Raw genomic sequence first — 57,482 nt, forward strand, 5'->3', positions numbered from 1 at the left:
GGGCTTCGAGGAGCTCACCGTGAGCGACCTCACGCGAAGGGCCGGAATCAACCGTGGCACCTTCTACCTGCATTTCGTCGACAAGTACGACCTGCTCGACCAGCTCGAGGGCGAGGTCATCGCCCAGCTCGAGAAAAACCTGCTCTCCGGCGACGGGCGCGGTGCGGAGGGGGGCGACCTCTTCCCCTACGAGCGCGTCCGCGCGGCCCTCGCCTACGTGTACGGGGACTTCTCCTTCGTCGCGGCGATCTCCGGACCGGGGGGCGACCCTCAGTTCCGCTCAAAGCTCACGCGCGTCATAGGGACGCTGCTCGACGAGGGGCTCGAGGCCGCGGGGGAGCGGGTCCGAGGCGACGGGACCTACCCCGCCGTGTATGCGCGGGAGGTCGTGCTCGGCAGCGTCATGGCCGTCATCAACCTCTGGCTCACGCGAGGGGGCCGCGAGTCTCCCGAGCAGGTGGCCGCCATGATCTGCTCGCTGAAGGACCGCACGCCGGCGAGCTTCGTCGCGTGACGGCGGCGCCCGCCTTGCCGCCGGAGCGCCCCTCCAATGGCTCGGCAAAGGGGCCGCGCATGCGCTACACTCTGTGTGGCTGAGGAGGTTAACGTTAACATGGACATCAACCAGATCGCGCAGATGGCCGGGGTCTCCCGTGCCACGGTGTCGCGCTACCTGAACGACGGCTACGTCTCCCAGGAGAAGCGCGCCGCCATCCGCCGCGTCATCGAGCGCACCGGCTACGTCCCCTCCCGCCAGGCCAAGACCCTGCGAACCGGCAAGACCAACGTCGTCGGCGTCATCATCCCCAAGATCAACTCCGCCTCGGTCAGCCGGATGGTCGCCGGAATCACGCTCGTCCTGAACGACGCCGGCTACCAGGTCCTGCTCGCCAACACCGACAACGACGCCGCACGCGAGGTGGACTACCTGCACCTGTTTGCCGAGAAGAGCCAGGTGGACGGCGTCATCCTCATCGCCACCGTCGTCACCCCCGAGCACCGCGAGGCCATCGCCGCCCTGCCGGTGCCGATCGTGGTGCTCGACCAGGAGGTGGACCTCTGCTCCTGCGTCTACCAGAACGACCGCGAGGGCATGCGCGACGTGGCGGCGGTCGCCCTGCGCGACGCGCGCCACCCCGCCTACATCGGCGTCTTCGAGGAGGACGTCGCCGTGGGCCAGATGCGCCGCGCGGGCTTTCTGGACGCGTGCGCCGCGGCGGGCGTCGAGGTGCCCGAGCGGGCCCTGCGCATCGCCGACTTCACCCTGGACTCCGGCTACGAGCAGGCCGAGGCGCTGCTCGAGGACTACCCCGAGCTCGACGCCATCGTGTGCGCGACCGACTCGATCGCCTACGGCGCGCTCACCTGCCTGCGCGAGTACGGCCACCGCGTGCCCGAGGAGGTCAGCGTCACCGGCATGGACGACTCGGAGATATCGCAGATCGTCACCCCCACGCTGACCACGGTCCACCTCCACTACAAGACGTCCGGTGCCGAGACGGCCAAGATGCTCGTGGACCTCATGTCCGGCGAAGAGCGCGTCACGCGCCGCATCAAGATGAGCTACGAAGTCGTGACGAGAAACTCCACCCGCTGACGCCTCCTCGAGCAAACCACCGTTCACCGACAAGAACATGCCGCTCGCGGATCAGCTCCGCCCGTTTGTTCTTCTCGTCGTATTGTGGGAACGATTTCATATGGGAACGTTCTCATATGAGGAACGTCGAGGGAAAGGTGGACCGAATGGCACTCGACTACAGGCAGGCGGCACAGGAGATCCTGGACGCGATCGGCGGGCCCGGCAACGTGGTCTCGGCCGCGCACTGCGCCACTCGCCTGCGCCTCGTGCTCGCCGACGACGCGAAGGTCGACCAGGCGAAGGTCGACAACGCGACCGGCGCCAAGGGCAACTTCAAGGCGTCCGGGCAACTCCAGGTCATATACGGCACCGGCACGGTGAACAAGGTCTACGACGAGTTCATCGACCTCGGCCACATCACCGCCGCCACCAAGGCTGAGGTCAAGGAGGCCGCCGCGCAGCAGCAGACCAACCCGTTCATGCGCGCGATCAAGCTCCTCGGAGACGTCTTCGTGCCCATCATCCCGGCCATCGTGGCCTCGGGCCTGCTGCTCGGCATCATGAGCGCCCTCTCCTTCATGGACACCAACGGCTTCATCACGCTCGACACCAACAACGCGTGGTATCAGATCCTGAACCTCGTCTCCAACACGGCGTTCACGTTCCTGCAGATCCTGATCGGCTTCTCCGCGGCCAAGGCCTTCGGCGCCAACCCCTACCTCGGCGCCGTCGTGGGCATGCTGCTCATCAACCCGGGCCTGCAGAACGCCAACACCGTGGCCACCGAGGGCGTGCAGCAGACCTACGCCGTCATCCCCGGCCTCTACTCCATCGAGTGGACCGGCTACCAGGGCCACGTCATCCCCATCGTCATCGCCTGCGGCATCCTTGCCTTCATCGAGAAGCGCCTGCACAAGGTGGTGCCGGAGGCCTTTGACCTCTTCGTGACGCCGCTCGTCTCGGTGGCGGCCACGGCCTACGTCACCATGCTCGCCGTCGGCCCGATCTTCGTCTGGGCCGAGAACGCCATCCTCGGCGGCATCCAGTTCCTGCTCACGCTGCCGCTCGGCCTGGGCTCGCTCATCATGGGCGCCCTCTACGCCCCCACAGTCGTCACCGGCATCCACCAGATGTACACCACGATCGACCTCGGCCAGATCGCCACGTACGGCGTGACCTACTGGCTGCCGCTCGCCAGCGCCGCCAACATCGGCCAGGCCGGCGCCGCCCTCGCCGTGGCCCTCAAGACCAAGGACGTCAAGATCCGCTCGCTCGCCCTCCCCTCCTCGCTCTCCGCGTTCATGGGCATCACCGAGCCCGCCATCTTTGGCGTGAACCTCCGCTTCTTCAAGCCCTTCGTGGCCGGCTGCATCGGCGGCGGCCTGGGCGCCATGTTCGCCTCGATTGTGGGGCTCGCCGCTGCGGGCACCGGCGTCACCGGCATCTTTGGCATCCTGCTCTGCCTGAACCAGCCCGTCCAGTACGTGATCATGTTCGCCATCGCGGGCGTCGTGGCCTTCGCGATCTCCTACGCGCTCTACAGGGACCCCGAGGCGGCCGCCGAGCAGCCCGTCGTCCAGGCGTCCGTCAGCGCGCCGGCCGCAGACGAGGCCAACGCCGCCGCCCTCTCCGCCGCCGCGGCCGACGCCGCCGTCGCTGCGGTGACCGACGTCGCGCCCGCCGTGCGCGCCGAGGTCCTTCTCGCCCCGATGAGCGGCACCGCGATCAAGATGACCGAGGTCCCCGACCCCGTCTTCGCGAGCGAGGCCATGGGCACCGGCGCCGCCGTGCGCCCCACCGAGGGCAGGCTCTGCGCCCCCGCCGCGGGCACCGTCACCGTGCTCGCCGAGACCGGCCACGCGCTCGGCATGACCACCGACGCCGGCTGCGAGGTCCTCATGCACATCGGCATCGACACCGTGACGCTCGAGGGCAAGCCGTTCACCGCGCACGTCAAGGTGGGCGACCACGTGGAGGCCGGCCAGCTCCTCATGGACGTCGACCTCGACGCCATCCGCGCGGCCGGGCTCGACCCCGTGACCCCGGTCATCGTCACCAACACCGACGCCTACGCTGAGGTCACGCCGCACGCGGGCGCCGAGGTGCACGCCGGCGACGCCCTCGTGGACCTGGCGTAACGCCGGAAGTCATCTGTCCCTGTCCCTCCTTCCGGGGCGGCCCGTGCCGGACGGGCCGCCTCCTCACACAAAGGAGCCTCATGTCACACGACACCTGGCGCATGGGCTTTCACCTCATGCCCCCGACCGGCTGGCTCAACGACCCCAACGGCCTCTGCCAGCTGAACGGCACCTATCACGTGTTCTTCCAGTACAGCCCCGACTGGCCCGCCCCGCACGCCCCGCGCGGCTGGGGCCACTTTGCGAGCGACGACCTCGTGAGCTGGCGCGCCGTGAGCCGCGGCTTTGTCATCGCGCCGGACACGCCGGACGAGGCCTCGGGCGCCTACTCGGGCTGCGCCGTGCCCGTGAACGGCGGCGCGCGCTTCTACTACACCGGCAACGTCAAGGAGGTCGGCGACTTCGACTACGTGCACGACGGCCGCCGCTCCGTGCAGATCCTCATCGAGAGCCCGGACGGCTACCAGATGGGCGAGAAGAACGTCCTGCTGAGAAACGCCGACTACCCGGCGTTCTGCACCCGCCACGTGCGCGACCCCAAGGTCTGGCGCGCGGGCGGCACCTGGTGGATGACCCTGGGCGCGCGCGACGAGAACGACTGCGGGCTCGTGCTCAAGCTGCACTCGGACGATGGCCTCGCCTGGGAGAACGCGGGCACCGTGCGGACCGGCGAGCCCTTCGGCTTCATGTGGGAGTGCCCGGACCGCGTGGCGCTCGACGGGCGCGAGTGGCTCTCGCTCTGCCCGCAGGGCATGCAGGGGCTGCCCTGGGCGAACGGCGTGCGCGACCAGTCCGGCTACCTGCCGCTGCCCGAGGGCGAGACGCTCGGGCGGGCAGGCGAGACCATGCTCGACACCGCCCGCTTCCGCCGCTGGGACCGCGGCTTCGACTTCTACGCGCCGCAGACCTTCGTGGACGAGTCCGGCCGCACGCTGCTGGTTGGCTGGATGGGCGTGCCGGAGGTGAGCTGGGAGAGCGCACCCGAGGGACTCTCGTGGTGCCACTGCCTCACGGTCCCGCGCGAGGTCACGGCCGGCGCGGACGGCGTGCTGCTCCAGCGGCCGGCGCGCGAGCTGGAGGCGCTGCGCGGCGCGCGGCACGAGCTCGCGGCGGGCGGGACGCTCGAGCTCGCGGAGCACCGCGCGGACGTGGTGGCCGAGCGGGTCGCGGGGCCGCTCGAGCTCACGCTGGACGACGCGCTCACCGTCTCCTGGGACGGCGCGCGCCTTGCGCTGCGCTTCTCGGACGACGCCGTGGGCTGCGGCCGCACGGAGCGGAGCGCCCCCTGCGACGACCTGCGCGACCTGCGCGTCCTTATCGACAGCTCCGCCGTCGAGGTCTTTGCGAACGACGGCGAGCTCGCCTTTGCCACCCGCTGGTTCCCCCGCGCGGACACCCTCGCGATCGTGGAAAAGGGACCGTCCCTTTTCCACGTCTGGGAGATGGGCGACGGCATGGCGGGGACGTACTAGAAATCCCGGGCAGCGCCGGCCTCTCGCCGCGTGACGTGGAAAAGGGGCGGTCCCTTTTCCACGTCCGGAAGGACCTTTTGCCGAGAAGAGCGGCGCGGCCGCGCATGACGGGCGATAATGGGTGTGGAATCGATTCCGCCAACGAAAGGACCCCTCATGTTCTCCGTCTCCGCACTGGGCGAGCTCCTCATCGACTTCACCGACGCCGGCACCTCCGCAGGCGGCCAGCGCCTCTTCGAGCGCAACGCCGGCGGCGCGCCCGCCAACGTCCTCGTGGCGCTGGAGAAGCTCGGCCACAAGACGGCCTTCCTGGGCAAGGTGGGCTGCGACATGCACGGCGAGTTCCTGCGCGCCACCCTGGAGGAGCAGGGCATCGACACCACGGGTCTGATCTCCGACCCGGACGCCTTCACGACGCTCGCCTTCGTGGCCCTCTCGCCGGACGGCGAGCGCGAGTTCTCCTTCGCGCGCAAGCCCGGCGCGGACACCCGCATCACGGCCGACGAGCTGGCGCGCGACGTGATCGCCGACTCGCACGTCTTCCACGTGGGCTCGCTCTCCCTCACCGACGAGCCCGCCCGCTCGGCCACGCTCGCGGCGCTCGCCTGCGCGCGCGAGGCCGGCTGCACCCTCTCCTACGACCCCAACTACCGCGCGAACCTCTGGCCCTCGCGCGAGGCGGCCGTGGAGCAGATGCGCGCCGTGGTGCCGCAGATGGACCTCATGAAGCTCTCCGACGAGGAGTGCGAGCTGCTCACGGGCGAGGCCGACCCCGAGGCCGCAGCGACAGCGCTCCTGGCGGCCGGCCCCAAGGTCGTTGCCGTGACGCTCGGCGCGGGCGGCGCCTACGTGCGATGCGCCGACGGCGGCGCCGAGGTGACGGGCTTCCCGGCGGACGCCGTGGACGCCACCGGCGCCGGCGACTCCTTCTGGGGCGGCTTCCTCGCGGGCTTCTGCGAGAGCGGCAAGGCGGCGGGCGACGTCACGGTCGAGGACGCCGCGAGCTTCGCGCGGCTGGGCAACGCCGTGGCGTCCCTCTGCGTCCGCAAGCGCGGCGCCATCCCCGCGATGCCCGAGCGCTCCGAGGTGGAGGCCCTTCTCGGCGCGTAACGGTGACCCAGGGAAATAACGCACATAATTCGACATGTACGTTATTTTCAACTGGGGATATACATATCTGAAGCAAATTCTGTACGTTATTCGGGGGCAAGCGCGGCGAGAAGGGCCTCGCGCCAGCGTGCCTCAAGCCGCTCCGCGGACCAGGCGGCGTTCGCCGGGCTCGTGGACGGCAGCGTCCCGGCCGCGATGCCCGTCACGGGCTCCAGCCAGCGGTGATAGAGGCGTGCCGCCGTCCCGCCGTTGCAGAGCACGGAGCGAATCGGCGCCACGGACGTGACGCGTGCCACGTCCGCCGGGACCACGTTCCGGATGGAGGCGTCCGCCGACCCGCGCACGTCGCAGCTCTCGATCACGTCCCACAGTGCGACGCTGTGGCGCAGCAGCAGCGCGCGCTTGCCGGCGATGTCGTCCGTCGCGGGCTCCGGCTCGCCCAGCACGTCGGCCACCACGTGCCAGAAGCGGTTGCGCGGGTTGCCGTAGTAGAAGCGGTTCTCGCGCGAGAGCACCGACGGGAACGACCCCAGCACGAGCACCCGACTGCGCTCGTCGAAGACCGGCTCAAATCCGTGGGCTATGTGCTGGTAGGCGTTCATGCGGTCATGGTAGCGCGCTCGCCGCGCCCGCGCTACCGTCCGCCGGCGGCCGCCCACGCGCTCGGCGACTTTCCCGTACCGGATGGCGCGCGCGAACGTAAGGTTTATGGAGATGGGCCGCCACCTCGACCCCCGGAGAGGAAGCCATGCTCGAGATTCCCTGCACCATCACCGACCCGCTGGGGCTGCACGTGCAGCTCGCGGTCCTTCTCGCCAGCGAGGCGCAGCGCTGGCGCAGCCGCGTGACCCTCGAGCACGCCGGGCGCTCCGTCGGGGTCTCGCAGCCCATGGACCTCATGATGCTCGGGGTCCGCTCCGGCGAGCAGATCATCGTGCGCGTGGACGGCCCCGACGAGGCCACCGCCGCCGAGGCCCTTCGCAAGATCATGGCGACGTTCTAGCAGGCATGTCGCATCCGGCGGGAAGGGACCTATGCCCGCCGCGAGTTCTGCAGCCGCGTCCTTTGCGGCGAAGCTGTCTGAGCGCCGGGCATGGGTCCCGTCCCGCCCGACACCGCGCGCTACCGCCTGATCTCGCTCAGCGCCACGCGTACGGCCTCGTCCTCGTCGTCGGTCATCACGACGAGCTCCGGGTCGAGCGGCGAGATGTTGCCCGCGTCCAGCACGGTCCCCTCGAGCCAGTCCATGAGCCCGCCCCAGTACTCGGTCCCGAAGAGCACCACCGGCATGCGCGCCACCTTGTGCGTCTGCACGAGGGTGAGCAGCTCAAACGCCTCGTCGAGCGTGCCGAAGCCGCCGGGGAACACGATGGTCCCGCTCGCGTACTTCACGAACATCGTCTTGCGCACGAAGAAGTACCGGAAGGACATCCCCAGGTTGACCCACTTGTTGATGCCCTGCTCGTGCGGCAGCTCGATCCCCAGGCCCACGGACTTGCCGCCCGCCCGGGCAGCGCCGCAGTTGGCCGCCTCCATGATGCCGGGCCCGCCGCCCGTGATCACGGCGACGCCGGCCTGCGCGAGCTTGCGCCCCACGTGCCGCGCGGCGCGATACAGCGGGTCCGTGCGCGGCGTGCGCGCCGAGCCAAAGACGGTCACGGCCGGCCCCAGCTCCGCGAGCGCGCCGAAGCCGTCCACGAACTCCGCCTGGATGCGCAGCACGCGCCACGGGTCCATGTGCAGCCAGTCGGTGGAGTCCTCCGGCGCGAGCAGGTTGCCGGTCGTCGTGTCCGAGGGGATCATCGGCCCGCGCAGGATCACCGGGCCGCGATGGTAGGTGGTGCCGAGCTCCTCGTACTTCTCGTCCCTCTCGCCCTTCTCGTCCGCCATGCTCTTCTCCTTCCTGTGGGAGAACCACGCTACGCCGCTCGGGTCAGCGGCAGGTAAGCGGCCCATGTGGTCCGTGTACCCGTTTTGCGCGCGGGCGAGAAGGACGTGCGGCCGACGGCCTACCCCAGCCCGAGCGCCATGCCCACGAGACGCACCGCGAGCGCCACGACCCACGCCACGCCGCACTGCATGGCGATCACGGCCCACATCATGCGGGTGCCCAGCTCGCCGCGCACTGCGGAGACCGCGGCCACGCACGGCGTGTAGAGCAGCGTGAACGTGAGGAACGCGAACGCCGTGAGCGGCGTGAAGAGCTCCGGCAGGCCCGCCGTCGTGCCGCCCATGAGGACCGTCAGCGTGGCCACGACGTTCTCCTTGGCGCCAAAGCCGGCCGCCAGGGCCGCCGCCGCGCGCCAGTCGCCAAAGCCGAGCGGGGCGAAGAGCGGGGCCAGGAGCGCCCCCAGCGCGGCGAGCATGCTCTGAGCCTGGTCGTCCACCACGTTGAGGCGCACGTCAAAGGTCTGCAGGAACCAGATCACCACGCTCGCCACAAAGATGACCGTGAACGCCTTGGTGGCAAAGCCCTTGGCCTTGTCCCAGGCCAGGCGCGCCACGGTGCGCGGCGCCGGCAGGCGGTAGTTGGGCAGCTCCATCACGAAGGGCACCGGGTCGCCCTTGAAGGCTGTCCCCTTGAGCACGAGCGCCACCAAGATCCCCACCACGATGCCCATCACGTACATCGCAATGGTCACGAGCGCCGCCTGCTCCGGGAAGAACGCGGCCGAGAAGAGCGCGTAGACCGGCACCTTGGCCGAGCAGCTCATGAACGGCGTGAGCATGACCGTCATCTTGCGGTCATGCTCGGAGGGCAGGGTCCGCGTGGCCATGATCGCGGGCACGCTGCAGCCAAAGCCGATGAGCATCGGCACGAAGCTCCGCCCGGAGAGGCCCAGGCGCCGCAGCAGCTTGTCCATCACGAAGGCCACGCGCGCCATGTAGCCAGAGTCCTCGAGGATTGAGAGCAGGATGAAGAGCACCACGATGATCGGCAGGAAGGAGAGGACGCTCCCCACGCCGGCAAAGACGCCGTCGATGACCAGGCTATGCACCACGGGGTTGAGCCCAAAGGCGGTGAGCGCGGCGTCCACCTGCGCCGTCAGCCACTGGATGCCCAGGTCCAGAAGGTCGGAGAGCCGCTGGCCGATCACGTCGAACGTGAGCCAGAAGACGAGCGCCATGATGGCAATGAAGACCGGGATCGCGGTGTACTTGCCCGTGAGGATGCGGTCGGCGGCCACCGAGCGCGCGTGCTCGCGGCTCTCGCGCGGCTTGACCACGCACTCGGCGCAGACGCGCTCGATGAACGAGAAGCGCATGTCCGCGAGCGCCGCCATGCGGTCGCGCCCGGACTCCTCCTCCATCTGGGAGATGATGTGCTCCACCGCATCGAGCTCGTTGGGCTCCAGGCCGAGCGCGCGCTGGACGAGGTGGTCGCCCTCGATGAGCTTGGTCGCCGCAAAGCGCACCGGGAGGCTCGCGGCGGCCGCGTGGTCCTCGATGATGTGGCAGATGCCGTGGATGCAGCGGTGGAGCGCACCGCCGTCCGGGCCGTCCGGCGAGCAGAAGTCAACGCGGCCCGGGTGCTCGCGGAAGCGCGCCACGTGTAGCACGTGCTCCACGAGCTCGGAGATGCCCTCCTCGCGCGCGGCCGAGATGGGCACCACGGGGATGCCGAGCGCCGCCTCCAGCCGGTTCACGCTCACCGTGCCGCCGCCGCCCGTGAGCTCGTCCATCATGTTGAGCGCGAGCACCATCGGCCGGTCCAGCTCCATGAGCTGCAGCGTCAGGTAGAGGTTGCGCTCGATGTTGGTGGCGTCCACGATGTCGATGATCGCGTCGGGGTCGTCCTCCAGGATGAAGCGGCGGGAGACCACCTCCTCGCTCGTGTACGGGGAGAGCGAGTAGATGCCTGGCAGGTCCGTGACCGTGACCTCGGGATGGCCCTTGATCTGGCCGTCCTTGCGGTCCACGGTGACGCCGGGGAAGTTGCCCACGTGCTGATTGGAGCCCGTGAGCGCGTTGAAGAGCGTGGTCTTGCCGCAGTTCTGGTTGCCGGCGAGCGCCAGCTTGAGCGGGCGGCCCTCCGGGATGGCCTTTCCGGTGGCGCGCGGCGCGTACTTCTCGCCGATGGCAGGGTGGTCGGAGGCCTCCAGGCGCTCGCGGCCCTGCGGGAGGTCGTGCATGTCGTGCACCTGGGTGAGCGCGATGTGCCGCGCGTCGTCACGGCGCAGCGTGAGCTCGTAGCCGCGCAGGCGGATCTCCAGCGGGTCGCCCATCGGGGCGCGCTTCATGAGCGTGACCTCCACGCCCGGCGTGAGCCCCATGTCCAGGATGTGCTGGCGCAGCGACGGCTCGTCGCAGTCCACCGACGCCACCACGGCGTCCTTGCCGATCTCCAGCTCGTCCAGGTTCATCTGTTCCTCCTCGCGCTGTGTCCGCACGCAATTCTAGCGCGTGGCGACGCCGTGGGAGCCGAGCGCTACCGTAGGCCCGTGCTGGGCCGCGCCCGCCGCAACTGCGGCCAGCGGCATTTCCGCATATGTGACACAACTCCGGACCCCAAATATGAGATGCTGAAGAGCCATGGCGATCAGAGAGGAGGGAGGAGGGACATGCATCTCGAGCACATCGGCTCGCCCGAGGACGTGCGCGCCCTCCCCGCCTCCGAGCTCCCGGCCCTCGCCGACGAGATTCGCGCCGCGATCATCGAGAGCACCTCGGTGACCGGCGGCCACACCGGCTCCAACCTGGCCACCGTCGAGCTCACGATCGCCCTGCACCGCGTCTTCGAGACCCCACGCGACAAGATCGTCTTTGACGTCTCGCACCAGTCCTACGCGCACAAGATGCTCACCGGCCGCGCAGGCGCCTACCTCGACCCGGCGCGCTACGGCGAGGTCTCCGGCTTCTCCAACCCCTCCGAGTCCGAGCACGACCTCTTCTCGATGGGCCACACCTCCACCTCGGTGAGCCTCGCCTGCGGCCTGGCCGCCGCGCGCGACCTCGCGGGGGAGACGTACGACGTGGTGGCCGTCATCGGCGACGGGTCGCTCTCCGGCGGGCTCGCCTTCGAGGGCCTGGACAACGCCGCCGAGCTGGGCAGCGGCCTCATCGTCGTGGTCAACGACAACGAGTGGTCCATCGCGCCCAACCACGGCGGGATCTATCGCAACCTCGCCGAGCTGCGGCGCACGCACGGCACGAGCCCGGACAACGTGTTCCGCTCCCTCGGGCTCGACTACCGCTACCTCGAGGACGGCCACGACGTCGCCGCGCTTGAGGCCGCCCTCTCCGAGCTGCGCGGAACGGACCACCCGGTGGTTCTCCACGTTCACACCCAGAAGGGCCACGGCTATGCGCCGGCCGTCGCGAACCCGGAGGGCTGGCACCACGCCGTGCCGTTCGAGGTCGCCACGGGCACCGTCCTTCCCGGCGCGAAGGCCCACCCCGCAGACGAGAACTACGCCAACGTCACCGGCGCGCTCCTGCTCGACTGGATGCGCACCGACCCGCGCGTCGTCGCGGTGAACGCCGCCACGCCCTACATCATGGGCTTCACGCCAGAGCTGCGCGAGCGCGCGGGCAGGCGCTTCATTGACGTGGGCATCGCCGAGGAGCACGCCGTGAGCTTCGTGACGGGTCTCGCCCGCAGCGGCGCCCGCCCGGTGCTCGGCATCTACGCCACCTTCCTGCAGCGCGCCTACGACCAGCTCTGGCACGACCTCTGCCTGAACGACGTCCCCGTGACGATCCTGGTCTTCGGCGCCTCGGCCTTTGGCACCACCGACGTCACCCACCTGGGCTTCTTCGACATCCCCATGCTGGGGACCATGCCGCGCCTCACCTATCTCGCGCCCACCTGCATCGAGGAGTACCTCGACATGCTCTCCTGGTCGATCGAGCACGAGGGCGGCCCCGTGGCCATCCGCGTGCCGGTGGCGGGCGGCGTAACCTCCCGGCCGGACTTCGCGCAGGCAGAGGACTACGCGCACGGCTTCGAGGTCCTGCGCGAGGGCTCCGAGGTGGCGCTTCTCGCCCTCGGCGACTTCCTCCCGCTGGGCGAGAAGATCGCGGACGCCCTGGCCGCGTCCGGCGTGCGCGCGACCCTGGTGAACCCGCGCCTGGCCACTGCGCCGGACGAGGACCTGCTCGACCGCCTTGCGGCCGGCCACCGCGTGATCGTCACGCTCGAGGACGGCGTCCTGGACGGCGGCTTCGGCGAGCGCTGCGCCCGCGAGCTGGCCGCCGACGACGTGCGCGTCCTCTGCTACGGCCTGCCGCGCGCCTTCGTCGACCGCTACGACCCCGCCGATCTTCTCGCCCGCTGCGGCATCACGGTCGAGGGCGTCACGGCGGACGCCCTGGCTGCCCTGCGCGCGTAGCGCGGTCAAGGCCTTATCTCTGTTCCCGCCCCGTCGGGCGGGTTTACTCGGTTATGACGGGATCGTAGGAGCCAGCCGGAGCGCTATAGCTAAAGAGCACGTCGCCCCTGTTGTTGACGATGGTGTACTCGACGGAGCGGTCCGTGCAGGCGGTGAGGAAGTCGGCCGTCTGCTCGTATACCCCCTCCGTTCCGTTCGTGCTGAGCTTGGTGGGCCAGGCCGATCCATCAAAGTCGCCACGCTCGGTGATGCGCACGCTCGTGTCGTCCAGCTCGTAGCTGACCGTCACCTCGCCGGAACCGGAGGCGCCAAGACTCGAGAGCGATCCCTGAAGCAAATCCGTATCCGTCTGCGCTATGTAGGGACAGAGCTGCGAGAGCAGGTCATCGGCGGAGTCATGGGCACTCTGCTTGGCGTCGTCCAGAATCTGCTGGGCGCGATTGCGTGTGCGGTTGGCCTCCTCCTCATCCGCCTCGTCGCGAACGCTCGTGTAGAGGGCGACGAGCGTGCCGTCCGTCGAGTAGACGGAGCTTACCACCGACGTGCCGAGCTGATTGGCCAGGTCCTGGTAGTAAGCAACACTCGGGTCCTCCGTGCCATCGTCATAGCACCACTCCCATTGGCGCGCGTCCACCCCCATGGTGGACGTGAACTCCACGTAGCATCCCTGGTCGGAGCAGGTCTCGTTCGTCACGTTGTTGAGAGGCCCTCGGTCAATCTCCCCTTGGATCAGATGCTCGCGCTCGAGCTGGCGCTGCGTCTTGTCAAGCGTCACGACAACGCCCTGGCTTTCGTCGGCGGCGTTCAGGACCGACCCGGGTTCGGGGCTCACGGAGCCCACCTCGTAGAACTGGTACGAGAACTCGTCCGTCACCTCGACGGCCTGCCCACCCTCGTCCAGGAGCGTGACCTGCCAGGCGTCCGACGCGGACCTGAGGTCCTGCAGCGCATCATAGGGCTTCTCGCCCACGACGTCTGGCACGCTCACGCGCCCGAGCATCCCGTTGAGGGCCCCGCTGAAGTAGAGCCCCGCGCCTGCTGCGGCAACAATCGCCACCACGGCAACAATCACAACGGCGACGACGGCACCCCGTCGACCCTTGCGCCGGGCGGGCGCCGACGGCGACTGGGCGGCGGACTGCGAAGCCGGCGGCACGGACGCCGGTCCCGAGCTCCCGTCAGCGACTCTCTGTCCGCAGTTCCGGCAGAACGCGCTCCCGTCGGGAATCTGAGCGCCGCAGTTTCGACAAAACATCAGGGCCCCCTCTCTTCGCCAGCCCAATCCGTCTCTATCCCGTCAGAGTCGTCCGATTGTCCTAGGCAGCCTTCCTCCGACGGCGCACGAGCGAGCGGACCCGGAGCGCGGCGAGCCCTCCCGCAACGACGACGCACCCGACGGTCGTGGCCCAGGCCACGCCCGAGTTGTCCACCCGGCTCGCCGTCCCGCCGGCCGTCGCGCGCCAGACGGTGTCCGTCACGCCGTCCCCGTCCTCGTCGACGCGCAGCGTGGTCTCGTCGGCACGCACCGCCGTCGTCTCCATCCTGGTGGAGCCCGTGACGCCGATCTGCGAGAAGGTCCTGCTGTCGGTGTAGTCGCCGTACTCGTCCATGAAGCCGATCGTGTAGTCCATCGTGCCTACGCCGGTCCCCTCGATCTGGATGTCGTAAGGCTCGCCCTCGCGCAGGCGCAGGACCTTCGTCGTGGTCCCGTCCCCCCCGGGGTCCTCCTCCAGGGTGAGCGTCCCGAAGGACGTCCTCGTGCACAGGCTCTCGGGACGCGAAGAGAGCGTCTCCCCGTTCAGGGTCACCGTGACGTCGACGGGGCAGGCGACCTCGGCCCGGATGAACGCGGTCCCGCTGATCTCCTCCGCGATGTCGTTGAAGAATCCCTCGAGCTCGTCGGTGTTGTTCGCGTTGAAGTTGCACCCCTGGCTGGCGAGTTGGGCGAGAAGGGCGCGCCCTCCCTCGTCGTCGCCGAAGCTCAGGGTGTAGACCTTGACGCCGTCCTCCTTGAGGCCGTCGACGTAGCTCACGAGCTCCTCGTCCGTCCGCCCCGTGTTGGGCAGGCCGTCGGACATGAGCACCACGATGCGCCTCCGGTCCCCCGAGGCCGACCCCAGGAGCTGCATGCCGTCCTGGATGCCGGCGTCCATGTTGGTGTCTCCTCCGCTCGTAAGCTCGGATATCGACGTCCCGAGCGAGCCGAGGTTGGACGAGAGGGGCGAGAGGGTCGTCGAGGTGCTGGAGTACGCCACGAGACCCACACGGACGTTCGGGGAGGCTGCCCGGCTCACAAATTCGCTCGCCGCCGTGCGCATGCTCTCGATGGGCTCGCCGTCCATGCTGCCGGAGCAGTCGAGCACGAGCGCGACGTCGCGGCTGCCCTTGATCGTGGTCACGGCCTCCTGGACCTCGCCCTCGGAGTTCTCCTTCATGTAGTCGTTGTTGTCGGCACGACCGATGTTCACCTCGTCGAACGCGGCGGAGATGCGCGTGAGGTTCTCCGAGGAGAGGTAGCCCTCCTCGATCATGATGTTCGCCGTGAGCTCCATGCAGTTGCGGTACTGCGAGAACGTGCTGTCGGGAGTGAGCGAGAAGAACGTCGCGTAGACGAGCCGCGCCATCTGCTCGGTGTCGAGCGCCTCGCCGGCGAGCTCCTCGTCCGTGTCGTTGCACATCAGATACGCCGCATGGCTGACAACGGTGCAGTTCGTGTGCACGCCACCATGATCGTTGCCGTCGCTCGTGTCGTCGGTGCTCTTCCAGTGGTCGCCTTGGTACCTGGCGGGGTACTTCTTGCTCATGGGGTCAACCATGCTGCGGTCTCCGTGCAGCCACTCCACGTCGTTGTCGAGGCTGCCGTCGTTCTCGTAGTCCTCGGCAATCTCGCCCATGATGTCGGACGTGGCCTCCTTGAGCGCGCCGGCCTCACCCTCGTAGACCATACCAGAGATCGTTGCCTCCACGCTGTGGGTGTACTCGTGGCCAATCACATCGATGCGGCCCTCGTTCTTGGAGCCGATGGACAGAAGCGTCGTCCCGTACACAGGGAACGTCTGCGAGGAGGCGTTGGCCGAGTCGATGCTCCAACCGTACCAGCGATAGTCATTCACCACCAGGTCCACGTGACCGCCCTCGTCATCAAAGCCGTCGCGCCCGAGCACGCTGTCATACAGGTCAATTGCCGACGAGAGCCTCAGGTAGGCGGACACCGCGACGTCGTTGTCAAACTCGGGTGTGTCGCTCGTCACGGCGTTGATGCGCCCGAAGATGTTGTTGACGTCAAACGACAGGTCGACGAAGGGCATGTCCTTGGGAACGTCCTCCGCGTCGACCTTCCCCTCATCCGTGCGCCACGAGACGGGGTCAGTGGAATTGTCCGCGTAGTACTTCGTGCCGTCAGTGTCCTCAAAGACGAACTCGTACGTCATCGTGCAGCCGTTGGCGTCGTAGACGTCCACGTTGCGTTCGTCATCGAACATCCGGTATCCGCCGTCGTCATCGTGCCAGACGTTGAACGAGACCTCCTCGTCATCGTTCTTGTTGTCGCGTCCGCGCCCGGTGGCCCGCTCGTTGATGACCAGCGGCTCGCTCGCCACGGCATCGCCGGTCTCTGCGTTGACGAAGACGATTGTGGGCCCGCTGGCGCCGCTCGAGACAACCTGCCAGGCCAAGCACGGCTCCTCCCCGATCGAGTACACGACGACGCCACCTGCGAACGCCCGGCTCTCCCCGCCCAGGTAGTCGCCCGCCGCAGCCTCGGCGTCCTCGGCGGAGACCGTCGGCTCGGTGGGGACGCCCTCCATGTCCTCGAAGTTGCTCGAGAGGAACAGCACCTCGCCGTCCTCGTCGGCGCCGACCACCACGTCGCGCCCGTAGACGGGAATCCCCTCGTAGCTCTGGGAGAAGCGCCAGTAGCGGTTGTCGAACGCCTCGCCCTCCTGGCAGTCGACGAGCTCCGTCTCCACGTCATCAATCCCGAGCTTGGAGGCAACTCCGGCGATGACCGAGCGCGCTCCCGCCTCGCTCGTGACCTTCTCGGAGGTGAAGCCCGGCTGCAGCAGGACGAAGGGGTCGTCGGACCCGCCGTCGTCGGACGCCTCCTCGACGGGGCTTCCTCCCCCGCCCGCCGGGCCGAGGGGCGAGCCCGGACTCCCGCCGATGACGCCCGTCGCCCACAGCGCGCACACGACGCCGCAGCCAACGATCGCGACCAGCGAGAGCACGAGGACCACGATCGGCCACCGCCGACGCCTCGTGACGGGAGCTCCGCAGCTCGGGCACGTGGCCTCCCCCTTGGGGACGCGCTTCCCGCATCGCTTGCACGTGCTCATGGAATCACCGCCCTCAGACGCCCGCGCGGGACGTCTCGTCCCTGCGGCCGCAGACAAAGAGATAGACGAGAAGGACGCTCGCGGCCGAGAGCACGGCCGCGGACACGGCCGCCCAGGGCACCACGAAGTGGAGCGCCGAGAAGCAGACGACCTGCACGGACGTCACGGAGGGGCCGAGCTCGACGAACGCGAACGACCCCAGCGCCCACACGGCAATCGCCGCCACGGAGAGCGCCACGGCGAGGGCGCACCTTCCCCGCGTCGCACCCGTGCGGGGAACGAGCAGGCCGCGCGCGCAGAACATGAGCGGGCCCAGAGAGAGCAGCAGCGACGAGGCCGCGTACAGGAGCGCCGAGACAAAGGCCGGCAGGGCCTCGAGCAGGCCGATGGCGCGCATCGCGTCGGAGAGGCTCCCGAGGAAGCTGACCAGGCCGAACGCCCCCGCCGCGCCAAAGACGACGGCGTCCAGGGCGAGGAGGGCCGAGCCGGAGCGCGCCCCGCTCGCAGGCGCGGCCGCCGGAGCGCTCCCCCTCAGGGACGACCCGCAGCTCCCGCAGAACGCCGCTCCGTCCGGCAGCTGCGCCCCGCATCGCGGACAGAACATACCCGCCCCCTTCTCCCTCGCATCACGAAAGCAATCTTTTGCCATTCTCGCACGAATCGGGGCGAAGGCACGCCACGGACCGGGCGAGCGGGGAGGGACGCTCCGCGAGGGCCTACATCATGCTCGCGAGCTTGTCGGCCACCGTGAGGGTGCCGGCGAGCGAGATGTTGTTCACGAACACCACGTTCTGGATGCCGTGCTCGCGCACGAACGCCGGGATGTTCTCGTCCGAGTAGCGGAAGTCGATCACCCAGACGTCCTCGAAGTTGTCCACGAGCAGGGGCGTGAACGCACAACCGTAGGAGTCCTTGATCACGAGCACGGAGCTCCCGTCGTCCTTCTTAGGGTTGTGAATGTGCTCGAGCGGCTGGTCGCCAGCGATGAAGGTGTTGTAGAGCGAGGCCTGGTTCCAGCCCGTCACGTCGGTGATGACGTTGGCCTGGACCTCGGTGCCGTTCTTGTCCCAGTAGGTCATGTCGTTGGTGCCGTTGGGGACGTGCGCCTCCACGTAGTCGGGGTTGGCCGCCATAGCGGCGTCGCGGATCTGGGAGTAGTAGGTGCCGAGGAACCCGTCAAAGCGCATGGTCTCCTGGTCGGCCAGATCCACCGGCTCGATACCCATCTGCTCGCACAGCTCGACATAGACGTAGTAGGCGCCGAGCTGGGTCCAGTGGTGGTCGGTGCGGAAGTAGACGTACTCGTCCCGGTGATTCCGGATGGCGCCCCAGGAGTCCAGCGTCCCCACCGACGGGTCGTAGAGGCTGTTGAAGTAGGCGATCGCCTGCTGCTGGTCGGTCCCGCCCAGCTTGGCCAGGGTCTCGTCGTCGAGCACGGCGGAGTTGTTGGGCGCGAGCACCGAGTAGACCTTGGCCTCCCCGTCGAGCGCGCGGGCGCAGGCGTTGATCGCGCCCGTGTAGCCCTCGACCGCCTCCTGGCTGAAGTAGTAGATGCTGTAGGCGGCCCCGTTGTTCACGTAGAGCCCGCTCATGATCTGGTTCTGGATGTCGGCCGCCATGGCGTCCTCGGTGGGCACCTCGACCTGCTCGCGCTCGGCGGGGGCGGCGTCCGCCCCGGAGCCCGTCTCTCCCTCGGGCGGCAGCTCGTCCGCGACGACGTTGCCGCCGATCATCTTGGTCCCGGTGTCTATGCCGTAGCGCGCCTCGAGCCACTGGTCCGCCGCCACGAGCGGCTCGCGCAGCGGATAGGTGTCGGCGTACCACAGGGAGAGGTCGCTCGTGAACGAGCCGTCGAGAAACCCCTCGAGCGAGAAGGACGGGAAGGGCGTGAGCTCGCGCATCTCCACCCCCGAGGTGCTCGGGCGGGCGAAGAACGCCAGCCCTACCACGAACCCGGCGGCGAGCAGCAGGTTGACGGCGTCGACGGAGGCCTGGCGCCAGCGCGCCAGCGAGCGCGAGCGGGACGCGCGGGTCGGACGGGTCGAGCGGGCGGGACGGGCGCCGGGGCGGCCCTGCGGGCGGTCGGTTCTTCTCGGCTCTCTCTTGGACATGCGCGGCACCCCCTAGAACTGGAAGTAGATGAACGGGTTGTAGCTCGCGCCGGTCAGCGCGACGACGGAGACCGCCAGCAGCAGGACCGGCACCGCGAACTCGGTGACGGCAAAGACCCTGAGCGCCACGGTCGAGCTGCGCGAGAGCTCGTGGAGGGCGTCGCGCAGCTGCCGGCCGAGGTTCGTGCAGGCCACGACGCAGAAGGCGAGCAGGAAGACGTTCTGGAGGAAGAGCGTCTGCACCTCCATGCTCATGAGGCCGCCCGAGGAGAAGCCGAGCATGCCGGCGAGGACCGAGCCCAGCTCCGGGAAGCTCTCGAACTTGAAGAGCACCCAGCCGAAGTAGACCACCACGAGCGCGTAGACGTGCGCGAGCGCGCGCGGCAGGCGGTCGCGGATGACAAAGCGCTCGAGCAGCAGGAACACGAAGAAGTAGAGGCCCCACAGGATGTAGTTCCAGCTCGCGCCGTGCCAGAGCCCCGTGAGGAACCACACCACCAGCATGTTGCGCACCCACCGGAGCGTGGAGCAGCGGCTCCCGCCGAGCGGGATGTAGACGTAGTCGCGGAAGAACGTGGAGAGCGAGATGTGCCAGCGCCGCCAGAAGTCCTTGACCGAGGTGCACTGGTACGGGTAGTCGAAGTTCTCGAGGAAGCGGAAGCCCACCATGCGGCCCATGCCGATGGCCATGTCCGAGTAGGCCGAGAAGTCAAAGTAGATCTGCAGCATGTAGAAGGCCATGCCGAGCCACAGTCCCGCCGTCACCTGGGTGTAGATCCCCTCCGTGCCCACCGGCAGCAGGGTGTCCGCCACGCTCGCGCACGCGTTGGCGAGGACCGCCTTCTTGGCCAGCCCGATGCAGAACCGACGCGTGCCCTCGTAGACGTCCATCTGGCGCACGCTGCGGTGGTCGATCTCGTCGGCGACGGTCTCGTAGCGCACGATCGGGCCCGCGATGCACTGGAAGAAGAGCGAGGAGTAGAGCAGCAGCTTCCAGTAGGTGGGCTGGTAGGCGACCTTGTCGGTGTAGACGTCGACCGTGTAGGAGATCAGCTGGAACGTGTAGAACGAGATGCCGATCGGCAGCACGATGTTGGGCACGGCCTCCGGCACGCCAAAGAGCCCCTGCAGCGTGCCCGCGATCCACATGGCGTACTTGAAGTAGGCCAAAAGGCCCAGCATGATCACGAGGTCGGCAGCGAGCCAGGCCCGGCGCGTCCCGCGCGACTCCGACCGCCCGATCCCGAGCGCGGTGAGCCAGCTCACGAAGGTCTCCCCCACGAGCAGGACGAGGAACTCGGGGCCGCCCCACGCGTAGAACACGAGGGACACGACGAGAAGGACCATGTTCTTGTGGCGGTCGTCCACCAGGCGGTAGACCGTCAGATAGATGACGAAGAACACGAATACGAATATCAGGCTCGAGAAGACCATGCGCCGTCCGCTCTCTTGTTCGCTTTTAAGCTACTCTATCGCATCGGGCTCGACGGCGCCCTCGCCGGCGCCCGCCTCTCCCCGCGCGGCGCGCGCCTCGTTGAACTTCTCGCGCATCGTGGGGTTCTTCCACGTGAGCTTGCGGATCGTGAGCTCGTCGGCCTTCTTGTTGGCCAGGCGCAGCTGGTTCTCGGACGAGGTGAGGTTCTCCTTCACCTTCTGCAGGTGCGCGATGGTCTTGTCGATCTCGTCGATCGCGGTCTGGAACTTGCGGCTCGCCGTCTCGTAGTTCTTGCCGAACTTGTCCTTGAAGTCCTCGAGCGCGTCCTCGAAGCGCGTGATGTCGAGGTTCTGCTGGCGGACCTCCGCGAGCTCGCGCCGATACGCGTGCGAGCTCTCGGCGGCGTTTCTGAGCAGCGTGATCATAGGAATGAAGAACTGCGGCCGGATGACGTACATCTTCTCGTAGGCGTACGAGACGTCCACGATGCCGGCGTTGTAGAGCTCGCTCTCGGGCTCGAGCAGCGAGACCAGCACCGCGTACTCGCAGCCCTTGTTGCGACGGTCCTGGTCCAGCTTCTTGAAGAAGTCCGCGTTCTTGTGGCGGTTGACGGCGGCCGAGGCGTCGTCCTCGTTCTTCATCTCAAACATGATGGAGACGATCTCCACGCCGCCCTCGTCCGTCTCGCGGAAGACGTAGTCCCCCTTGGAGCCGCCCACGACCTCGTTGTCCTTGTGGAACTCGGCGTTCCTGAACGCGGTGGCGCGCCAGCGGTTGAACTCCGTCTCGCAGTGCTGCTCGAGCGTCTCGCCGATGAGCTTGGTGGACAGGCGCGCCCGCTGGTTGCGCAGGCGCTCGATCTCATCCTCGCGGTCGCGGATGGTCTGGTCCTTGAACTGGGCCTGCTCGGCCATCTGCTGGCGCAGCGACGCCTCCGTCTGCTCGCGCTCCAGCTGAGCCGCGCGCAGGCTCCCCTCCAGCTCGGCGATGCGCCGGTCCTGCTCACCGGTGGCCTGCGTGACGGCAAGGTCGCGCTCCGTGGCAAAGGCCGCCTCGCGCGCCTTGAGCTGCGCCCTGAGCTCCGCGATCTGGCGCTCCCGACCGGAGACCTGCTCCGCGAGGCTCTTCTCGGCCTGGGCCCGTTCGAGCGCGAGGGCGTCCGACCCTTCCTTGACGCGTGTCTTGAGCTGCGCGATCTCCGAGTCCTTGCGCGCGGCGTCCGCCAGCGCCTCCTGACGGGCGCGCGCCACCGCCGCCTCCACGGCGCTCGCGCGCTCGCGCTCGGCGCTCCGCTCGCGCGCCTCGAGCTCGCGTCGGAACTCCGCGTCGCGCACCTGGCGCACGATCTGCGCGTACTCCGTCTCGTCAACCTGGAACACCTCGCCGCAGTGCGGGCACCTGATCTCTGCCATCGGACCCTCCGTCCTTCTCGCCTGAGACCAGCTTACCGTTCGCACCGGACAACAATGGGCGAGAAGAACCGCGCCGCCGTCCCCGCAACGCAAAAAGGCCCCGCGACGTGTGTCGCGGGGCCCCGAGTCGATGTTCTTCTCGGCGTTAGCGTCCGCCGAAGGGACTCTCCTGCTGTTGCTGGTACTGCTCGTAGAGGCGGATGAGGTCCTCGACGCTGATCTCCTGTCCGTTGACGTTCACGGTCTCGTCCTCCTGCTCCTGCCGCTCCTGGAGCGCCTCATCGGAGCCGAGCGTGACCTCGAAGGTCTTCTGCTCGTCGCCGCGCATGACCTGCACCTCCACGGTGTCGCCGATGTCGTGGGAGCGCACGGCGAGAAGGGCGGTGTCGGCCGAGGTGATGGCCTCGTCACCGATGCTGGTAATGACGTCGCCCACCTGGATGCCCGCCTCGTCGGCCGGGCTGCCGTCGTCGACCTCGACCACGTAGGCGCCCTGGTCGACCGAGAGGCCGTTGCGCAGCGCGTTGGCGGGGGTCACGGTCTGCATGCTGAGGCCGATGTAGGCGTGGGTGACGGTCTCACCGGAGATGATCATGTCGGCGATCTGCGTGGCGTAGTTGCCCGGGATGGCGTAGCCGATGCCCGCGAAGCTCTGCGTGTCGGACGAGAAGAGCGTGCAGATGCCCACGAGCTTGCCCTCGGCGTCCACGAGCGCGCCGCCGGAGTTGCCGGGGTTGATCGTGGCGTCGGTCTGGATGAGGTTGGTGTAGAGGGTGTTGCCGCTCGAGTTCTCGAGCAGGGTCGAGCGCGAGAGCGCCGAGACGATGCCCTGCGAGACGGAGTTCTCCAGGCCAAAGGGGCTTCCCACGCTCATGACCCAGTCGCCAACCTGCAGCGCGTCGGAGTCGCCGACCTCCATCGGCGTGACCTCGTCGCCGCCAAAGTCCACGTGGATCACGGCCACGTCGCTCGACGGGTCGGTGCCCACGAGGGTGGCGTCGTAGCTCTTGCCGTTGTAGTTGACCGAGATGCTCTCCGCGTTCTCGATCACGTGGTTGTTGGTGATGATGTTGCCGTCCGTGTCGTAGATGACGCCGGAGCCCATGCCCTCGCCGTCCGGGAACGTGCAGTAGATCGTGGCGACGGACGGGAGCGCCTTGGCGGCCACGGCGTTGGCGACGGTGGTGTCCTCGTCGGCGGGGTCGATCGTGATCTGCTGCGCGGCGTCGCCGCCCACGACCTGCGTGGACGTGGGGCCCACGACGCCCGAGAGCGTCAGCGCGCCCACGATCGCCCCCGCGCCCACAACGCCGCCGAGCAGGCCAAAGAGGGCCGCCTTCAGCGTGGTGTGGGGGCGCTTCTCCTTCTTGGACTTCTCGGGCGAGAAGTCCGGCGGGGTCTGCGGGTTGGGCGGGGTCTGCGGGTTCTGGGGGGCAGCCCCGGGCGTCCGGCCGGGGATCGGGGGCGTCTGCGCGGTCGGCTGCTGGCCGGCCTGGGCGCTCGGCCCTTGCGGCGCGGGGGCGCCGGTTCCGTAGGGATAGTCGCTCATGCTTGCCTTCTTTCCCGTGAGCCGCAGCGTGGCGGCGGTTTTCCTTCCGTCGAGAATGTACCCAAACCACGGGACGGCGCGCGGTCGCCGGCGCTTTGACACCCAGCTGACACGTTGCTTTCCGCAAGCTGAAAGACGGCACCTTCGACTAGATGCGGAAGAGGTACCCCACGCCGCGGATGGTGACGATGTGGCTCGCGACCTGCGGGCCCACCTTGGAACGGACGCGGCGGATGTGGACGTCCACCGTGCGGGTGCCGCCGCAGTACTCGAAGCCCCAGACGCGGTGCAGCAGCGTCTCGCGCGAGTAGGCGCGGCTGGGGTGCGTGGCGAGGAAGCTCAGCAGCGAGTACTCCATGAGCGTGAGGTCCACGGGATGCTCGTCGATGTAGACCTGGTAGGTGGCCAGGTTGATCGTCATATTGTCGATCGTGACGATGTCGGCCGGCGCGCTCTCCTCCCCCGGCCAGAGCAGCAGCGTGCAGCGTAGCTCGAACTCCGCCGTGCCCGCCGTGGAGAGGATGAAGTCATTGGTGCCCTGCGTGGGCATGCGAAGCATGGCGAGCTTGTCCGGGTCCTGGACCAGGAGGCGCGGGATGAAGCCGTTCTCCGCAACGAAGGAGTCCACGGCGTTGAGCAGGTCCTGGCTCATGCCCTCGCCGTCGAGAATGACGAGGTCGAACTCGTGACCGGACGAGACGGCCTGGGGGAAGGTCTCCTCGTTCGCGAGCGCGATGGAGACGTCGATGGCGTGCGAGAGCTCGCGCATGCGGTCATGCAGGCGCGTGGTTGCCGATATGAGCAGGATGTTCTTGTGATGCATCCTGAGGCCCCTCCCAAAGCTTCAGCACGAACACGTGAATGTTACCACAACGTCCAACCATCCTCATACGCACACGAGGAGGTCCCTCGGGGGCCCTTCGGCGTTCCTCCAGGGAGTGCGCTGCGCGGAACTCCCTTCCGGAACGCCGAAGGGCCACGCAGGGCTGCCCCGATGTTCCGGAGAGAAGTTCCGCGAAGCGCACTTCTCGGAGGAACATCGGGGCAGCCCGAACAGCATGACCGCTGCGTTCGCGGACAGAGGTTAGTCGATGCTGCCGATGAACTCGGCGGTGCGGGGGTTGGTGGGGTGCTCGAAGATCTGCTCGGGCGCGCCCTCCTCCACGATCACGCCGCCCTCCATGAAGACCACGCGGTCGGCCACGTCGCGCGCGAAGCCCATCTCGTGCGTGACCACGATCATGGTCATGCCGCCGTCAGCGAGCTCGCGCATGACGGCCAGGACGTCGCGCACCAGCTCGGGGTCGAGCGCGCTCGTGGCCTCGTCGAAGAGCATCACGTGCGGCTCCATCGCCAGCGCCCGCGCGATCGCCACGCGCTGCTGCTGGCCGCCGGAGAGCTGGGAGGGCATGAAGTCCATGCGGTCCGCGAGGCCCACACGCGTGAGCTGCTCGACCGCCATGCGCTCCGCCTCGCCCTTCTCGCGCTTGAGGACCTTCTGCTGCGCGAGCATGACGTTCTTCTTGACGGAGAGGTGCGGGAAGAGGTTGAACTGCTGGAACACCATGCCGAGCTTGGCGCGGACGGCGTTGATGTCCACGCCCTTGCCGCAGATGTCGGTGCCCTCGAAGAGAATCTGGCCGCTCGTGGGGGTCTCGAGCAGGTTCACGCAACGCAGCATCGTGGACTTGCCTGAGCCGGAGGGCCCGAGCACCACCACGACCTCGCCGCGATGTACGTCCAGGTCGATGCCGCGCAGGACCTGCGTGTCGCCGAAGTACTTGTGCAGGTTGCGGATGCTGACGATCACGTCGTCGGCCGTCGCGGGGGCTGCGGCCGGGGCGTTCTTCTCGGTGTCTGCCATCTTGTCCTCCTACATTCCGGACTCGTGGGCCGAGGGGGTCTGCGCCACGTCGAGACGGCGCTCGCGGCGGTCGGAGCCGCGTCCGCCGCCGTTGAGGCGCGCCTCGAGCATGCTGACCACGCGCGCGAGCGGAAGCGTGATCACCAGGTAGAACAGGGCGGCCACGATGTAGGGCGTGATCGAGCCGGTGGAGGCCACGATCGTCTTGGCGTACATGACGACCTCCATGACGCCCACGGCGGCCAGAAGCGACGTGTCCTTGTAGAGCAGGATGAACTCGCTCGTCATCGTGGGGATCACGTTGCGGAACATCTGCGGGATGATCACGTAGAGCATGGTCTGCACGCCGTTCATGCCGAGCGAGCGCGCCGCCTCGAACTGGCCCTTGGGGATGGACTGGATGCCCGCGCGGAAGATCTCGCAGAGGTAGGCCGACGAGTTGAGCGCCATCACCACGACGCCGAGCGGGTAGGTGGGCACCTGGATGCCGGCGAGCGGCAGGCCGAAGAACGCGATGTAGATCTGCAGGAACGCCGGCGTGCCGCGCACGATGTTCACGTAGACGCTCGCGATGGCGCGCAGCAGGCGCAGCTTGGACGTGCGCATGAGCGCGAGCAGGAAGCCCAGCGGAATCGCCAGCGGGAAGGCGAGCAGCACGATGGCGAGCGCCATGAGAAATCCGTTGAAGACGATCGGCACGCTCGACACCAAGATCGGCGGGTTGAGGAAGAGGCGCAGGAACTTGTTGGAGTTCCAGGCCTGGACCCACTCCTGCTGCTCGAGGTCGCTCACGAAGGCGTCGAGCGGCGAGACGCTCGTGACGGCGATCGTGGGCATGTCGGCGAGCGGCTGCTCGGCGCCGTCCGCAGTCGCGTAGCTGCCCGTCAGCGCGAGGTCGCCGCCCGACGCGGGGAACTTCACGCCGTAGATCTCAAGACGCAGGTAGCTGCCCTCGGGCAGGGCCTCGGAGAAGTCCGCCGTCACGGTCTGGCCGTCTGCCGAGAAGGACGCGTCCACCGGGACGCGGTCCATGAGGTCGGCGCCCGCGAGCACGGTGGCCCGGGCGTCGTCCAGCTCGAAGGCGGTGCCATCCGGCAGCTTGAGGCTGACCGACGTGAGCGACTCGCCGTCGTCCGCCTGGGCCTCCCAGGTGATGCGGGTCTCGGTGGCGCCGAGGACGTCGTTGCCGGCGTCGGCGTTGGGGCGGGCGGAGAGCTTCTCCACGGTGAGGGCCTCGGCCGTGGCCGGCAGCGCGAGCGCGCAGACGAGCGCGGCGAGCAGCGCGAGCAGGCGCGGCGCGCGGCGCGGGTGGCGGATGGGGTCTGACACGGTTCCTCGATTCGACGTTCTTCTCGCCCCGTGGGCCGAAGCCCTTGGACGCGAGAACCCTTCCCCGCACATGGCGAGGAAGGGCCTGCTGTTCATGTCATGCTCGGGCGCGGGCGCGCCGTCTTCTTGGGGTGCGGCCTAGCCCATCCAGGTGGTGGTGAGCTCGTCGATCGTGCCGTTCTCGTCGAGCGCGGCGAGCGCGTCGTTGACGGCGGAGAGCAGCGCGGGGTTGTCCTTGGAGACGGCGACGCCGTACTCCTCGCCCGTGGCGCTCTTGCCCACGATCTGGGCGTCAGTGTAGGCCTCGGCAATCATCTTCTCGCCGACGGCGAGGTTGGTGACCACGGCGACGGTGCCGTCGGTGCCGGCCTGCATGGCCGCGAAGCAGTCGGTGGCGTTGCCGTAGCCCACGACCTTGGCGTTGGGGAAGTTCTCCTGCGCGAAGGTCTCGCCGGTGGTGCCGGACTGGACGGCGATGACGACGCCCTCCTGGTTGAGCGCGTCGGCGTAGGTGTCAGCGGTAACGTCGGCGTTGTCGGTCATCGCGACGACGCACTGGTCGTCGATGTAGTAGGACGTGGAGAAGTCGACCTGCTCCTCGCGCTCGGGGTCGATCGTGATGCCGGAGCAGCCCACGTCGGCCTGGCCGCCGGCCTGGATGGCCGGGACGATGGCGTCGAACTGCAGGTTCTTGAACTCGACCTCGAGGCCCATCTGCTCGGCGACGGCCTTCATGAGGTCGACGTCAAAGCCCACGTACTCGTCTCCGTCGAGGTTCTCGAAGGGGGGGAAGTCCGGGGAGACGGCCACGGTCAGCGTGCCGTCCTTGATGAGACCGAGGTCGTCCGTGGCGTCCTGCTCGCCACCGGCGTTGCAGCCGGCAAGCGCGACGGTAGACGCGAGCGCACCCGCGACGGTCAGGAAGTTCCTTCTGGTCATGCTCTTCATGTCTGGGTTCTCCTCCCCATTGGTTTGGCGCGTGGTCACGCCCTTTCCCGACGGAGGCACGGGTCTTCCCGTGTCAGGGCACACGCCCCGCCCGTCGCCAGATGCCAAGTCTGATGCAAGGCGCGCCATGCGCCCGGCACCTTCAGATTTCTTTACAAGATGGACACGCCGAGGGGGCGTCCTTCTCGTCCGCGCCCTACACGCCGCCGTAGTAGTGCTCGCGCTCCCAGTCCGTCACGGATGTGCAGAACTCCTCCCACTCGCGGCGCTTCTCGCGCACGAAGTAGGTGAAGATGTGGTCGCCGAGGACCTCGCGCATGAGGTCGGACGCCTCAAAGCGGTCGATGGCCTCGCCGAGGGTGCGCGGCAGGCGCCGGATGCCCTTGGCCTCGAGCTCACGGTCTGGCGCGGCGAAGGTGTCGATCGTGGACTCCTCCGGCATCGGCAGCTCCTCCTCGATGCCCTTGAGGCCGGCCGCGATCGTGACGGCGAGCGCCAGGTACGGGTTGGCCGTGGGGTCGGGGCTGCGCAGCTCGATGCGCGTGGCAACGTGCTTGCCCGGCTTGTGCGTGGGGATGCGCACGAGCGCGGAGCGGTTCTTGCGGCCCCAGGTGGCGTGCGTGGGGACCTCGCCGGTGGAGACGAAGCGCTTGTAGGAGTTGACCGTGGGGTTGGTGACCAGGGTGAACTCCGGCGCGTACTTAAGCAGGCCCGCCACGTAGTGCTGCGCGAGGTCGGAGAGGTGCGCCGGGTGGTGCTCCTTGGGCGCCCAGAAGAGGTTCTCGCCGTCGTGGTCGAGCAGGGACTGGTAGAGGTACATCGCCGAGCCCGGGGCGCTCGTGATGGGCTTGGGCATGAACGAGGCGTACATGCCCTGGCCAGCGGCCTCCTGCTTGATGACGAGGCGCGCCGTCATGATGTTGTCCGCGCAGCTCACGGCCTCGGTGAAGCGCAGCTCCACGCCGTTTTGGGTCGGGCCGGCCGCGTGATAGGAGTACTGCACCGGGATGGACATCTTCTCCAGGGTGAGCGTGGTCATGCGACGCAGGTCGTTGGCGCGGTCCATCGGCGTGAGGTCAAAGTAGCCGGCGGTGTCCAGCGGCACGGGGTCGAGGTCGTTGTCGAAGTAGAAGTACTCGATCTTGGGACCCACGTTGGGCACGAGGCCCTGCTCGTCGGCACGGGCGAAGACCTTGCGCAGGCAGCGGCGCGGGTCGCCGTCGAAGGGCTCGCGCGACGGGGTGTAGACGTCGCAGAAGACGCGCGCCACGCCGGACTCCTTGGGACGCCACGGGAGCAGCGCGAAGGTAGCCGGGTCCGGGAAGGCCAGCATGTCCGACTCCTCGAGCGAGGCGAAGCCGTCCACCGCCGAGCCGTCGAAGCCGATGCCCTCCTCGAAGGCCTCCTCGAGCTCCTCGGGAGAGATCGCGAAGCACTTGAGGTTGCCCAGGACGTCCGTGAACCACAGCTGCACGAAGCGGATGTCGCGCTTCTCGACGGTGCGCAGGACGAAGTCGATGTCTTTCTCGCTGCTCATGCGAATTCCTCTCCGATGCCGGCGAAGACCATAGTCCGTTACAGGTTGGCACATATGTGTTTCGCGGCGGTTACCCGTTGCCCGCCGAGCGTGTCCCTCGTGAGGCGAAGCGGCTGAAGCGCGCGGAAAGTCCTTCGGAGCTCTGCAAAACAGCCGCTCGTGTGATAATCGAGGAGCCCGAGCTGCAAAACGCCCTCTCGTGTGATAGCTTTTCTTGCTCCAAATCCCGTATTGATTCGATATTTGATTTCTCAACTGGACTTTTGCGATGGGCGCCTCTGCTCCGTTCCCAAAAAGGAATCACACGAACGGGCTTTTTGTTTCCCAGTCGGCCTTTTCATCACACGAGCGACCGTTTTGCAGGGCGGAAGCCGCGCAGAGTCACGCGTCGAGCTTCCTCTCGACGTTCTTGAGCATGTCGTGCGCAACCGGGCAGGGCGCGCCCGCAGCGTGCGCGGCGCAGCCTTCCTTGCTCCCGCAGCCCGCACAGCCATCCTTGCGGGAACGAATGACCGCGCGCACGGCCAGCACGAGCAGCACCGCCACTACGGCAAGGACGAGATAGTCGACAGGACCCATATGGACTCCCTCGGAAAAACTTTCTGTGTTAACCAAGGTCAACTATACCCGTTGCAGCTACTATATGTGTTGTGCGGCACCCGCCGCACAAACTCCGCATCGAGAAGGGAAGTCACATGTCCGACGACCAGACCATGCAGCTCGTCATCGTCCGCCACGGCGAGTCCGAGTGGAACAAGCTCAACCTCTTCACCGGTTGGACCGACGTCGACCTCACCGACACCGGCCGCGAGGAGGCCCACGCGGGCGGCAAGGCCCTCAAGGAGGCCGGCTACGACTTCGACGTCTGCTACACGTCGCTGCTCAAGCGCGCCATCCACACGCTCAACTGCGTGCTCGACGAGCTCGACCGCAACTGGCTGCCCGTTCACAAGGCCTGGCAGCTCAACGAGCGCCACTACGGCGCCCTTCAGGGCCTGAACAAGGCCGACGCCGCCGCCGAGCACGGCGAGGAGCAGGTCAAGATCTGGCGTCGCTCCTTTGACGTGCAGCCGCCCGCCCTCGAGCCCGGCGACGAGCGCGACCCGCACGTCCAGGAGATGTTCCGCGACGTCCCCAAGGAGGACCTCCCCTACACCGAGTGCCTCAAGGACACCATCGCCCGCGCCTGGCCGTACTTTGAGCAGGAGATCAAGCCGCAGATGGAGGCTGGCAAGCGCGTGCTGATCGCCGCCCACGGCAACTCGCTGCGCGCCCTCGTCATGCAGTTCGAGAAGCTGACCCCCGAGCAGATCCTCGAGGTCAACATCCCGACCGGCGTGCCGTGCGCCTACACCTTCGACAAGGACTGGAACGTCGTCGACAAGCACTACATCGGCGACCCCGCCACCATCGAGGCCAAGATCAACGCCGTCGCCAACCAGGGCAAGGCCAAGAAGTAAGACTCGCCAACGGCGCGAAAGCAGAAGGCCCCCGGTCCCGCCGGGGGCCTTTTCTTGCCGACGGGAAATGTTGTATCAACGTTATCTGAAAACGTGCGCTCACAATGGGTCGCAGCAGCATCGCCCATCGAGAGGAGCACGAAATGGCCCGTCGGCTGACGCGAAGGAACTTCCTGTTCGCAGGGTCTCTCGGTCTGATTGGAACTCTTAGCTCAGTTGGTTGCGGAGGCGCCCCCACCACCGAGCAGGAGGAGCCCGAGAAGGCCGAGCAGCCGGAAGAAATCGAGAAGCACGCAGTTGGAGAGACCGTCGAGACAGACCTCGTGAAGCTCACGCTCAACGATGCTGCATTCACAATCGCCCTCAACAACTCGCTTCCGATTGGAGCGGATTTCAACATCGACAACGATTACTTCTGCCCAAAGGAATACGTGGCAGAGGAGGACGCGAACAACGCCTTTGTGGCTCCAAAGGGGAGCACACTCGTGTTCTATGAGCTCGTGATCGAGAATCTGGACAGGGACTATCTTGACCTTGACGGTTTTGGAACGAAGAGCGAGTTCGTTGCCGTTGCCTACGAAGGAGAGACGTACACGGAGTTCGAGGAGCGGGAGTACGGCTGGGCGATCAGAGATCTCGATGGAGAGCAGGATTGGGACAGCACCCCAGTAACTAACATACTCGCGAGCGTCGGAGTAAGGGACCTGTATCGCGCATACGCAACAGTTCCCTTCGAGCCAGCATCGCTCAGCGACCCCTTCGATATATCCTTTACGCTCCCATGCTCAGACGACACCACCCAGACCTTCACTTTTGCCATCAACCAGTGACAAACCTCAATTCGCGCACAACACGATCGCTTGGGTTGCAACTTATCACGACCTTTGCAGACGCCTCACCTGAACAACATCTCGTCGCGTCATGCGCAACCCCCGGATGTCTAAGCACACAAATCCCGTTGTGCTCAACGGCACTTTCTATCAGACGGTTTTACCCGACGATTCAACGTCAAAGCGAAAGGACCCCGCCATGAAGGAACGAGCCCCCATCAAGTGCCCGTCGTGTGGGGATATGTTTGGATGGAAGTATATCGGGACTGACCAGGGTGGATTCAGCGCCGGTAAGGCGGCCGCCGGCGCCGTCCTCGTCGGCCCAATCGGACTTGCTGCTGGAGCACTTGGACGAAAGAAGTACACCTACCGCTGCAGCAAGTGCGGTTTCATGCGGTCGTACGATTTAGGCCAGTAAAGAGGAAGCATGCTGGATAATCCCCGCGGTTTTTTTGACCCCATGCCGGTCTTGCTGCTCTCCTCGACCCCAGAGGAAGTCGTCTCCACTCTGGAGGGGGCGTGCTCGTCCAGCATGTTAATCAGCTACGAATGCAAGGACGAGTCAAGTCCGTTCCGCTATCCCTCGGACCCTGAAACCGAGAATCATAACTGGGTCTATGAAATAACGATTGGAGCATACGCCTGCAAGCCGAGTGACCTGCCAAAAGAGCCCAACGAGCTTGAATATGAGCAGCTTTACCGTCAAGTAGGCTTACATCCCTCAACGGCACGAGAACTCTGGCTGTTCAACGTCAGGCAGTTTCTCCGCAAGCATCAGCCAAAGGGACATCTCGTTCTCAATCTCGCGCGCCATTCTACGGGAGCGTGCATCGTCTGCATGAGAAGACGAGGCCGCTCCTACGACATGACTCCCATCACGCCTCAAGACCTCGATGCCATGCCTTACACGGATCCGCTGTTCGAGCCGATGAAACTCGTTCGAAAGCATCTGTTTATGTGCTCGCCCTCCATCTCATGCTTTAGATGCGACTCCCCCGTTCGATACTCGCTTTGCTGCCCCACGTGCCAAGCGGCGCACGAGGAGATAGAGCGCGAGCACAGACTCGAGCTCGCTCGAAAAAAGGCTGAGATCGTCCATTCCGTGAGGGAGTACCTGTCATCGTCACCGTACGCGGAGCCGCTCATCGCTGTTGTAGCAGCTCTCAAGCTCCCAAGCAGAAAGTATGAGCTTGGGAGAAACGTTGCCCTCAGGTCCGAGCTAAACAGACCGCTCACGAACATGACAGCGTGCCACGCCCCCGATCAGGAGATCTCCCTTGAGGATGTGCTCGAATCGGCACCAGCATTTAGCTTGATAACACCGGATGACGCGGTCGGAACGTGGGTCGGTCTTTCTGGTGAGGAGAAGCCCCTCGGAACGGTCGCCCCTCAATTTGACGCCAGGCCATTCGAATCGTTTGACATTACGCCTGGGACGCCGCTTATCCCGAACGGACTTACAGCAGCGTCGCAGGATAAACAAACGGGCTATCACTTTGAGCTCGCAACATGCAGCTTGTGTGGCAGGACCTACTGCGCGCTGACCTCGAACGAGGCTGACTGTGTCTGCGACGAGTGCAAGGTTCCTCAGCTGGAAAGGTACTATCTGCCACAAGTGTGGGATGCAATCGTCGAGGACGCGGAGAGCTCCAACGGAGACGGGAGAATAATCTTTGATATTCCCTTTGGAGGGACTTCGTGGCAGCTTGAATTCTATGCCACAAAGCTATCAAACGCCTATCTCGACTATCAAACAAAAAGTCCTATCGTATGCGACGCAACCAAAGAGTACCCGTTCAAGGAGTCGTCTCTCACACTCCCGTTCTACACGCTCTCGTCCATCATCGACAAAACCGTCTCGTCCTTCGTTGCAGCAGGCTATCTCAAAAGACAATCCAACAATCGGATGGTCAGAAAGTACCTCACCCTCGCCAAGGACGGGGGCAACCAATTGAAACTCGATATGACAAAGCGCGATATCTTGTCCCTCCTCGACTCGGGCGAGCAGAGCTTTCTCGACATAAGACGGTCCCTAAGCAAGATTCCCGAGCAGACCGTTAAGGATGCGGTCATCGGCCTCTTGATTGAAGGGAGAATCTATTACGCAAGGGGCTCAGAGACATATGTGACCGACAATGCCTTGTTCTCCCTCACCAACTGGGTGCAAGATTTTTGGAACTCCCACGAACATCTCAAGGCTCCCTATGAGAGTGCCAAGAGGATCCTGAGCTCCAAGAAAGCCTATATCAACGCACAAATCGACGGGGTGACCAAGATGAAGCTTCCGCTGCTCGGTCGCGGTAAAGCAGAAGCGGAGCGACAAAAGAGGCTTTCGGACCTAGAGGAGCAATATAACGCGCTCATCGGTTATGAAAAGAGACTTTCGACACTTTCGCAGAACCCGACGCAAGAGGAAGTCGTCAGATTCATTGAGGAGATGGACTATCTCGAGAAACAGCTCTAGACCCCTACCCCACCACGCCCTCGATTGCGACGAGCGTGGTTTCGCCGGCGAGCACGAGCTCGTCGGCGGGGCGCAGCGGAACCGGCACGCCGGACTCCAGCCACACGCGCTCGTGGCTCGCGCCGTCGATGCGCTCCGTCCCGTTCTTGGAGCCCAAATCCTCGACGAGCCAGCCGTCCCTCTCGTCATGCCAGACGCGAAGATGCCTTCCGGAGACACCGGGGCCCACGTCGGTGATGTCACCGTCACCCATCGCGAGCGCCCCTATCTCGACGCCACCATCGGAGCTGGAGAGCCAATGAGGACCGCCCGCGACATAACCGTCTTGGATGCGGATGAGGCCGAGCCTGGTCCTCACCTCGGTGCACTCCCCCTCTACCGCCCGCACGGGACTCGCCGTCGGCGTGGAGGCACGACGCCTCAGGGTGTCGTTCACGTAGCCCATGGCGTAGGACACGGCCTCGCACGCGTCCGAGGAGCAGCCCGCCGCCACGAAGAGCACGAGCAACGCCTCGGCGCGCTCACCTGGGGCGAGCCCCTCTCCCTGAGCCAGCCGATCGACGGCGTTGCGGTAGAGCGTAGCATCCTGTCGGCACAGCTCGAGCGCGCGGTCCATGGCACGCCCCCGCTCGCCGACAAGCAGGGAGACCACCTCCTCGGCGGTCATGGCCTTGCCCCTCCGAGACTTCAGGCGACCCAGGACGCACGTCGCCGCACTCCCCCAGTCCCGGAAATAACGTGGCGAGAGCGTACCCGCCGGCGCGTGGACCACAGAGTGGGAGAGCCAGGAGCGGTCGCGGGCGAGGTCGCGCGGACTTTTGCCGCTCGGCAGGGGGCGCCTGGAGAGGACGATGTCCGCAAGCTCTCGATGCGTGATGCCGCCGGCCCGCTTGAGCAGGTCAAACATCACCCCGCAGGGAGTGGGCTCGTCGACGATCAGCAACTCCGGACACCTCCCAGTCCGTCGGCACCAGCGTTCGTGCCGTATCATTTTACACGACGGGAAAGGGCGCGCCCCACGCATGGCACCCTGACCGGCCGACACGCGATGAAGGTAGGAAACGACGATGCCGCGCACGCACCATAGAGGACCCAGGACCGGTTGGTCAGCCAGCCTCCCGCCGCGAGCGGTCGCCCTGGTCGCCACCTCGATCGTGCTTCTCGTCGGAAGCGCGGCCGTCTATCTGACGGAGCTTCCGAACCTCATGGCTCCGCTTGCCCCCGCAGAGCAGAGGGCCACCGGGTCGGCGTCGGAGCCAAACGGAAGCGGGAACGAGAGCGGGACCCCTGCGAATCAGGGGGACACCGCCGAGGGCGAGACGGACGAGAGCGCTGCGTCCGTGGACAATGGCGAGAAGGACGGCTCGGCGCCACCGAAGGCCTCTTCCGAAGAGGAGGCCTCGTCTCCCGAGGAAGGCGACGAAGCCAGCACGGGCAGCCCCGACGAGGAGGCTCCCGCCCCCTCCACGCCCGAAGACCCCAGCGCCACGGAACCCGATGGGGCCGACAGCATCTTCTCCTCCACCCCGAGCGCCGCCGAGGAGGAGGCCTTCAGGTCGTTCCTCTCGGGCAAGGCGTCTTCGATTCCGGGATACGTAAGCCAGGCAAGCGCCTGCGCGAGCTCCTTCGAAGCGGACAGCGTGGGCGCAAGCCTTTCCGTCCGCCGTTCTCATCGGGGCACCTGCGCGGCCCTTGCCCAGCAGCTCTTCTCCGAGTACGTGGCCGTTCGCGACTACGTTCGATCCAACAACTCCCAGTACTGTGACGAACAGGAGCGGCTAATCGGCTCGTATCGCTGCCTCATGAGCTACGTCGGCTGCTATGCCGACGCCTGGGACATCAACGTGAGCTACGACGATCCAGGCAGCCACGTCGGCGAGTTTTCGGGCCCGCTCTCCTCGAGCGGGGGCTACCTGTCTGAGTTCCACTCCTACTACGACGGGCTGGCGATATGAGCACGCCAGGCGATTGCAGGCTTGCGGCTTCGGGCGCAGGTCCCTCTCGAATCATGAGAATCGAGAAGTTCGAGGCGCCGTTCACCCTCGCGGAGTCCGAGCGCGACGCCTATCTCAGGCGCCTCTCGACGCTTTTCGTTGACGAGCGTCGGAGCCGGCGCGGGGGCCTTGGCAGAGTGTATCACGCGACGAACGCGCTCGACGAGCAGCTTGCCGTCAAGAAGCTGATACTGCCAGAAGACAACCGGAACGGCTTGGACGAGGAGTCGCTGCGCGCTGCCTTCAGGCGTGAGTACGAGAGCCACCGCGAGCTCGGTGCCCTCCGCGGGTTTCCGCGGCTCTTTGGGTTTGGTTCGAGCGAGGGCGTCCCCGTCATAGTCATGGAGTGGGTCGAGGGAGTGACACTCGCGGAGGCGCGTCACGAGCTCGCGGTCGACGACGAGGGACGCATCTCGCCCCTCACCGTCGCGCGACTGGGCCGAGACCTCCTCGAGCTCGTCTCGAGGCTCTCGCTCGTGGGCACGGGCATCGTGCATCGCGACATCTCGCCGGCAAACGTCATCGTCAGGACAACCCATCGCTCGCTTGAGGCTCAGCGGGGAGAGGGGGCGTTCGACCTCTGTCTCGTCGACTTTGGATCGGCGGAGCCCGTCTCTGCAGCAGGCGGCTCGTTCACCGCAACAAACGGCGCGCTGCGACATGCGACGGTGGACTATGCGCCACCGGAGATGCTGAGCGATGACATTCCGTCCGTCGAGCGGCGGCGGCACTCCCCTGCGGTGGACGTCTATGCCGTGGGAAGCGTGCTGTGCCAACTCATTGGCGGCCGCCCGCCGTTTCCCGGCGCGACTCGGACGGCCTCTCCCTACCGGCTCAAGACCGAACGAGAGCCCGAAAGGCCCGTTCCGGCGCACGTCGCGACGGATGACCTCGCGGCGGTCCTCTCGCGCGAAGGCGAGGTGTCCGTCATCGTTGCCCCGATCGCGCTCGAGCGGGACCTTTCCCCTCGTAACAGCGAGCTCAAGCGGGCACTCGCGCTCGCGGACGAGCAGATAGTGGACGCCATCATGGCATGTCTCGCCTCGGACCAGGGCCGTCGCCCCGCACCGAGCGTCATGCGCGATGAACTCGACGGGTTCGCGTCTCGCTACGGCGAGAACGTGCGCCGGGCCCTGAGCGGCGACCCCCTCACCCCCTGCATGACGGGGGCTCCCTGGCTGGTCGTGGAATCGCCGCTCTCTGTGCGGCGCCTGCTGCGCGGCGGGGGACGGCTCGTTGGCCTGCTCGTGTGGGCGGCAACCTCTCTCACGACGGCCTGGCTAGTCGGAAGGGGCAACCCGGCTCAGGCCGTACTCGTGGGGTCCGCGCTCATGGCACCTGCGTTCACCGCCCTTCTCGCACGATGGCGCGACACCTCGAGCGCGTCTGGGCTCATCCGGGGAAGCGCGGCGCTTCTCTTCTCGTCTGTCGCGAGCGGTCTGCTGCTCTGGCGTGTGCTCGAGCCTGGCGGTAGGCTGACCGGCTTGCTCGCAGCCGAGCTTCTCTGTGCAAGCGCCGCGTGGCTGCCGCTGGTGACGGACTACGCGTGCGCCTGCGTTCCCGGCATCATCCGCGAGAGGCGACGTCGGCTCCCGGAAGAGGCGGACACGTCCCACGGAAGAGTGTCGACAAGAGCGCGCCGCCTGCCCTGAGGGGGTGGGCAGGCGGCGCTTGGGTTTTGCCGTTCGCAACGGGGAGAGGGTCCGTCGCTCGGGCAGGGTTCAACGTGTCGTGCCGGGGTTCCGAGTCACTGTTCTTCTCGGCACGGTTGTTAGTATAGGGTAACTCAATGTTAATCCCACCAGCGCAGTGGGATTCACGGGGTCTCCATAAGTCAACCTAGGTTTACAACCTAGCCGAGCGCCACGTCGAGGACCATCATCACCACGAAGCCGGCGATGAAGCCGAGCGTACCCACGTTGGAGTGCTCGCCGAGGTGGGCCTCGGGGATGAGCTCCTCAACCACCACGTAGATCATCGCGCCGGCGGCGAAGGACAGCAGCCACGGCATGTACGGCGCGATCCAGCCGCTGGCAAGCACCACGAGCACGCCGAAGATGGGCTCCACGATGCCGGAGAGGCTGCCCATCGCGAAGGCGCGCCGGCGGCTCATGCCCTCGCGCGCGAGCGGCAGCGCAACAGCGGCGCCCTCCGGGAAGTTCTGTAGGCCTATGCCCACGGCGAGCGCCACGGCCATGCCGAGGTAGGCCTCCCCCGCCGCGCCCGCCGACTGCGCCGCCATCGCAAAGAGCAGACCGACGGACATGCCCTCGGGAATGTTGTGCAGCGTCACCGCCGAGACCATGAGCGTCGTGCGCTTCCAGCCGGAGGGGACGCCCTCGGGCTCGTCGGCGTCCGCGTGGAGGTGCGGGAGGAACGTGTCAAGCGCCATGAGGAAGGCGACGCCCAAAAGGAAGCCGCCCGCAGCGGGAAGCCAGCCGGGAACGCCGAGGCCCTCGGCCTGTTCGATCGCCGGGTTGAGCAGCGACCACACGCTCGCCGCCACCATCACGCCCGCAGCGAAGCCGAGGAAGATGTGATGCATGAGCTTGCGGTCGGAGCGGAAGAAGAACACCACGGCCGAGCCGGCCGTGGTCATGAGCCAGGTGAAGCCGCAGCCGAGCGCGGCCCACGAAAGCGCCTGGGGGATGTTGTCGATCATGAGGGGCCTCCGAACGACTCGAGCTCATCGAGTCTGTAGTTTTTGGACGACCCTTCAAGTATCACCCAGTTAGTATCAATTATCTACCTGCAGTTTTACAAACGAAATCGAGTCTGTACTTGAGGCAAGGGCCAAAAAGTACAGACTCGACGCAGATGCCCCTCTTCCAGTGCGCATCGGCCGGAAGAGGGGCGCCAAAACCGCCCGCTACGCCAGCTGAGCGAGGACCTTCTCGTCCGCGCGCTCCTCACGCGGCATCGGGCGCGCGATCTGGAAGATCATGCCCGCGAGCAGCACGAACGCCACCACGGTCCACGCGCCGAAATTCCCCAGCACGAAGAGCTCCCAGAGCTGGTTGATGATCAGACCCACGCACCAAGCAAAGACGCACTGGTAGGCGATCGCGAACCAGAACCACTTGGGCGAGTCCATCTGCTTGCGGATCGTGCCGATGGCCGCAAAGCACGGCGCGTCGAGCATGTTGAACGCCACGAACGCGCACATCGCACCCGCGTGCATGACGCCTGCCCCGTCGGTGAACATGGCCGCGAAGGCCTGCCACATGACGGGGTCGCCCTCGGTGGCCTCACCCAGGCCGAAGATCGTGCCAAAGGTGGAGACCAGGTTCTCCTTGGCGATGAGGGCGTTGATGGAAGCGGCGGTCGCCTGCCAGCTATCGGCGCCGAGCGGCGCGAAGATCCACGAGATGGCACCGGCCACGATGGCGAGCAGCGAGTAGTCAGCGCTGTACTCGGGCGCGCCCGGCAGCGAGGCGAGGAAGCCGAAGGAGCCGTCGCCACCCTCCCACGAGGCAAAGCCGAAGTTCGAGAGGAACCACACGATCACGCACGCGGCAAAGATGATCGTCGCGGCCTTCTTGAGGTACGCGGAGATGCGCTCCCACACGTGCAGCCACCAGCTCTTGAGCGCGGGCAGGTGGTAGTCCGGAAGCTCCATCACAAAGGGGGCGGGCTCGCCAGCGAACATCCGCGTCTTCTTGAGCATGAGCGCGGAGACCACGATCGCCGCGAGGCCCAGGAAGTAGAACATCGGCGCTACCCACCAGGCGTCCGCACCGCCCACGAGCACGCCCATCACGAGTGCGATGATCGGCGTCTTGGCGCCGCACGGGATCATCGTGGTGAGCATGGCCGTCATACGACGGTCCTTCTCGTTCTCAATGGTCTTGGTGGCCATGACGCCGGGAACGCCGCAGCCGGACGAGATGAGGAACGGGATGAAGCTCTTGCCGGAGAGGCCAAAGCGGCGGAACAGTCGGTCCATGACAAAGGCCACGCGGCTCATGTAGCCGCAGTCCTCGAGGAATGCGAGCATCATGAACAGCACGAGCATCTGCGGAATGAAGCCCAGGACGGATCCCACGCCGCCCACGATGCCGTCGAGCACGAGCGAGCTCACCATGTCAGAGGCGCCCGCCGCAGCGAGCCACCCCTCGACCACCGCGGGGATGGACGGGATCGCCACACCAAAGAGCTCCCAGCCCTCGCCGAAGACCTGGTCGTTGGCCCAGACGGTGCCCCAGTCGCCCACCGTGGAGACCGCGATGTAGTACACGATGAACATGACCGCCACAAAGATCGGCAGGCCCAGCACGCGGCTGGTCACGACCTTGTCGATCCTCTCGGACATGCTGAGCTTCTTGGGAGCCTTCTTGACGCAGGTATCCATGACGGAGGCGATCCAGTCGTAACGGTCGGAGGTGATGATGGACTCGGCGTCGTCGTCGCGGGACGTCTCGACGGCCTTGATGATCTTCTCGGCCTGGTTGAGCTGGGCGGAGGTGAGGTGCAGGGCCTTCACGGCCTCGGCGTCGCGCTCAAAGACCTTGACGGAATACCAGCGCACGAGGCTGGCGTCGCAACTGCCGGAGACGATGGCCGCAATCTTGCCGAGCGCGTCCTCAACCTCGGGCGAGAAGCAGGGCACCCCAGGCTGGACCCTGCCCGCCCGACCGGCGGCCACGGCCTTGTTGACCAGCGCGTCCAGGTTGGTGTTGCGCAGCGCGGAGACCTCCACGACCGGCACACCCAGGCGCTGGGACAGCGCGGCGGAATCGACGACGTCCCCCCGCTCCTTGAGCAGGTCGCACATGTTGAGGCCCACCACCACCGGGCGGCCCGCCTCGAGCAGCTGCGTGGTGAGGTAGAGGTTTCGCTCGAGGTTGGTCACGTCAACGAGGTTGATGACCGCGTCGGGGCGCTCGCCCACGATGTAGTCGCGCGAGACGACCTCCTCGGGCGTGTACGGGGAGAGCGAGTAGATGCCGGGAAGGTCCACGAACGTCACGCTCTTGTCGGCCCGCCAGGCAGCCTGCTTCTTCTCAACGGTGACGCCCGGCCAGTTGCCGACGTACCCGTTTGAGCCCGTGAGCTCGTTGAACAGCGTGGTCTTGCCGCAGTTTGGGTTGCCTGCGAGACCAATCATGGTTTCTGCCATACCTTGCCTTTCTCAAGTTAGCCAATTGCTACTTGTGTGGTGCCATTTGTTAGATTCGGTTAACTATTGGGTCGAGAAAAACGGCCGTTCCCGGCCGCGTCCGCAGCGCGCATCCTTCCTGCCCGCGCTACTCGCCCCGCGCCACGTTGGTGACCTCGATGGAGGACGCCTCGTCCCTGCGGATCGAGAGCTCGTAACCGCGCACCGTGAGCTCGAGCGGGTCGCCGAGCGGCGCGACCTTGCGCACGTAGACGCGCGTGCCCTTGGTGAGGCCCATGTCCATGATGCGGCGCTTGAGGGCGCCGGTGCCCGTGAGGGCCGACACGGTCGCGCTCTCCCCCACCTTCACATCCTTGAGTGTTGCCATAGCCTTCCTTTCTTCTCTATCCCAAAGTCGCCGGCGGCTCGCCGACGGCTCAGAGCGTCACGGTGATGTGGCTCGCCATCGCGCGGTTGAGCGCCAGGCGCGCACCCTTGACGGTCACGATGACGTCTCCCGCCGCGCGCGAGACGACCTTGACCTCGGTGCCTTCCACAAAGCCGAGCTCCGCGAGGTGTTGCCGCAGCTCGGCGGCGCCGCGCACGCGCGCCACGCGAACGACCTCCTCTGTGCCCGCCATCGCCAGCGGAAGCTGGGGTGATGCCATGTGAGCTGCCTCCCATAGAGTTACCGTCCACTAACTCAACACAAAGTAATATACGACTAACTTGCGGAGGCGCAAGTACCGTTCGCCGATTGGGGTGCGCCCGTGGCATCTCTTGGCATCGAGGCGCACCGCGAAAAACGGGAACAAGGAGACAAGGCCGACTCGAGGGGAGCGCGCATGGACAAGAGCATTCGTGACTTCACGGTAACGGGCGAGAAGGACTTCAGGCTGGACCGCTTCCCCACCTCGCTCAAGGTGGACGGCGACGAGCGTCCCGCCTGGGAGGAGCGGCTCGCGCGCAACAAGGCGCGCATCGAGGAGCTCCAGGACCGCCTCTACGCGGAGGCGCGCGAGAGCGTCATCGTGATCCTGCAGGCCATGGACGCGGCCGGCAAGGACTCGACGATCCGCCACGTCCTCGGCGGCATCAACCCCACGGGCATCGACGTGCGCAGCTTCAAGCAGCCGACCAGCGTGGACCGCGAGCACGGATTTCTCTGGCGCAGCTTCTCCGCGCTGCCCGCGCGCGGCAAGATCGCCGTCTTCAACCGCTCCTACTACGAGGAGTGCCTGGTCGTGCGCGTCCGCGGGCTCTGGCGTGACTACCGACTGCCGGGCCGCTGCCTGGACATGAGCGAGAAGCGCTACTTCCAGGAACGCTTCGAGGACATCCGGGGCTTCGAGCGCTACCTCTGGCGCACCGGCAACCGCGTGGTCAAGATCTTCCTCAACGTGAGCGCGGACAAGCAGCGCGAGCGCTTCCTCGAGCGCATCGACGACCCGGCCAAGAACTGGAAGTTCTCCGAGAGCGACCTCAAGGAGCGCATGGAGTGGGACGACTACCAGCACGCCTACGAGGACATGATCGCCGCGACCGCGACCGAGCGTGCGCCGTGGCTCGTGATTCCCGCCGACCAGAAGTGGGTCGCGCGCACGCTGGTCTCCGAGGCGCTGCGCTCGGTGCTGGAGGACATCGACCCCCGCTACCCCGAGCTGCCGCGCGAGCAGCAGAGCCGCCTCGCCGCTTGCCGCGACGCCCTCACGGACGGCCCCGCCGCAGACGTGGACTGACGACCGGGCGAGAAGGGCGGCCGAGAAAAACAGCCGAAAAGCCCTAGCGCGCGTCACGCCACCCGTTCCACGGCGACCGCCGCACGCTTGCCCGAGAACGCCACGCCGTAGCGCAGGCGCCCAGAGGCACATCCCGGCAGCGCATCGGCGTCGTAGGAGCGCTCGGCAATCTGCGCCAGGGCCTCGCGCGCCAGCTCGCTCAGCTCCTCGTCCGATGCGTCGCGCGCGAACTTGAGCTCAACGGTTATGCGAGGCCGCTTGAACGCCACACCGTAACGTCCGCCCTCCGCCGGAATCGGGTTATGTTGCAGAAAGTGTGTCTGTCACAGCGCCGTCCCCGCAGCCAGGGCGCAGAAAACCACCCTCCCGAGTTGGCTCGCCCCGACTTCCCGGTGTTTCAGAAAGTGTGTCCGGGCATCCCTTGACACCCCAGCTCAGGCAACCTTTTCCGCGAGAGGAGTTACCTCGAGACGGGATGGGCCTGTGGCGAATCCGAAATGCGCCGTGTGCGGCGGCACGATAAAGAGGGACGGCAAGACGAAGGCGGGCACGCGGCGCTGGCGCTGCCCCGCGTGCGGGGCCTCCTCCGTGCGCAGGATCGACACCAGGGCCAAGGAGCTCGGGGCGTTCCTGCGGCGGCTGCTCTCGAAGCGCACGACCTCCGAGCTCCCGGGGAGCCGCACCAGCTTCCGGAGAAGGACCTCCTGGGTCTGGGGAATCTGGCCCATAGCCCACGCGACCGGCGAGGTCCATGACGTCGTGCGCCTCGACGGCATCTGGATGCGACGAGACGCGGTGGTGGTACCGTCAAGATTCTTGCGCACTTTCGGACAGCCCCTAGGCCCGCCCCGTGCAGCTACTCCTCCAGCAGCGTCACGTCCAGGTAGCGGCGGGAGCCCCACTCGCTCTCGGCGACGTACTTGAGCCTCGCGGTCACGAGCATGAGGGCGGAGCTCCCGTCGGGGAAGGCGCCGACCACGCGGGTCCGCCTGCGGATCTCGCGGTCGGGCCGCTCGATGGCGTCGTTGGTGCGTATGCGCCGCCAGCGCTCGCGGGGGAGGCGCGTGTGGGTCAGGGTCTCGGCGAAGCCCCCGCGCACCACCCTGGCGGCCCCCCCTGAGCCTCGAGGCCTCCAGCTCGGACGCGACCTCGAGCGCCTTGGCCTCGGCCGCCCCGCGCGACTCCATCGCATGGATGGCCCTCGGCATCGCGGCGACCCCCGGCCGCCTGGACTTGGGCACCCTGGCCAGCACGTTGCGGTAGAAGCGGGCGGCGCGCCTCTGGTGCGCCGCCCCCGGGAACACCTCGGCGATCGAGCCGACCATGCCGGCGGCCCCGTCGCCGGCGGACATGCGGACGCCGCGCGGCCCGCGCGACCTCAGCCACGAGAGGAGCCCCCGCCAGCGCTCCGAGGACTCGGCGTGGCCCCCGGCGGCGCCGACGGCCTCGCGGCAGCCGTCGTCGTTCACGCCGATGGCGACCATCACGGCGACGTTCTCGCATGAGCCTCCCCAGCCGCGCCTGAGGTAGATCCCGTCGACGCAGGCGTAGGGGCAGGCGCGCTCGAGGGGGCGGTTCCTCCACTCCTCGACCGAGGCGAAGGCCTTCTCGTTGAGGTTCGAGACGGCGGCGGCCGAGACGCCGGGGCCCCGGAGGATCTCGGAGACGTCCTCCATCCTGCGGGTCGAGACCCCGGCGAGGCACGTCTCGATCATGGCCTCCTCGACGCTCGTCTCCCGGCGCCGGGCAGCGCTCGACGACCGCCGTGGTGAACCTCATGCCCTCGGGCTTGGGCATATGAATCGTTGCCTCGCCGGACGACGCGGCCGGGCTCCTGTCGTAGCGCCCGGCGCGGTAGGCCTCCCGCGCGCGGGCAGCGGCGCAGACAAAAGCGAGAAGGACGCGGCCCTCGGCCCCGACTCACTCCCGCCGCGGTCGGCGGCGCGCCCGCCGCGCGATCGTCACCACCAGCATCACCGCAACGACCACGAACAGCGCGAGCCCCACCAGCTTGAGCACGAACTCCACCGTGAGTTCGGGCGAGTCGGCGGCCGGCGCGGGCAGGAACGCGCGCACCACCCGCTCGGCGGAGCTCGACGCGGGCTGCGCCTCCGCGTTGTCTACGCGCTCGCAGTACACCAGGTAGCGCTGGTAGTTGTGCCCGTACGGATGGCACGTGAACAGCGTAACCAGGTCGCGCCCCGGCTGGACGCGCACCGCGTCCACGTCGCTGGGGTCGATCACGCACGTCTCGTATGCCCGGTAGGTGAGCACGTCCCACGGCGTCGTGATGGTGAGCGTGTCCCCCACCTTCATCTGCTCGATGTCCCGGAAGATCGGCACGCCGTACCACACGCCCCGGTGCCCCGCGATCACGCAGTTGGACTCGCCCCCGATGGGCATCGACGTCCCCGCGATCACCGTGGCCCCGTGCGCCATGTTGTCGTACGTCGCCCCTAGGTAGAGCGGCAGCGACACGCCCATGCTCGGGATGTCGATGGACCCGATGATCCCGTCCGGCAGCCCCAGCTCGGCGAGGTCCTCTCCCGAGAACGCGAACGGGTCGTTGATCGTGTCGCCCGTCCCCTCGCGGACGGCCTCGTTGTACTCGACCAGCTTCTGGTAGGTGGGGTCGTTCTCCTTGGAGCGGAACTGCGCGTCGGAGTCCCCCGTGGCGCCCTCGTCCTCGACGACCTCCTCGCGGTGCGCGTCGAGCGCCCGCTCCATCTCCTGCTGCTGCACGATGGCCACGACGCTCGGGGCGATCAGCAGCGCCCCGCCCGCAAGGAGAAGGACCAGCGCGATCACCAGCGGCACGACCCCGCCCCGCCGGGCGGGCCGTCGCGCGGGCCGTCGCGCGCCGCGGCGCCCATCGGGTTCCGAGAGGTGGCTAGCCATGACGGCCCCCTCGCCGGCCTTGGTGCCTGCCGCGCGGCACCGGCCTCGCGCCCGCTGTCCCACCGGGCCGCCTGGCCGTGAAGCGAGAAGTGCCGGGGCCGGCAGCGTCCTCCGTACGGTAGTGCTTCGGCCCGCCTCCCCGCGCGGAGCTGGTCGGTAGCGTGGGCGTGGAGCCGGTCGGGGGCGTGGGCGCGGCGGCGCGCTTGCTTCTGACTCGCTGGATCGCGGTGTACCCGCCGATGATGAGCGCCGCCAGCAGCAGCCCGATGAGGATGCTCGGCAGGAGCGCCTTGTCGGGCGGGTTGGAGTAGCCGGCCGGGAAGGCGGCGTCGCCCTTGTTGAGCCACTCGTCCGGCACGTCGCAGCGCTCCGCGTGCACGAGCAGGCGGTGCGTGTTGATGCCGTACGGCGTGCAGGTGACGAGCGTGCACAGGTCCTTGCCCGGCTGGATCACCAGCGAATCCGTCTCATCCGGCAGCACGACCTCGGTGGAGGTCACGCGGTAGGCGTGGTCCTCGCCGAGCACGGTGATGATGAAGTAGTCGCCGACCTCGAGCTGGTCCAGGTTGTCGAAGATCTTCGCCGAGGGCAGCCCCGTGTGCCCGGAGAGCACCGCGTGGGTGGACTCCCCGCCGATGGGCACCGACGTCTCCTGCAGGTGGCCCACGCCCTGCTCCAGCACCTCGCTCGAGGTGCCGTGGTAGATGGGCATCTGGACCTGGATCTTGGGGATGGTGATGGTGCCCATGACGCCGTCGCCAGCCAGGTTGAGGACCGACTCGTACTCCTCGTTGGTCACGCGCTGGGCGTTGGGGTCAAACGGGTCCGTGACCACCGTGCGGCTGTCCAGGAGCTTCTGGTTGTAGGCGATGGCCACCTGGCGCGCCGCCTCGAGCGTCGCCTCGTCCTCGGCGGAGACGGTGGAGGCCTGCTCCGCCACCACGTGGCTCGTGTTCTGCTCGTGCAGGTAGTTGCTCACCATGGGGTAGCAGAAGACGGCGACGCCAACAAGCAGGGCGATCACTGCGACGATGATGTTGCGGCGGTTAGCGTTTTTGCCCTTGCCCGAGCCTCGGCGACCGCGGGGGCGAGAAGGACCGTGCGGCATACCGCCGCCACCACCCGGACCGCGCCGGGAGAACGAGGACGAGAGCGCATGGGGCACCGGCCTCACGCCCTGCGCCCCCGTATGACCTTGCTTGTGCGGCATGTCAGCCACGCTGCCACCAGCCCTTCTTCGTAGAAAGCGGCCCGGCTCCGCGAGGGAGCCGGGCCTGGGGCCAGGTCCTAGACCCGGCCTGCGTCATCGGGAGAGCCGATTACGCGTTGTCGTTGTTCTTGCGGGAGCGGACGATGAACGCCGCAGCACCAGCGATGATCACGACGCCCGCGGCGGTGAAGGCGACGGTGCCCGCGCCACCGGTGGTCGGGAGGTTCACGCCATCACTAGTAGTGGAAGGAGTGTTCTTAAGGGCAAACGTCTTGTCGAGCTGCTGGGTCTCGTTGTTCCAAGTCACCGTAATCTCAAACGGGTCCTTAGGGAGCGTGTAGCCCGCCGGGGCCTTCGTCTCTTTCAGATAGTAGGTCGTGCCGGCCTCAAGGAGCGTATCGGCGTCAGTCGAAGCCTTGCCATCAACAGTGGTCAAGGTAACAGGAGTCGTCCCGTCCTTCTTATACACAGGCTTCGTGCAATCCTCGTCGTAATAAAGCGCAAACTCGGCGCCGTCGAGGAGCTGATCGCCAGCGTTATAGGAGCCGCTGTTGTTCGAATCGGCATACTTGACAATGTCGAAACCCGTGAACTTGACGGTAACGTCGCTCTTTCTATCGGTCACGTTCGAGGAGGTAACCTCGTTGCTCACGCCGTCGAGAGTTGCGTCCTTGGTGATGGTGCCCTTGTACTCGAGAGTGTAAGCACCAGCATGAGCGGAAGTACCGTTCTCATTCTTCTCGGCGAGCCAATCCTCATCAAAGGTGACCACAAGCTGTGGATCACCATTGTTGGCGCTAACAGAATACGCGGTTTTAGGAACAACGGTGCCACCAGCATCCTTAATCACCAGCTGGTCGATGCTGCTCAGCACAAGACCCGTGCTCATCGTATCGGTAAGGGTAAGCTCGGTGTCGGTCGCGTTGATCGCAAACTTGACCGTAAAGGTGAGCTCGTCGCCAACCTCAGCGTAATCCTGGCCGTTGACCTTGATGGAACCGCCCGTAACGGTCTTGTCGAGGATATCGGACTCCTTCTTCAGGTCAACTGCGACGTTGTCGATCGTCCAGCCCGAACCGTCCGTGTCCGGTACGGCGTTCAGCGCGACGACAGTCTGCTGATAGGTGTAGCCCTCCACACCATCAACGTCAACGTAATACAGACCAGCCTGAAGATCGTTGAACGTCAGCGAGGAACCGGTCGCCTCGATAGGGCCACCAACGGGCACGCCCTCGCCATCGAAAGCAGCTGCAGTGGTTTCACTCTGATCTGCGAGATACGCGGTAATCTCAGCCTGGTCAACTCCAGTCTCGGGGACAAGCGTCGTCGTGTTGTCATCATTGAGCTGAACATGAGCCACACGATACAGAGAGACCGTATCGCCCTCACTAAGGTTATTAATGGTGATCGACGCAGTCTGGCTTCCTGTCCATTCCACGGCGAACGCCATCGTCGGGACAAGCGCAAGGGTGGCAACGAGCGCGACGAGCGCGGTCATCATCCCCTTGAGCTTGCTTCTAATACTGTGAGCCATGTTTTCCTCCTTCTCGCCGATCTGGTTCGGCATCGCCCACATACCTACTTGCCTGCTATAACCTCCGGGCGGTCGCCCGGCTGTTACCGTGATGGGGCTACCGCCCGCCCTCTGCGGGCGGCAGCCAATCGATTAGTTAGTGCTGAAAACCCTTGCGCTTCTGGAAGAGGTAGACACCTGCAAGCGCAGCGGTGGCGACGCCAGCCGCGGACATCGCGATGGTTCCCGACGAGCCCGTGCTCGGAAGCGTGTCTATGCCGGTGTTCTCAACGGTCACGCGGAAGGTGGCCTCCGCCCCCTCAACGGCGGTCGCGTTCTCAAGATTCGGGTAGGTAACGCTATCGTCCTCGTCAACGCTCGGAAGCGCCGCTTGGATGGTGCCATCGTCGGTCACGACGATCTTGAGCGGGTTCTCGAGCTTGGTGTAGCCAGCGGGGACGCTCGTCTCTACGAGCCAGTAGGTGCCGGGCTCGAGGTCGGAGAAGGTCGCGAGACCATCTTCACTCGTAGTCTGGGCTGTGCCAAACATGGCAGTATCGGTATCAGGGTTGTACGTCGGGTTCTGCTCGGTAGAGGTCTCCTCGTACAGCTGGAACGTAGCGCCCTGCAGGGTCTTGTCGCCGCTGTCCGGGTCACCCTCGGTCGGCTCGGTGTAGCAATCGTCATTTACCGTGTCCTCGTACTTCAGGACCTGGAGATTGGCGGTGTTCTTTCCATATGTGTTGGTCAGAGTGATTGTCTCGATACCGTCGCCACTTGTGGCGCTACCGTTAACTAGTTGGACAACACCTGCGGGAGTTTCCTCATCGGTGTCAGCCGCCGTCACACCACGCCACGGCAGCGCGTCGGTCCCGCCATCGTCGTCTCCCTCGCCGAAAGACTCGGCGATGTAGTAGTTCTTGTTCGGTTCCAGCCAGAAGGTGTAGGAGTGGTCATCGTCCATCTGGCTGTACTTGATGGAGCCGTTGTTGCCAACCTGGGTAAGCTCGCCGTCGTCTACGACGTTGTCATAATCAGAGTCAGTCCACTCGTAAAGCGTGTAGGTAGCCTGGAAGTCTGCCGGAGCCGTGTTGCCCTCGGTGCCGGAGAACTGCTTCACGAGCTTGAGCGGGCGGGTGAAGGTAGCCTTGTTCGTGACGTTGACCACGATGCTACCGTAGCCGGGCATCGTCGCAGAAGCGACGCCGTTCTCAACACTGCTCCCCGGTATGTCCTCCCCCGCGCCGTCCGTCACGGTGCAACTCATGTCGTACTTATCGCTGATATGAGCTCCCGGCTCTGTTATGTCCGAGGTGCCGACCTCCTGTACCGTGACCTTGTCGTCCACCTGGAGATCGGGGAAGACCGCGGTCTGGTCGTTTTTCAGCGTGAGGTAGCCGTTCTCGTCTGTGGTGCCCGTGATGCTCGTGCCCTGGATGGTGTACTGCTGGTTCGCATAAGGCTGACCGCCAACCTTCACCTGCATGGTGTAGGTGACGTCCGCGAGCTGCGGGGCGTAGTAGTTCTCGACCTCCTTGTGGACGGCGAGCTGGCCGTCGGGGATGGTCTTGAGGTTGAAGCTGATCTTGAGGTTCGAGGCACCCTCGCCGCGCTCCATGTAGAAGATCTGGATGCGGTGGTTGGAGCCGTCGGCGAAGGTGTCGCCGTTCCAGTCGACCGAGCCCTCCTGGCGCGCGGCCTCGTACTGGGCCTTGATCGTGGTCGAGTGCCACTCGGGCGTGTTCGGCCGATCGGTGTGGTCCTGGTCGATCGTCGTGTCGGTGTAGCGCACCTCGCCGGTGGCGAAGTTGATCGTGCCGCTCTGCGCGTCGTGGATGCCGCCGAGGTCGAGCACGAGGACGCCGTCGATGTAGACCCACATGTCGTCGTCGCCCGTGAACTCGAAGACCATGTCCTTCGGATCACCGTCCGGCTGGCCGTCCCCGTTTTGGTCGTTGGCCTCGACTTGACCGCCCTGCGGCTGGTAGAAGTCGGCCCACACGTACATGCCGAAGTGGAAGTCGTTGCTGCCCTGGAGCCCGTAGATGGGGTCGTTGTAGCCCGGGTCGCCCTCATGCAGCTCCTCGCCCTCCGCAGTGTAGTGGTTGCGGCTGATCACGTTGCTCGTGTCGAGGTCGTTGTACGGCATGAAGTTGCCGCGCTGGAAGTAGTACGGGGTGCCGCCGGCGGGGGATCCGAGCGCGTTGTAGAGGGTGAAGTTGTCATCGTCGTCGTTGGCGAGCGTCGCGAAGTTCTCGAAGGAGCTGTAGTAGAAGGTGCCGTCCTCGTTGTACTTGTCCAAGCGGAAGAGGTGGTTCACGGCATGGGAGTTGTCGACGCTGAAGGCGTTTTGGGAGCTGCCGAAGAGCCAACTGAGTGATCGATTTGGGGTCTCATACTGCCCGGTCAGGCTCGGCCAACCGTTCGTAGTGGTGGGGGTGGTCATGCCCTCCTTGACGTCGCCCGTGCGGCCGTTCTCGGTGTACTCGCCGCCGTTGAACTGGCGCACGTTGTCGGCGTAGTCGAACATGTACATATGGACGCCCTTGTCAGCGCTGTCCACAGTGTCGACGGTCTCCAGTTCGGCGTTCGGCGTATACACCAAGTAAACGGTGTTGTTGCCAACGTTTGTCCATTTGCCACTGATTTGATTCCTGTACTGCCACCTATTGCTGCTATTTTGCAGCTGCACTAGGTCAGCTTTTCCATCCAACGAATTGGCATTTCGAGCAAGCTCAGCATGCTGATACGTATAGCCAGGAATTTGAGGGGCAATTTCGGACAGCGTAATCCAGTTGTTGCGCACGATGTCACTTAGACTTGAACCTATTTCGGCCCCGGATTCGTCAACACAGTGAATCTGAATTTCTGGCCTGTATCCAGAATAATAGCCCCACGTAATCGTGAAGGTGGAGAAGCTATCCACGGAAAAGTCGGCCGTCACGTTGTCGGCCTTGGCCTCGACGGTTCCCGCGCCCTTCTCGGCATCGGCCGCCTTAGCCTTGCCGGCATCGGCGGTCTGGGCCACGGTCTCGACCTTCTCGACCCCCCCCCTTGTCGTTCTCCGCCAGGTGCTGCACGGCGAGGGTGGAGGCGTCCACGTCGTCGCCCAGCGCGCCCTGGGGGAGCTCGAACCTCACGTCCACGGCCTCGGACGGCTCGACCTCGTTGCCGTCGGCGTCGGTGAAGTACACGTCGAGCGCCGTGAAGCCGTCGTAGGAGACCTCGGCCTTGTCGAGCTCGTCGGCCACGGCCTGGGTGTCGGCGTCGTCGCTCAGGAGCTTGGCGCACAGCTCGGCGCCCTCGGGCAGCGCGCCGTTCGGCGCGTTCACGGTCACCTTGACGTCACCGCCCACAGCGGCACGCGCCTCGTCGGACATGTCCGCCGTAGTGGTGTACTCGCTTCCGCCATCAGCGGCATACGCCCTCTGCGTGCCCAAGCCCACGGCAAGGACGCCAAGAAGGACGACCGCCGAGAGGATTCCAAGAACCAGCCCTCTCCTTCGTCTTTTGTTCATTGGGCAGCCCCCAAACTCGTCTGCGTTCCGAAACATCCCGTGCATGGGCACAGGACGCCCCTCACTTTTAAGCTCGAGTTTAGGTTTGGCTGTGTTTCAGCTTTTCCGCTGGTAGAGGGGGTGGAGGTATCTATTTCACATCACACATACAACTTCATAGGGAGGGGGTATCATCTCATTACCATACAGGTATGGTAGTGAGACCGCGAATCCGCACCGTACGGAACGCGCCCCAGCGCCACGCCGGACCATCGCCGCGCGAGCTTGGGGGGAGGGGCCAGAACGGGCCTTTCACAAGTCTTTACATTTCCTCGGTTGCCCACTTGGTGAGGCGGTAGACGTTCGCCAGCTGGGCGCCGTTCTCCGAGTGGACGGCCTGCGAGATCACCAGCTGGTCGCGCCGCATGCGGCTGAGCAGCCGGTTCACGGTCTTCTCGTTTCTCCCTATGGCGGCGGCAATCTGCGCCTTGGAGCAGGGATGGCCCTCGTGACGCTCCAGGAACTTGATAATCTGCAGCTCAGAGGGGGTCAGGCGAATCGGCCCGTTGGGCGTGTTGCGAATCCGGGACGAGGGCGGGGTGCGCAGCGTCCTGATGTCAGACTCCTCGAACATGGCAGAACCATCGACCATTGGTGACCTCCCCCGCTGCCGCGACCCCCGGCGCGCCGTCCGACTTGCTTCGATGGCTGTTGAGTGTACGTCTATAGACGTACATTCGCAAGAAGAGGGCCTATACGCTGCAATACACTATGAGCAGCGCAACGCGACAAGCCTTTGGCAAACGGGTCCGCCAGCTTCGTGCTGAGCGCGGCCTCTCGTTGAGGAAATTTGCGCTCATCATCGGGACCAACAAGTCATATCTGGTGGACGTGGAGTACGGACGCAAGTCGCCCACGCTCGACACCATCGAGCGGATCGCGCGCGGGCTCGACGTGACGATCTCCTTCTTGGTGCAGGGCATCGACGCCGCCGGCGGCATCGAGTACGACGGCGGCGAGCCCTGCGTCGTCGTGGACGGCCGGGGCGCCTATCGCCCTCCCGAGCGTCTGGATGAAGAGGCCCGGTGATCGTCTCCTGAGAAGTGCCTGCCGCCGCGCGCCCTCCGGGCCCGCGTGCGGCGCACGTGTCGCGCGACCAGAGCGCATGCCGCCACGACAGCGATGCCCGCGACCGTGAGGGCGGTGAGCGGCACGCCCGGCGCCGCCTCGGCGGCAGTCGGCTCCCCCGCCGCGCCCGCTCCCCGCTCCGTCCACTCGGCGGGCAGCTCGCAGCGCTCGGCATGGACGAGCAGGCGGTGCGAGTTCACGCCGTACGGGACGCAGGTGACCAGGGTCACCAGGTCCCTCCCCTCCTGGACGGCCACGCTCTCGGTCTCGTCGGGCAGCACGGTCTCCGTGCTGGTGACGCGGTAGGCCAGTTCCTTCCCCAGCGTCTCGATTACGAAGTAGTCGCCCGGCTTCAGCTCGTCCAGCCGGTCGAAGATCTTCACGGCCGGCAGGCCGTTGTGCCCGGCGAGGACGGCGTGCGTGGAGGGGCCGCCCACCGGCAGGGAGGTTCCGGGCTCGTGGCCGACTCCCTGCTGGAGGTCGGCGGCGTCGGTGTAGTGGTAGATCGGGACGCGCAGGTCGATCTTGGGGATGGAGAGGGTGCCCATGACGCCGTCGCCGCCGAGGTTGAGCAGGCTCTCGTACGCCTCGTCGGAGCCTGCGGAGCCGTCGGAGCCCTCGGGAATCACAGCGGAAGAACCGCCTGCGGCGACCTGCTCGTTGTAGTCCTGCGCGCGGTCCGTCTCCTCGGCGAGCCTCTGCTCGCCGGCCTCGTCCACGATCTGGTCCTGGACGGAGATGACCTCGTGCTGGCGCTGCTTGTACACATAGTCGCTGACGTAGGGATAGGCGATGAGGCCCACGCCCATGACAAACGCGACCGCCGCGATGGCGAGACGAACCCTCTTCACCACACCCCCTCGGACCCGAAACCAACGCGCGCGGGGCGGAGGGCGCCGCAGCCCCTCCGCCCCGTCTCATGTGGAAAAGGGACTGTCCCTTTTCCACATGTCGGCTAGCTGTCCTTGCGAGCGCGCGCGACGAGGTACGCCGCACCGGCAACGAGGCCGGCGCCCGCAGCCGTCAGCGCCACCGCACCGATGCCGCCGGTCGAGGGCAGCGAGGAGAGCGGGGTCTTCGGGAGGTCGCCGAAGTAGGAGGCCTCGACGTTCTTGGCCTCGTTCTCGCCGTCGCCGAGCACGAACTCGAGGGGCGTCTCGTTGAGCTGGTAGCCGTCGGGCGCCACGGTCTCGGTCCAGCGGTAGGTGCCAGCGCCGAGGGAGAGCTGGTCGGCCGTGGTCGCCTTGTCGGCGCCCTTGTTGGCGGCGATGCTGCCCCCGCCGTACGTGGTCTCCCACGCCTGGGTGTCCTCGTTCCACTTCTCGAGCCTGAAGCTGGCGCCGGAGAGCTTCTCGGCGTCGGCGGAGCCGACGACCGCGCCATCCTGCTCGGTACCGACGACCTTGGTGACGTTCGCGCCGTAGAGGACGACGTCCGCCTCGGTCTTCTCGGTCGCCGTGGTCGTGGTGGGATCGTCGTCCGTCACGTGGCGGTACCACTCGACGTAGGTCTCGTCGGTGAGGGTGCCCACCTGGCCGCCGTCGACGGTAGCCTCGAGCGTGAGCACGAGCTGGTCGCCCGCCTCGACCTTCATGAGGTCGGAGGAGCTCAGGGAGACGCGCGTCTGGAAGGTGCCGTCGGACTGCTTGTTGTTGGTGAGCATGCCGACCTTCTCGCCGTTGACCGTGCGGGAGTCGGAGTCATCCACGAAGCTCAGGCCCTCGGGCAGGGAGTTGTACAGCACGAAGTTGATGCCCGAGTCCTTGGTGAGGCCGTTGTAGGTCGGCAGGTCCACCGTGACCTTGACGTACACGGTGTCGCCACGGTCGAGCGTATCGACCGAGTCGGTCCAGGTCTCCCCGTCGTCGGACACCTGCACGGTGAGGGAGCTGTTGACGGTGTCGTCGTTCTTCTTGAGCTCCACGGTGCCGCTCGGCTTGCCCCAGTTGCCGCTCGAGGGGTCCTGAGCGCGCGGCACGCACGAGAGAATCGTGGTTTGCCAGCTCACGCCGGCCTTTTCGGACGTGGCCTTCACCAGGTAGAGACCGGCGTCGATGTCCCAGAAGTTGGCGGTGGTGGAGAATCCGGCGGACTTGGAGTACGTGGGCTCCTGGTCGCCGAGCTGCTTGGCAATCTGGTTGGCCACGACCTCCGGGTCGTCCATGTAGTCCTGGATGTCAAAGTCAAAGCCGGGCTCAAGTTCGTAGTCGAGCTCGTTGTCCTCGCCGATGAAGACCGACGCGACCTTGTAGAGCTCGATGGTCCCGGCGCCGTTCACGCCGGTGACCGTGGCGTTGCCCTTCTGGAGCGGCGTGCCCGCCGCCAGCGCCGTGACCGGCGCGACCGAGAGGGCCAGCGCCGCTGCCGCGACGGCCGCGACGACGCCTCTCAGCCTCTCCTTCAACCTCATAGAAACCCCCTTCTCACTGCCGCACGTGCGGCACCCAGGGCGCAGCGCGCCCGCTTACAAAGCCGTTCATCGGCATCTCTGCCGAGAAGAACCGTGTGCTCAGTGCTCCCTGCGCGCGCGGGCCGTCAGGGCGACCGCCGCGACCACGAGGCCGGAGCCCGCCGCGCTCAGCACGACCGTGCCGGCGCCGCCGGTCGACGGCAGCGACGGGAGGTTGGGAACCTCCTCGAGGTCACCGAAGTAGCGCGCGTCCACGAAGCCCTGCTCGTCCCCGTCGCCGAGGACAAACTCGAGCGGCGTCTCGTTGAGCTGGTAGCCCTCGGGCGCCTCGAGCTCGACCCAGCGGTAGGAGCCGGCGGGAAGCGCGCGGACCGTCGCCGTGGGTGAGGCGTCGAGAGCGTCCGCGACGCGGACGTACTCGCCGTCGACCAGCCGCTCCAGGGCGAACACGGCGCCGTCGAGGCGCTCGTCGTCGGAGGAGCCCACGACCGCGTCGTCGCGCAGCTCGCCGGCAACCTTGGTCACGCTCGCGCCATACAGGGTCACGCTCGCCGAGACGGCGTCGGTCGTGACGAGGTCGTCCGAGCCGGCGGAGAAGTCGTCGGTGGCGTGCTTGTAGTACTCGACGTGGGCGTCTCCCCCGAGCGTCCCGCACAGGTCGTCGGCGGTGAGCCGGGCCTGGTAGACAAGCGAGAGGGTCCCGCCGCCTGCGTTCTTGATGTCCTTCGCGCCGAGGGAGCCCTTGATGCGCGCACCGTCCGCGCCGGAGAGGACGCTGACGCCCCTGCTGGAGGAGAAGCCCTCGCCGTCGAGCTGGAGGCGCGCCGAGCCGCTCACGTACTCCAGCCCGGCCGGCAGGCTGTCCACGACGTCGAACGTGATGTCCGCGTTATCGGAGAGGCCCTGGTAGGTGGGCACGGCCACGCTCACCCGGAAGGAGACCGTGTCGCCGACGGAGGCCGTGTCGAGGTCGCCGTCCTCCTCCCAGCTCTCGCCGTCCGCGGAGACCTCCTTCGCGAGCGTGGTGCCCACGAGGTCCGGGTTCTTCTTGAGCGCGACCTCGCCCACGGGAGCGCCCCAGGCCTCCCCCGCCTCGGGCTTTGGCGGCGCCACGCCGAGAATCGTCGTCTGGAAGCACCAGCCTGCCTCATCAGCGTCCACCCGCACCACGTAGAGGCCCGCGTCGATGCCCGTGAACGTGGCAACGTCGCCCTCGATCGAGCAGCCCTCCGTGCCGGGGGCAGCGTAGCTGGGCCGGGCGTCGTCGGGAACGAGGTTGGCGATCTGGTTGGCCATCCGCTCCCGCGTCGCCTCGTCCCCGTTCAGGTACGAGTCAAAGATGAAGTTGTACCCGGGCTCGTTGGTGTAGACGAGCTCGTTGTCCGGGCCCACGCTCACCGACGTCACCTTGTAGAGGCTGACGCTTGTGGCGCCCGCGACCCCGGTGACCCGCGCCGTGCCCGTCCCGAGGGAGGCGGCCGGCGCGGCCACGGGCGCGACCGAGAGGACCATCAGGGCCGCGGCGACCGTCGCCACAATGGCGCGAAATCTCTTCCACCGTGTCATCTCTGTCCCCCCTATGCTGCGGCAAAAATTGGATTATACCTGCACGTTTTCAGATAAGGTCAAGCTAGACCCATCCTAAAAGCATGGGGGGAGGGATGGTCATAATCGGGGGTCGTCGGTCCCGGGCGAGCGTCGGGATTCTCTCGGCGACCGGACGTGTGACGGGCTTGAGGGTCGTGCTTCTCGGCCCTTCTCGCATAAACATCCGGATGTGAATTCATATAAACGGCCCGGTGACGTGCGGGGTTCCTCACGTCCTCACCGGAGAAATAGAACACATGTTTCTATTTTGCAGAAAAGGTGTTACGATAAGAACAGCGGACAGGCGGCGCCCTCCGAGTCTCGCAGGAAGATTGGAGGGTTCCCATTGACCAAGTTCACTGTGCTTGTTCTCTCATGCGCCGTGCTTCTGGCGACGCTGAGCGCCCTCATCCTGATCGTTAGGTAGGACCGCCCGTGAGCTTAGGTCGCGTTACATGGGAACAGCCGCCCCGTCAGACGGCTGTCCCTGAGCCTAAGCTCATA

Annotated in this window: 46 protein-coding genes and 2 pseudogenes (1 of these 48 running past the window's edge); 15 read left to right on the plus strand and 33 right to left on the minus strand. The window is 66.5% G+C overall.

Annotated features, from left to right (window positions below; translation table 11 throughout):
* From H6A07_RS05705 to H6A07_RS05725, 5 genes are all read left to right on the plus strand, one after another.
* Positions 1-514, plus strand: the 3' portion of a protein-coding gene (locus tag H6A07_RS05705) for a TetR/AcrR family transcriptional regulator (protein WP_204813972.1). 86 nt of this gene lie to the left of the window's left edge; only the last 514 of its 600 coding nucleotides appear in the window; the start codon falls outside the window, past its left edge; the stop codon is at positions 512-514.
* Between the two features lie 99 nt (positions 515-613).
* The gene (locus tag H6A07_RS05710; RefSeq protein WP_204813973.1) at positions 614-1,597 is read left to right on the plus strand and encodes a LacI family DNA-binding transcriptional regulator; all 984 of its coding nucleotides are present in this window, start codon (positions 614-616) and stop codon (positions 1,595-1,597) included.
* A gap of 146 nt (positions 1,598-1,743) precedes the next feature.
* Entirely contained in the window at positions 1,744-3,717 is a 1,974-nt protein-coding gene (locus H6A07_RS05715; protein ID WP_204813974.1) for a PTS beta-glucoside transporter subunit IIBCA, read from the plus strand.
* Between the two features lie 80 nt (positions 3,718-3,797).
* Positions 3,798-5,189, plus strand: coding sequence for a glycoside hydrolase family 32 protein (locus tag H6A07_RS05720; RefSeq protein WP_204813975.1), 1,392 nt, complete (start codon positions 3,798-3,800; stop codon positions 5,187-5,189).
* Positions 5,190-5,345: 156 nt separating this feature from the next.
* Positions 5,346-6,299, plus strand: coding sequence for a carbohydrate kinase family protein (locus H6A07_RS05725; RefSeq protein ID WP_204813976.1), 954 nt, complete (start codon positions 5,346-5,348; stop codon positions 6,297-6,299).
* An 86-nt stretch (positions 6,300-6,385) separates the two neighbouring features.
* On the opposite strand, the gene H6A07_RS05730 is transcribed toward H6A07_RS05725, so the two are convergent.
* Entirely contained in the window at positions 6,386-6,901 is a 516-nt protein-coding gene (locus H6A07_RS05730) for a DNA-deoxyinosine glycosylase (protein WP_204813977.1), read from the minus strand.
* 146 nt (positions 6,902-7,047) lie between these two features.
* Between H6A07_RS05730 and H6A07_RS05735 the strand changes: the two genes are divergently transcribed.
* Positions 7,048-7,302, plus strand: a complete 255-nt coding sequence (locus H6A07_RS05735; RefSeq protein ID WP_204813978.1) for an HPr family phosphocarrier protein — start codon at positions 7,048-7,050, stop codon at positions 7,300-7,302.
* Between the two features lie 119 nt (positions 7,303-7,421).
* Here the strand turns inward: H6A07_RS05735 and H6A07_RS05740 are convergent, their stop codons facing one another.
* Both H6A07_RS05740 and feoB (H6A07_RS05745) read right to left on the minus strand, forming a co-directional pair.
* Positions 7,422-8,189, minus strand: coding sequence for a TIGR00730 family Rossman fold protein (locus H6A07_RS05740; protein ID WP_204813979.1), 768 nt, complete (start codon positions 8,187-8,189; stop codon positions 7,422-7,424).
* 119 nt (positions 8,190-8,308) lie between these two features.
* Entirely contained in the window at positions 8,309-10,663 is a 2,355-nt protein-coding gene (gene feoB / locus H6A07_RS05745; protein WP_204813980.1) for a ferrous iron transport protein B, read from the minus strand.
* 198 nt (positions 10,664-10,861) lie between these two features.
* Here feoB (H6A07_RS05745) and H6A07_RS05750 point away from each other — a divergent pair, with 198 nt between their 5' ends.
* Positions 10,862-12,631, plus strand: coding sequence for a 1-deoxy-D-xylulose-5-phosphate synthase (locus H6A07_RS05750; RefSeq protein WP_204813981.1), 1,770 nt, complete (start codon positions 10,862-10,864; stop codon positions 12,629-12,631).
* A 43-nt stretch (positions 12,632-12,674) separates the two neighbouring features.
* On the opposite strand, the gene H6A07_RS05755 is transcribed toward H6A07_RS05750, so the two are convergent.
* From H6A07_RS05755 to H6A07_RS05815, 14 genes and pseudogenes are all read right to left on the minus strand, one after another.
* Complete coding sequence (locus H6A07_RS05755) at positions 12,675-13,703, minus strand: hypothetical protein (RefSeq protein WP_239471103.1); 1,029 nt, start codon at positions 13,701-13,703, stop codon at positions 12,675-12,677.
* Positions 13,704-13,823: 120 nt separating this feature from the next.
* Positions 13,824-13,886: pseudogene (locus H6A07_RS10430) on the minus strand (zinc-ribbon domain-containing protein); the annotation flags it as partial.
* Between the two features lie 61 nt (positions 13,887-13,947).
* Complete coding sequence (locus H6A07_RS05760) at positions 13,948-16,965, minus strand: M4 family metallopeptidase (protein WP_204813983.1); 3,018 nt, start codon at positions 16,963-16,965, stop codon at positions 13,948-13,950.
* 13 nt (positions 16,966-16,978) lie between these two features.
* Complete coding sequence (locus H6A07_RS05765; protein ID WP_204813984.1) at positions 16,979-17,569, minus strand: zinc ribbon domain-containing protein; 591 nt, start codon at positions 17,567-17,569, stop codon at positions 16,979-16,981.
* A 112-nt stretch (positions 17,570-17,681) separates the two neighbouring features.
* Positions 17,682-19,076, minus strand: a complete 1,395-nt coding sequence (locus tag H6A07_RS05770) for a DHHW family protein (protein ID WP_204813985.1) — start codon at positions 19,074-19,076, stop codon at positions 17,682-17,684.
* 12 nt (positions 19,077-19,088) lie between these two features.
* Positions 19,089-20,510 carry an MBOAT family O-acyltransferase gene (locus H6A07_RS05775; protein WP_204813986.1) on the minus strand — a complete coding sequence of 474 codons (1,422 nt, stop codon included), beginning with the start codon at positions 20,508-20,510 and terminating at the stop codon, positions 19,089-19,091.
* A gap of 30 nt (positions 20,511-20,540) precedes the next feature.
* On the minus strand, positions 20,541-21,923 hold the full coding sequence (locus tag H6A07_RS05780) for a DUF2130 domain-containing protein (protein WP_204813987.1): 1,383 nt from the start codon (positions 21,921-21,923) through the stop codon (positions 20,541-20,543).
* A 145-nt stretch (positions 21,924-22,068) separates the two neighbouring features.
* Positions 22,069-23,472, minus strand: a complete 1,404-nt coding sequence (locus H6A07_RS05785) for a S1C family serine protease (RefSeq protein WP_204813988.1) — start codon at positions 23,470-23,472, stop codon at positions 22,069-22,071.
* A 148-nt stretch (positions 23,473-23,620) separates the two neighbouring features.
* Positions 23,621-24,295, minus strand: coding sequence for a response regulator transcription factor (locus H6A07_RS05790; protein ID WP_204813989.1), 675 nt, complete (start codon positions 24,293-24,295; stop codon positions 23,621-23,623).
* Positions 24,296-24,556: 261 nt separating this feature from the next.
* Positions 24,557-25,336 (minus strand): amino acid ABC transporter ATP-binding protein, encoded by a 780-nt coding sequence (locus H6A07_RS05795; protein ID WP_239471104.1) that lies wholly within the window; start codon positions 25,334-25,336, stop codon positions 24,557-24,559.
* Positions 25,337-25,345: 9 nt separating this feature from the next.
* Positions 25,346-26,665 carry an ABC transporter permease subunit gene (locus H6A07_RS05800; protein ID WP_342636567.1) on the minus strand — a complete coding sequence of 440 codons (1,320 nt, stop codon included), beginning with the start codon at positions 26,663-26,665 and terminating at the stop codon, positions 25,346-25,348.
* 138 nt (positions 26,666-26,803) lie between these two features.
* Complete coding sequence (locus H6A07_RS05805) at positions 26,804-27,613, minus strand: transporter substrate-binding domain-containing protein (protein ID WP_204813990.1); 810 nt, start codon at positions 27,611-27,613, stop codon at positions 26,804-26,806.
* A 196-nt stretch (positions 27,614-27,809) separates the two neighbouring features.
* A complete protein-coding gene (locus H6A07_RS05810) occupies positions 27,810-29,150 on the minus strand; it encodes a glutamine synthetase family protein (RefSeq protein ID WP_204813991.1) in 1,341 nt (446 codons plus the stop codon).
* A 381-nt stretch (positions 29,151-29,531) separates the two neighbouring features.
* A complete protein-coding gene (locus tag H6A07_RS05815) occupies positions 29,532-29,729 on the minus strand; it encodes a FeoB-associated Cys-rich membrane protein (protein WP_204813992.1) in 198 nt (65 codons plus the stop codon).
* Positions 29,730-29,845: 116 nt separating this feature from the next.
* Between H6A07_RS05815 and gpmA the strand changes: the two genes are divergently transcribed.
* From gpmA to H6A07_RS05830, 3 genes are all read left to right on the plus strand, one after another.
* Positions 29,846-30,610, plus strand: coding sequence for a 2,3-diphosphoglycerate-dependent phosphoglycerate mutase (gene gpmA / locus H6A07_RS05820; protein WP_239471105.1), 765 nt, complete (start codon positions 29,846-29,848; stop codon positions 30,608-30,610).
* A gap of 143 nt (positions 30,611-30,753) precedes the next feature.
* Positions 30,754-31,440 (plus strand): hypothetical protein, encoded by a 687-nt coding sequence (locus H6A07_RS05825; RefSeq protein WP_204813993.1) that lies wholly within the window; start codon positions 30,754-30,756, stop codon positions 31,438-31,440.
* Between the two features lie 427 nt (positions 31,441-31,867).
* Positions 31,868-33,904 carry a hypothetical protein gene (locus H6A07_RS05830; RefSeq protein WP_204813994.1) on the plus strand — a complete coding sequence of 679 codons (2,037 nt, stop codon included), beginning with the start codon at positions 31,868-31,870 and terminating at the stop codon, positions 33,902-33,904.
* Between the two features lie 4 nt (positions 33,905-33,908).
* Here H6A07_RS05830 and H6A07_RS05835 read toward each other — a convergent pair whose 3' ends face one another.
* Positions 33,909-34,847, minus strand: coding sequence for an FHA domain-containing protein (locus H6A07_RS05835; RefSeq protein WP_204813995.1), 939 nt, complete (start codon positions 34,845-34,847; stop codon positions 33,909-33,911).
* 262 nt (positions 34,848-35,109) lie between these two features.
* Here H6A07_RS05835 and H6A07_RS05840 point away from each other — a divergent pair, with 262 nt between their 5' ends.
* Both H6A07_RS05840 and H6A07_RS05845 read left to right on the plus strand, forming a co-directional pair.
* A complete protein-coding gene (locus H6A07_RS05840) occupies positions 35,110-35,859 on the plus strand; it encodes a hypothetical protein (protein ID WP_204813996.1) in 750 nt (249 codons plus the stop codon).
* A gap of 53 nt (positions 35,860-35,912) precedes the next feature.
* Positions 35,913-37,550, plus strand: a complete 1,638-nt coding sequence (locus H6A07_RS05845; protein WP_204813997.1) for a protein kinase domain-containing protein — start codon at positions 35,913-35,915, stop codon at positions 37,548-37,550.
* A gap of 200 nt (positions 37,551-37,750) precedes the next feature.
* Here the strand turns inward: H6A07_RS05845 and H6A07_RS05850 are convergent, their stop codons facing one another.
* The 4 genes from H6A07_RS05850 to H6A07_RS05865 form a co-directional block, all read right to left on the minus strand.
* On the minus strand, positions 37,751-38,560 hold the full coding sequence (locus H6A07_RS05850; RefSeq protein ID WP_204813998.1) for a ZIP family metal transporter: 810 nt from the start codon (positions 38,558-38,560) through the stop codon (positions 37,751-37,753).
* A 207-nt stretch (positions 38,561-38,767) separates the two neighbouring features.
* Positions 38,768-41,017, minus strand: a complete 2,250-nt coding sequence (feoB, locus tag H6A07_RS05855) for a ferrous iron transport protein B (RefSeq protein WP_204813999.1) — start codon at positions 41,015-41,017, stop codon at positions 38,768-38,770.
* A gap of 127 nt (positions 41,018-41,144) precedes the next feature.
* Positions 41,145-41,384 (minus strand): FeoA family protein, encoded by a 240-nt coding sequence (locus tag H6A07_RS05860; RefSeq protein ID WP_204814000.1) that lies wholly within the window; start codon positions 41,382-41,384, stop codon positions 41,145-41,147.
* Between the two features lie 49 nt (positions 41,385-41,433).
* On the minus strand, positions 41,434-41,664 hold the full coding sequence (locus tag H6A07_RS05865) for a FeoA family protein (protein ID WP_204814001.1): 231 nt from the start codon (positions 41,662-41,664) through the stop codon (positions 41,434-41,436).
* A gap of 177 nt (positions 41,665-41,841) precedes the next feature.
* Here H6A07_RS05865 and H6A07_RS05870 point away from each other — a divergent pair, with 177 nt between their 5' ends.
* Positions 41,842-42,735, plus strand: a complete 894-nt coding sequence (locus H6A07_RS05870) for a PPK2 family polyphosphate kinase (protein ID WP_204814002.1) — start codon at positions 41,842-41,844, stop codon at positions 42,733-42,735.
* A 53-nt stretch (positions 42,736-42,788) separates the two neighbouring features.
* Here the strand turns inward: H6A07_RS05870 and H6A07_RS05875 are convergent, their stop codons facing one another.
* The gene (locus H6A07_RS05875; RefSeq protein ID WP_204814003.1) at positions 42,789-43,004 is read right to left on the minus strand and encodes a hypothetical protein; all 216 of its coding nucleotides are present in this window, start codon (positions 43,002-43,004) and stop codon (positions 42,789-42,791) included.
* A 235-nt stretch (positions 43,005-43,239) separates the two neighbouring features.
* On the opposite strand from H6A07_RS05875, the gene H6A07_RS10625 reads away from it, so the two are divergent.
* Positions 43,240-43,659: an IS1/IS1595 family N-terminal zinc-binding domain-containing protein gene (locus H6A07_RS10625; protein WP_440589996.1), complete on the plus strand. Its 420-nt coding sequence runs from the start codon at positions 43,240-43,242 to the stop codon at positions 43,657-43,659.
* Here H6A07_RS10625 and H6A07_RS10630 read toward each other — a convergent pair.
* The 7 genes and pseudogenes from H6A07_RS10630 to H6A07_RS05915 form a co-directional block, all read right to left on the minus strand.
* Positions 43,592-44,601, minus strand: a pseudogene (locus tag H6A07_RS10630) (IS256 family transposase); the annotation flags it as partial. The gene H6A07_RS10625 and the pseudogene H6A07_RS10630 overlap by 68 nt on opposite strands.
* A gap of 54 nt (positions 44,602-44,655) precedes the next feature.
* A complete protein-coding gene (locus tag H6A07_RS05890; RefSeq protein WP_204814005.1) occupies positions 44,656-45,633 on the minus strand; it encodes a class C sortase in 978 nt (325 codons plus the stop codon).
* Complete coding sequence (locus H6A07_RS05895) at positions 45,626-46,741, minus strand: class C sortase (RefSeq protein ID WP_204814006.1); 1,116 nt, start codon at positions 46,739-46,741, stop codon at positions 45,626-45,628. Before H6A07_RS05895 ends, H6A07_RS05890 begins: the two co-directional genes overlap by 8 nt.
* 211 nt (positions 46,742-46,952) lie before the next feature.
* Positions 46,953-48,410 carry a SpaH/EbpB family LPXTG-anchored major pilin gene (locus H6A07_RS05900; protein WP_204814007.1) on the minus strand — a complete coding sequence of 486 codons (1,458 nt, stop codon included), beginning with the start codon at positions 48,408-48,410 and terminating at the stop codon, positions 46,953-46,955.
* A 103-nt stretch (positions 48,411-48,513) separates the two neighbouring features.
* On the minus strand, positions 48,514-50,892 hold the full coding sequence (locus H6A07_RS05905) for a SpaA isopeptide-forming pilin-related protein (RefSeq protein ID WP_204814008.1): 2,379 nt from the start codon (positions 50,890-50,892) through the stop codon (positions 48,514-48,516).
* Between the two features lie 460 nt (positions 50,893-51,352).
* Positions 51,353-51,874, minus strand: a complete 522-nt coding sequence (locus tag H6A07_RS05910; RefSeq protein WP_204814009.1) for a hypothetical protein — start codon at positions 51,872-51,874, stop codon at positions 51,353-51,355.
* A gap of 301 nt (positions 51,875-52,175) precedes the next feature.
* Positions 52,176-52,505 (minus strand): MarR family transcriptional regulator, encoded by a 330-nt coding sequence (locus H6A07_RS05915; protein WP_204814010.1) that lies wholly within the window; start codon positions 52,503-52,505, stop codon positions 52,176-52,178.
* A 119-nt stretch (positions 52,506-52,624) separates the two neighbouring features.
* On the opposite strand from H6A07_RS05915, the gene H6A07_RS05920 reads away from it, so the two are divergent.
* Positions 52,625-52,942 (plus strand): helix-turn-helix domain-containing protein, encoded by a 318-nt coding sequence (locus H6A07_RS05920; protein ID WP_204814011.1) that lies wholly within the window; start codon positions 52,625-52,627, stop codon positions 52,940-52,942.
* Here the strand turns inward: H6A07_RS05920 and H6A07_RS05925 are convergent.
* From H6A07_RS05925 to H6A07_RS05935, 3 genes are all read right to left on the minus strand, one after another.
* On the minus strand, positions 52,903-53,832 hold the full coding sequence (locus H6A07_RS05925) for a class C sortase (RefSeq protein ID WP_204814012.1): 930 nt from the start codon (positions 53,830-53,832) through the stop codon (positions 52,903-52,905). The genes H6A07_RS05920 and H6A07_RS05925 overlap by 40 nt on opposite strands.
* 104 nt (positions 53,833-53,936) lie before the next feature.
* A complete protein-coding gene (locus H6A07_RS05930; RefSeq protein ID WP_204814013.1) occupies positions 53,937-55,391 on the minus strand; it encodes a SpaA isopeptide-forming pilin-related protein in 1,455 nt (484 codons plus the stop codon).
* A gap of 99 nt (positions 55,392-55,490) precedes the next feature.
* Positions 55,491-56,957, minus strand: a complete 1,467-nt coding sequence (locus H6A07_RS05935; RefSeq protein ID WP_204814014.1) for a SpaA isopeptide-forming pilin-related protein — start codon at positions 56,955-56,957, stop codon at positions 55,491-55,493.
* Between the last annotated feature and the right edge of the window lie 525 nt (positions 56,958-57,482).

The organism is Olsenella uli (genome assembly GCF_016899935.1).
Taxonomy (GTDB): Bacteria; Actinomycetota; Coriobacteriia; order Coriobacteriales; family Atopobiaceae; genus Thermophilibacter; species Thermophilibacter uli_B.

What these genes read in the sequence shown, in the direction of transcription:
- H6A07_RS05710 (WP_204813973.1), top strand. Translation starts at nt 614, where the DNA reads ATGGACATCAACCAGATCGCGCAGATGGCCGGGGTCTCCCGTGCCACG.
- H6A07_RS05715 (WP_204813974.1), top strand. Translation starts at nt 1,744, where the DNA reads ATGGCACTCGACTACAGGCAGGCGGCACAGGAGATCCTGGACGCGATC.
- H6A07_RS05720 (WP_204813975.1), top strand. Translation starts at nt 3,798, where the DNA reads ATGTCACACGACACCTGGCGCATGGGCTTTCACCTCATGCCCCCGACC.
- H6A07_RS05725 (WP_204813976.1), top strand. Translation starts at nt 5,346, where the DNA reads ATGTTCTCCGTCTCCGCACTGGGCGAGCTCCTCATCGACTTCACCGAC.
- H6A07_RS05730 (WP_204813977.1), bottom strand. Translation starts at nt 6,901, where the DNA reads ATGAACGCCTACCAGCACATAGCCCACGGATTTGAGCCGGTCTTCGAC.
- H6A07_RS05735 (WP_204813978.1), top strand. Translation starts at nt 7,048, where the DNA reads ATGCTCGAGATTCCCTGCACCATCACCGACCCGCTGGGGCTGCACGTG.
- H6A07_RS05740 (WP_204813979.1), bottom strand. Translation starts at nt 8,189, where the DNA reads ATGGCGGACGAGAAGGGCGAGAGGGACGAGAAGTACGAGGAGCTCGGC.
- feoB (WP_204813980.1), bottom strand. Translation starts at nt 10,663, where the DNA reads ATGAACCTGGACGAGCTGGAGATCGGCAAGGACGCCGTGGTGGCGTCG.
- H6A07_RS05750 (WP_204813981.1), top strand. Translation starts at nt 10,862, where the DNA reads ATGCATCTCGAGCACATCGGCTCGCCCGAGGACGTGCGCGCCCTCCCC.
- H6A07_RS05760 (WP_204813983.1), bottom strand. Translation starts at nt 16,965, where the DNA reads ATGAGCACGTGCAAGCGATGCGGGAAGCGCGTCCCCAAGGGGGAGGCC.
- H6A07_RS05765 (WP_204813984.1), bottom strand. Translation starts at nt 17,569, where the DNA reads ATGTTCTGTCCGCGATGCGGGGCGCAGCTGCCGGACGGAGCGGCGTTC.
- H6A07_RS05770 (WP_204813985.1), bottom strand. Translation starts at nt 19,076, where the DNA reads ATGTCCAAGAGAGAGCCGAGAAGAACCGACCGCCCGCAGGGCCGCCCC.
- H6A07_RS05775 (WP_204813986.1), bottom strand. Translation starts at nt 20,510, where the DNA reads ATGGTCTTCTCGAGCCTGATATTCGTATTCGTGTTCTTCGTCATCTAT.
- H6A07_RS05780 (WP_204813987.1), bottom strand. Translation starts at nt 21,923, where the DNA reads ATGGCAGAGATCAGGTGCCCGCACTGCGGCGAGGTGTTCCAGGTTGAC.
- H6A07_RS05785 (WP_204813988.1), bottom strand. Translation starts at nt 23,472, where the DNA reads ATGAGCGACTATCCCTACGGAACCGGCGCCCCCGCGCCGCAAGGGCCG.
- H6A07_RS05790 (WP_204813989.1), bottom strand. Translation starts at nt 24,295, where the DNA reads ATGCATCACAAGAACATCCTGCTCATATCGGCAACCACGCGCCTGCAT.
- H6A07_RS05795 (WP_239471104.1), bottom strand. Translation starts at nt 25,336, where the DNA reads ATGGCAGACACCGAGAAGAACGCCCCGGCCGCAGCCCCCGCGACGGCC.
- H6A07_RS05805 (WP_204813990.1), bottom strand. Translation starts at nt 27,613, where the DNA reads ATGAAGAGCATGACCAGAAGGAACTTCCTGACCGTCGCGGGTGCGCTC.
- H6A07_RS05810 (WP_204813991.1), bottom strand. Translation starts at nt 29,150, where the DNA reads ATGAGCAGCGAGAAAGACATCGACTTCGTCCTGCGCACCGTCGAGAAG.
- H6A07_RS05815 (WP_204813992.1), bottom strand. Translation starts at nt 29,729, where the DNA reads ATGGGTCCTGTCGACTATCTCGTCCTTGCCGTAGTGGCGGTGCTGCTC.
- gpmA (WP_239471105.1), top strand. Translation starts at nt 29,846, where the DNA reads ATGTCCGACGACCAGACCATGCAGCTCGTCATCGTCCGCCACGGCGAG.
- H6A07_RS05825 (WP_204813993.1), top strand. Translation starts at nt 30,754, where the DNA reads ATGGCCCGTCGGCTGACGCGAAGGAACTTCCTGTTCGCAGGGTCTCTC.
- H6A07_RS05830 (WP_204813994.1), top strand. Translation starts at nt 31,868, where the DNA reads ATGCTGGATAATCCCCGCGGTTTTTTTGACCCCATGCCGGTCTTGCTG.
- H6A07_RS05840 (WP_204813996.1), top strand. Translation starts at nt 35,110, where the DNA reads ATGGCTCCGCTTGCCCCCGCAGAGCAGAGGGCCACCGGGTCGGCGTCG.
- H6A07_RS05845 (WP_204813997.1), top strand. Translation starts at nt 35,913, where the DNA reads ATGAGAATCGAGAAGTTCGAGGCGCCGTTCACCCTCGCGGAGTCCGAG.
- H6A07_RS05850 (WP_204813998.1), bottom strand. Translation starts at nt 38,560, where the DNA reads ATGATCGACAACATCCCCCAGGCGCTTTCGTGGGCCGCGCTCGGCTGC.
- feoB (WP_204813999.1), bottom strand. Translation starts at nt 41,017, where the DNA reads ATGGCAGAAACCATGATTGGTCTCGCAGGCAACCCAAACTGCGGCAAG.
- H6A07_RS05860 (WP_204814000.1), bottom strand. Translation starts at nt 41,384, where the DNA reads ATGGCAACACTCAAGGATGTGAAGGTGGGGGAGAGCGCGACCGTGTCG.
- H6A07_RS05865 (WP_204814001.1), bottom strand. Translation starts at nt 41,664, where the DNA reads ATGGCATCACCCCAGCTTCCGCTGGCGATGGCGGGCACAGAGGAGGTC.
- H6A07_RS05870 (WP_204814002.1), top strand. Translation starts at nt 41,842, where the DNA reads ATGGACAAGAGCATTCGTGACTTCACGGTAACGGGCGAGAAGGACTTC.
- H6A07_RS05890 (WP_204814005.1), bottom strand. Translation starts at nt 45,633, where the DNA reads ATGGCTAGCCACCTCTCGGAACCCGATGGGCGCCGCGGCGCGCGACGG.
- H6A07_RS05895 (WP_204814006.1), bottom strand. Translation starts at nt 46,741, where the DNA reads ATGCCGCACGGTCCTTCTCGCCCCCGCGGTCGCCGAGGCTCGGGCAAG.
- H6A07_RS05900 (WP_204814007.1), bottom strand. Translation starts at nt 48,410, where the DNA reads ATGCCGAACCAGATCGGCGAGAAGGAGGAAAACATGGCTCACAGTATT.
- H6A07_RS05905 (WP_204814008.1), bottom strand. Translation starts at nt 50,892, where the DNA reads ATGTACATGTTCGACTACGCCGACAACGTGCGCCAGTTCAACGGCGGC.
- H6A07_RS05910 (WP_204814009.1), bottom strand. Translation starts at nt 51,874, where the DNA reads ATGAACAAAAGACGAAGGAGAGGGCTGGTTCTTGGAATCCTCTCGGCG.
- H6A07_RS05915 (WP_204814010.1), bottom strand. Translation starts at nt 52,505, where the DNA reads ATGGTCGATGGTTCTGCCATGTTCGAGGAGTCTGACATCAGGACGCTG.
- H6A07_RS05920 (WP_204814011.1), top strand. Translation starts at nt 52,625, where the DNA reads ATGAGCAGCGCAACGCGACAAGCCTTTGGCAAACGGGTCCGCCAGCTT.
- H6A07_RS05930 (WP_204814013.1), bottom strand. Translation starts at nt 55,391, where the DNA reads ATGAGGTTGAAGGAGAGGCTGAGAGGCGTCGTCGCGGCCGTCGCGGCA.
- H6A07_RS05935 (WP_204814014.1), bottom strand. Translation starts at nt 56,957, where the DNA reads ATGACACGGTGGAAGAGATTTCGCGCCATTGTGGCGACGGTCGCCGCG.